The organism is Pseudomonas sp. P97.38 (genome assembly GCF_001269745.1).
GTDB classification, from domain to species: Bacteria; Pseudomonadota; Gammaproteobacteria; order Pseudomonadales; family Pseudomonadaceae; genus Aquipseudomonas; species Aquipseudomonas chlororaphis_E.
Window position 1 is genome coordinate 56,199 of sequence record NZ_LHVJ01000021.1, and the last position, 56,802, is coordinate 113,000.

Genomic DNA, 56,802 nt, shown 5'->3' on the forward strand with positions numbered 1-56,802 from the left:
GCCGCCCTCGAGCCGCCCAAGCCCGAGCCTGAACTCAGCGAAGAAGAAGCCGAAGCCCGGGCATTGGCCGAAGCGATCGAAAACGAACGGCGCGAGTTTGACGAGTGAGCCCATCGGTATGATTCACCGCAGTCCCTGTGGGAGCGGGCTTGCTCGCGAAAGCGGTGAGTCAGTCAATGAAGAGGGTGATGTGAATGACGCCTTCGCGAGCAAGCCCGCTCCCACATTGGAGGGTGCGGCGTGTTGCCGATCGGCGGAAAACGCGCCGGGCCTGCATTGATCAGCTAGTCTCTGATGCGCAAACGCTTCAACGGGCGTATGATTCGCGACCCTTTGGCGATCCCTTCGCCATGGACTGTTTTCAACGCGTCAGGCCACGCCTGGCCGACCACACCGGGAGGTGCCCAGAATGAAAGACCAAGACCAGAACGACAGCCAGGAAATCCGTCCAGCCGGCGAGAAACTGCAGAAAGTCCTCGCCCGTATCGGCGTCGGTTCGCGCCGTGACGTGGAAACCTGGATCACTCAGGGCCGCATCAAGGTCAACGGCAAAGACGCCACCTTGGGCCTGCGTGTCGACATGCATGACGCCATCACCATCGATGGCAAGGTGATCAAGCGCGAAGAGGCCGCCGAAACGGTGCGCCGCGTGATCATGTACAACAAGCCCGACGGTGAGATCTGCACCCGTGACGACCCGGAAGGCCGTCCGACCGTGTTCGACAAGATGCCGCGTCCCAAGGAAGGCCGCTGGATCAACATCGGTCGCCTCGACATCAACACCACCGGCTTGCTGATGTTCACCACCGACGGCGAGCTGGCCAACCGCTTGATGCACCCGTCCTACGAAATGGACCGCGAATACGCCGTGCGTGTACGGGGCGAAGTCGATGACGAGATGATCGAGCGCCTGAAGGCCGGCGTCGTGCTGGAAGACGGCCCGGCGCGTTTCACCGACATCAAGCAGGCACCCGGCGGTGAAGGTTTCAACCATTGGTACCACTGCGTGGTGATGGAAGGCCGTAACCGTGAAGTGCGCCGCTTGTGGGAATCCCAGGGGCTGGTGGTCAGTCGCCTGAAGCGCGTGCGTTTCGGTCCGGTGTTCCTCAACTCCGACCTGCCGATGGGCCGCTGGCGCGAAATGAGCCAGTACGAAGTCGACATCCTGGCTGCCGAAGTGGGCCTCACGCCCGTGGCAATGCCGCAGATGACCGCCAAGAGCAAGGACAAGCTGGAGCGGATGCAGCGCAAGTCCTCGCGGCCGATGGCCAAGACCGAACGCGTGCGCACCCTGCGTCCGCCAGTCGAAGGTGCGGCGCCTGGCCCGCGTCCGGCGCGGGAGCCGCAACTCGAAGGCGAGCGTCCGGCCCGCAAGCCGGCGCCTCGCCAGGACGGCGAACGTGGCCCACGTAGCCCGCGTCCGGCCAACGGTCGGGCCGAGCGCGGCGAAGGCCGCGGTGCTCCGGCAGGTCGTGGCACCCCAGTCGCCGATCGTCCGGCCGACACCAAGCGTCCGGCCAAGCCGGCGCCGAAGAAGCGCCCTGGCATTGCGCTGGTGGACCGTGACGCGCCTTCGGGCAAGCGCCGTGGGGCACCGGCCGGTTCGGGGCAGCGTCCAGGCTTCGGGCGCCGCAAGCCGGAGTGAGGCCGCGTTGAGGTTCTAGCTTCAAGCTGCAAGAAAAAACGCCAACCGTTGGGTTGGCGTTTTTTTTGGGTTCGGCTTAAGGGGTGGGGTGCTGATGAGACCGCTTTCGCGGGCAAGCCCGCTCCCACATTGGGGCGGCGGCGTTCATCAACCTTCCATCCACTGGCATCAACTGTGGGAGCGGGCTTGCCCGCGAAGGGGCCAGCCGCCTCAACCACTCTTTGCCAGACCTCCCTCGCTTGCCGCCTGAAGCTGCCCTTAAAGTGGCTTCTAAAGCACAAACCGCCCATCGAACATCGCTTCATTGTCCAGCGCCAGCACACCACTTTCGAAAATCAGGTCCAGGTGATGGCTGCCCTTGGCCCCGCCGCCTAGCCCCAGGTGCAGGCCGCAATGACGTTCCTCGAAGCCGGCGTTGCGCGCGTACAGGCTCTTGATCCCTTCATTGGTGCCGATTCCCAGTTCCTCGATGCGACGGTTGGACGGATTGGCGTCCAGGTATTTGTTGAAGTCGTGTTCCAGGCCCGGCACGTCGGTGGCAATTTTCTGGATGGTGGAGTCTTCGATCCACAGCTCCAGCGGCGATTGCAGCACACCGTACTTGCGCGCAAACGGGATGGTGCTGAGGAACGTGCCGACGAATTTGACCCGGCCGTTGATGGTGTCGCTGTGAGTGGCGATTTCACCGGGGGCCAGGTCGTAGTTGCCCACGCCGTTGATGTCGGTCCACTTCTTCACGCTGTCCAGGGCCGTGTCGAAATACGAGCCGTGCTCATCCTGGAAGCTCAACGTCGTGGCTTGGGACATGCGCCGGATCAGGTGACTGTTGAGCCCGGCGATCCGCTGGGGGATGACGCTGAAGGTGTCGTAGAAATAATCGCCGTAGTCCTTGAACAGCAGCGATTTCCTCCAGTTGTCCGCCATCACGCCTTGCAGCGCGCGAACAAAGTCCGGGCCGTCCGGGCGGGGGTTGGGCAGGGTGGAGGAGTCGTAGAAGAAAATGTACAGATCGCTGTCGGCAATGGCCTTGGACAGGCGCTCCGTGGATTCGAGGTCCAGGCGCATGGCACTGAACTGCAAAGGTGAACCGCTGCCCCCCTGTTCGACGATGGCGCCGGTCAGTGCCTCGTAGTCGGCGGTGTGGCCGAGCAAGACCTTGGCGGGCTGGATGCCGGCCAGGGCTGGATGGTGATCGAGGTAGTAAAGGAAATGTGAGATGGCTCGTTGTGTGTCCATGCTTGTTCTTCCCTGACGAATCTATTTGGCTTCCCTGACAACGGCAAAAAGTGGCGGAGTCGACCGGCCGGACCGCCTCCGCCGGGCTGTGCCTACAGAGGCCACATCGCCGTGCCGAACGGAACGACCGCGTCGGCTTGCATCATTTCAACAGCGGCTTCATGGGTTGGCGCTTCAAACCATTCGTCCAGTTGCAGTTCGGTTTCCAAGTCTTTGTCCAGTGTTTGCATAGTGAATCTCCTAGAGGACTTTTACGGAAATGAGCGGGCCGATCGGCGAGTGGAAACTGGCCGCAGGCGGCACCGCAAAACTTGTCGGCACGATGCCTTGGCAAGTCGGTGAAAACCTAGTCGAGGGTTTTTTGTAATGCAAAAAATAATTTTTATTTTTTCAGATGAACTTTTTGTTCCATTTTCGGCGGGATTTTTTGCTGAGTTAAAACAATTGGCTGTGGGGTTTATTCATTAGCTAGCTTCCTACCGTCAATTTCCAGACGGATGACAGAAATTTCCTACATGGAAAAAATGCGTTACGCCTTGTAAAGAAAAGCTGACGAAAAGCCATTGCCGCGTCGATCCCAAACACCTGTACCGACGAATGTAAGAAAAAGCTTCCATCAAGCCCTTCAAACGGGGTTTTCCAGGGAATGAGGCGCCTTGTTTCCGCTCCTGGGGCAGGGTCAGATGCGAGCCATGCCTTGTGAGGGTGTCTGGCGGCAAAAGGTCGGCGGTGTACAATGCGCCGCGTTTTACTGTGACCCTTCGCGTACCCACGCACCTTCAAGGTTATCCGCCTTGCTCATTCCGCCACGTCACAAGCGTGTCGGGTTCGATTTCGTCACAGATAAAAACAAACAGGTGACGCATGACCGTTGTAAATACGCTGAATTCCTGGTGCCTGCGCTGGGGTTTGATGGGCGCTGCTTGAAATCCATTTGAGCGGCAACGTCCTACGAACATCATCAAACCTTGCGTGAGACCCTTTTCATGAGTGGACAAAACTCGCATTCAGGCGAGCTGAAACGCGGCCTGAAAAATCGCCATATCCAATTGATCGCCCTCGGCGGCGCCATCGGTACCGGTCTGTTCCTGGGTTCGGCCGGGGTGCTGAAGTCGGCCGGTCCGTCGATGATCCTCGGCTATGCCATCTGCGGCTTCATCGCCTTCATGATCATGCGCCAGTTGGGCGAGATGATCGTCGAAGAGCCGGTGGCCGGGTCCTTCAGTCATTTTGCCCACAAGTATTGGGGCGGTTTCGCCGGCTTCCTGTCGGGTTGGAACTGCTGGATCCTCTACATCCTGGTGGGCATGTCCGAGCTGACCGCGGTGGGCAAGTACATCCACTACTGGGCGCCGGACATTCCGACCTGGGCTTCGGCGGCCGCGTTCTTCATCCTGATCAACGCCATCAACCTGGCCAACGTCAAGGTGTTCGGCGAGGCCGAGTTCTGGTTCGCCATCATCAAGGTGGTGGCGATTGTCGGCATGATTGCCCTGGGCAGCTATCTGCTGGTCAGCGGCCATGGCGGGCCGCAAGCGTCGGTGACCAACCTGTGGTCGCACGGTGGGTTCTTCCCCAATGGCGTCAGCGGCCTGGTGATGGCCATGGCGATCATCATGTTCTCCTTCGGTGGCCTGGAAATGCTCGGCTTCACCGCCGCCGAGGCCGACAAGCCGAAAACCGTGATCCCCAAGGCCATCAACCAGGTGATCTACCGGATCCTGATTTTCTACATCGGCGCCCTGGTGGTGCTGTTGTCCCTGACGCCTTGGGACAGCCTGCTGAGCACCCTCAACGCTTCCGGCGACGCCTACAGCGGCAGCCCGTTCGTGCAGGTGTTCTCGATGCTGGGCAGCAACACGGCGGCGCACATCCTCAACTTCGTGGTCCTGACCGCTGCGCTGTCGGTGTACAACAGCGGCACCTACTGCAACAGCCGCATGCTGCTGGGCATGGCCGAGCAGGGCGATGCTCCACGGGCCCTGGCCAAGATCGACAAGCGCGGCGTGCCAGTGCGCTCGATCCTGGCGTCGGCGGCGATCACGCTGGTGGCGGTGCTGTTGAACTACCTGATCCCGCAACACGCGCTGGAGCTGCTGATGTCGCTGGTGGTTGCGACCCTGGTGATCAACTGGGCGATGATCAGCTACTCGCACTTCAAGTTCCGCCAGCACATGAACCAGACCGGCCAGGTGCCGCTGTTCAAGGCGCTGTGGTATCCCTACGGCAACTACATCTGCCTGGCGTTCGTGGTGTTCATCCTTGGCGTGATGTTGCTGATCCCCGGCATCCAGGTCTCGGTGTACGCGATTCCGGTGTGGCTGGCGTTCATGGGGGTGTGCTACGTGATCAAGAACAAGCGCAGTGCCCGCCAGGAACTGGCCGTGGCGGCGGCCAAGTAAGCGCTCTGAAAAAACACCAGACCCGGCCGCGTGCCGGGTCTGGTGTTTCTGGCTCACGCGATCCTTTGTGGGAGCGGGCTTGCTCGCGAAAGCGTCGTTACATTCAATGCGTCATTGACTGACACAGCGCTTTCGCGAGCAAGCCCGCTGCCACAGCAGGATAGGTGTTGCGCTGGCGATTCGGGGTATTCTTGGGGGCCTGAATACCGGACCTTTTCCCAATGCTGGCGATTTCCAACACCGTGCACATTCCCGACGCCGAGATCGAGCTGACGGCCATCCGCGCCCAGGGCGCCGGGGGGCAGAACGTCAACAAGGTGTCCAGCGCCGTGCACCTGCGCTTCGACATCCCGGCTTCGTCCTTGCCCGAGTTCTACAAGGAACGGTTGCTGGCCCTGCGCGACAGCCGCATCACCAGTGACGGTGTGTTGATCATCAAGGCCCAGCAATACCGCACCCAGGAACAGAACCGGGCCGATGCGCTGGAGCGCCTGGTCGAGCTGATCCTCGGGGCCACCAAGGTCGAGAAGAAGCGACGTCCCACCAAACCGACGCTGGGCTCGAAGAAACGTCGGCTGGAATCCAAGAGCAAGCGCGGCTCGATCAAGGCCGGACGCGGCAAGGTGGATTTCTAGTTGTGCGTCCGAGCCTCGCGCTGCCTTGGCGCTTGCCGGTACAAGTACACGCTCAGGGCCAACCCGCCCAAGGCGGCCAGCGCCGCGAACAGGAAGATCGACGCGAAGCCAAAGCCTGCGGCAATGGCACCGGCCAAGGGACCGGTGATCCCCAGTGACAGGTCGATGAACAACGAATAGGCACCCACCGCCGCGCCGCGACTGGACGCCGGCACCAGGTTGACCGCCTCCACCCCCAGCGCCGGGAACACCAGGGAAAAACCGAAACCGCTCAACGCCGCCCCCGCCAACGCCCAGTGGGCATCGGGCGCCAGCCATAGCAGCAACAGCCCCAGGACCTCCACCGACAGGCAGGCAATCGCCACGCGAAAGCCACCCAGGCGGTTGATCAGGTTGCCGAACAACAGCCGCGCACCAATGAAGCTGGCGCCGAACAGGCTCAGGCAGAGCACGGCGTTTTCCCAATGCTGGGTGGCGTAGTACAGGGTGATGAAGGTGGCGATGGTGCCAAACCCGATGGAGCCCAGGGCCAGGCCGCAGCCATGGGGCAGGACGCGACCCAGCACGTGCATGAAGGGCAGGCGTTCACCGGCGACGATGGGCGCGGCCAGTTTCGGCCAGGCCAGTGCCAGGCCCAACGAGGCCAGCAGGATAATGCTGACGCCCATGCTCCACAGTCCCAGCGTATTGACCAGCCACACCCCCAGCGGCGCGCCGATCGCCAGCGCACCGTAGCTGGCAATGCCGTTCCAGGAGATGACCTTGGCGGTATTCGCCGCGCCGACCCGGCCAATACCCCAGCCGATGGAGCCCGAGCCCACCAGGCTTTCGGCGCTGCCCAGCACCAGGCGGCCGATGAACAGGCTGGCCAGGCTGAGCATCGGCAGGCTCGGCGTCCAGGCCGACACCAGCATGAACACCCCGCTCAGACCGCAACCGGCCAGGCCGATCATGACTGCGCGCTTGCTTCCCAGGTTATCGATGATCCGGCCGGCGTAAGGGCGGCTGAGCAGGGTGGCGAGGTACTGGACGCTGATCACCAGCCCGGCAATGACCGCACCGAAACCCAGCTCGCCATGGACGTACCCGGGCAGCACGGCGAGCGGGATACCGACGTTCAGGTAACCAATGAAGGTGAACAGGACGATGGAAACAACTTGCAGCGTGACCGCCAGGGGGCGCTGGGAATCTGACATGGGGAAAGGGTCCACGGAGCAGCAACAATAGATAGGCTGCTTATGATAACGGCGACCGTGGGGGCAGGGTGCGGAAAAGTAAAACTATTTGCCCGGCGGCTTGTTCAGTCAGTGCCTTGTCCGCTGACCAGGTGACTGGTGACCAGGGCGGCCAGGGCGTTTTCCTCGGTGCCGAAACGGGCCAGCAGCGCGGCTTGTTTTTCAGGCGACAAGCGCGTCCAGATCTCGACCATTTTTTCGGCGGTGCCGATCAGTACGCTGGCCTGGGCTTCGCTGAAGGGGGAGGTGTCATCGGTCATCGCAGGGCTCGGATTCAGGCAGTGTGGAAAGCGCATCTTAGCGCTTTCCACACGGTCTGGTTACGCGGTGGATCAGTCTTGGCTGTCGGCCTGGCGGCGTTCAGTGGCTTCTTTGGGGTCGGGTTGCTGGGCGTCTGCTGGCCCCCCGGCTTGTAGCGTGGTCGTCTGCTCAGTGTCGTGCAGGCTTGGGAAGGGGAGATTAGGGATCTCGTGCATATCGCGCTCCTCGCAAAGTCTGTGGATAGATCTGGTAGATCCGCGCTTTTAAAAAAGCCTGGGCAGGATACAGCAGGAGAAATGACAAAAAGACTTTTAAATCCTGTTGCACCGACAGATGGGATTGTCTGGACAGGTCAAGGCGAGCTTGTCGAAGGACCTACGAAGACCGCCGCCAATCGGACGGGCGGCGTGTGCGAAGGCTCAAGATCGGGGCTGTCAGGCCGATGGCCAAGACAGCTATCCGCGCATGCATGCCATGACGCCGTTTGCGCGAGACAGGGACGGTCTAGACGTACCAGGCCGTGGGCCTGGCTTTATCATTCCCGGAGATTGCGTTCCATGCTCCTGCAAAAATCCTTGAGAGCCCAGATCCTTGCCTTGCTGGGTGGCAGCCTGCTGGCGATGCTGCTGATCGCCCTGGCGTCCTTTCATTTTCTTTCCAATGGCCTTCAGGACTATCGGCGCCTGATCGACGGGCCTTTGCATGCCTCGCAGTTGATCGACGAAGCCAACCTGCAGTTCAAGGTCCAGGTCCAGGAGTGGAAGAACGTCCTGCTGCGCGGCAAGCAACCGGCGGACCTGGAGAAGTACTGGAAGCAATTCGAGGAACGCCAGCGTGACGTCCAGGGCATCCTGGATCAATTGATCGCGCGCGAACAAGGCGTGCCGGCGAACATCAAGACGCGCATCGAGCAGTTGCGCAAAGAACACCTCCAACTGGGGGCCGCCTACCAGAAAGGACGTGATGCATTCGTGGCCGCGGGCGGCGATGCCGCGGCGGGCGATGCGGCCGTCAAGGGCGTGGACCGTGCGGCCAGCGAGCAAATGAGTGAGCTGGTGATCGAGTTGCACACGCTGGGCAACGAGCAATCGCTGCTGATCAGTGCCGGTGCCGATCGCACGATCTTGTCCGGCATTGCGGTCATGCTGGTGTCGGGCCTGTTGATCGGTCTGTTCAGCCTGTGGTTGGTCAATCGCAATCTGGTGCAGCCGATCCGCAGCCTGATCGCGTACGTGACCCAACTGAGTCACGGGCGTTTCACCGACCGTGTGGTGAGCCACCGTCGCGACGAATTGGGTGACCTGGCCCTCGCGGCCAATACCCTGCGTGACTTCCTCGCCGAGACGTTCACTCGCCTGCAACGCAGTGCCACGGAACTGGACAGCGCCAGCGGTGAGCTCAATGCTATCGCCAGCCTGATGAGCCAAGGCACCCATGAACAATTCGAACGGACCGACCAGGTGGCGACGGCAATGAACGAAATGTCCGCCACGGCCCAGGAAGTCGCTCGCCATGCCGCCGACGCGGCGCGGGCGGCCGATGATGCCGACCACTCGGCCCAACAAGGCGAGAAGGTCATGCAGGGGACCATCCACACCATCACCCGGATGCGAGGTGAGATCGCCAACACGGCCACGGTGATTCGTCGTCTGGAAACCGACAGCGGTCGCATTGGCAAGGTGCTGGAAGTGATCCGCGGCATCGCCGAGCAGACCAACCTGCTGGCCCTCAACGCTGCTATTGAAGCGGCCCGTGCTGGTGAGGCCGGGCGCGGTTTCGCGGTGGTGGCCGATGAAGTCCGCAGCCTGGCCCAGCGCACGGCCTCGTCGATCATCGAGATCAACCAGATCATCCAGACCGTGCAAACCGGTGCGGTGGACGCGGCCCAGGCCATCGAGAGCGGGCAGTCGCGCAGTGAAGAAAGCGTGGAGCAGGTGACCCAGGCGGGCGCCATGCTCGAACGCATCACCGAGGCCGTCGAAGCGATCCGGGACATGAACCGCCAGATCGCCACCGCGGCGGAAGAACAGACGTCGGTGGCCGAAGACATTTCACGCAACCTGACCGAAATCACCTGCATTGCCAGCACCAACCAGGACAACGTGCAACGCACCGAAGCGGCCAGCCGCGACCTGCATGGCCTGTCGGGGCAGTTGAATGAAGTGACGGCGCGGTTGAGTGCCTGATGCTCCGTGGCGCGGGCGTTTGCTCCGGCAGGGCTAGGCAGCGGCCCTGTTTGTGAGCGCTTCGCGCTCAAGCGCGAACCAGCGCCCTCGCCACCGGCTCAATAGTCGCGTCGCTTGCGAAATGCCCAGCGACCGGCGATCAGGGTGAAGGTCGCCACCAGTGCCACGAGGATCCAGAAACCTTCGGGATCGGTGGCCAACGGCACGCCGCCGACGTTCATGCCGAAGAAACCGGCAATGATGTTGATGGGCAAGGCCAGCACCGTGACCACCGTCAGGGTGAACAGGGTACGGTTGCTCTGTTCATTGAGGTTGGCGGCGATCTCTTCCTGCAACAGCTTGATCCGCTCGCCCAGCGCGGTCAGGTCGTTGATGATCAGGGCGAATTCCTCGGTGGATTTGCGCAGCTCCTTGACATCTTCTTTCTGCAACCACTGCGGCGGGCGGTTGAGCAGGCGCAGCAACGAACCCGGCTCCAGCGCCAGCAGGCGTTGCAGGCGCACCAGCACCCGGCGCTGGCTGCCCAGCTCGGCGCGGTTGGTGGACAGGCGCGAAGACAGCAACTGATCTTCGATCTGGTCGACGCCTAGGCTGGTCTTGCGCACGATCTGGGTCAGTACTTCACCCTGGTCGCGCAGCAGGTGCACGAGCAACTCCAGTGGTGAGCGAAAGCATTCGCCAGCCTTGACCGAGGAGCGCAGCTTGTCGACCGAGTGCAGGGGTTGCAGACGGGCGCTGACGATCAAACGGCTGTGAACGCACACCCACAACGTGGAGACGTCCGAAGACACCAGGTTGCTGAGGTTGAACACCACGTCGTTCACCACCGCCAGCAGCGCTGAATCCACGTGTTCGATGCGGGTCGAGCGCGAGCCTTCGTGCAGGGCTTCGAAGAATTCCTGTGGCAAGGCCAGGTGACTTTTCATCCAGCGCTCGCACGCGGCATGGGCCAGGTTCAGGTGCAGCCAGAGGAACTCATCGGCGTCCTGGGGGTGTTGCAGGCTTCGCAGGGCCTGGGCCGAGTCGATTTCCTGTCCACGCTGGCCGGGACGGAAACGAAACCCGTAGAGCAGGCCGAACAGGTCCGGATCGCGGTGGCTTTGATCGATGCTGTGATTCATGAAGGCTCGCTGGCGGGAAGTGCCTGTCGCGGCTACAGGTTCACTTGAGTGGCATCATCGCAAGCTTTCTTGATGGTTTTGTGACAGTTGTGAGGGGCCTGACAGGTTGGATCCAGGCAAAAAAAAGAGCCGCGCAACGGGAAGTTGCGCGGCTCTTTTTGCAGGTCAATCAAGTGTCTTGTTTGTTGCTCAGGACTTTGCCGGTGGTGGCGTCGAAGTCGACGTCGAACTCTTTGCCGTCGGCGGTCTTCAGTTCAACTTCATATTCATAACCGTTGAAGTGATTGTCCAGGTCGGTGTCGGTGATGGTCGCGCCCGGGTGCAACTTCAGGGCTTCTGCGTTCATCGACTCAAGGGACTTGATTTTGCCTTCCTTGACCAATTGGGGAATCTGGTCGATCCGGACGTCGGCTTGGGCCAGGCCGGCGGTGAGGGTCAGGGCAGCGGCGGTAAAGAGGGCAGTCAACGTTTTCATAAGTGCTTTCCTTGTGTCATTAAAGGGGTGATTCGTTTAAGTGGGTTCAGGCTAACGCTGGCAACTTAATTCACCCTTAATTTGCAATAACTTGGAATGCACCCAGAGGCCTGTGGTTCCCCGCAGGCCTCTTCGGTTTCAATATCCGTTCTTGTTCAGCAGTTGTGCCACGCTGCCAGTCTCGGGACGCTTGAAGTACTTGAGCAGTTCACTGGCGCGGTTGGTAAAGATGCCATCGACGCCGGCATCCAGCACTTTCTTGAAGTCCACTGCCTCATCCACGGTGTAGACGTGCACCAGCAGGCCCTGGTCATGGGTGTACTGGTTCATCCAGGGTTTGACCAGGTCCGCGTAACTCTGGCTACCGCCATGGGTCAGTGCGGCGGACGGCCCGGTGCCGATGGCGCCCTGGGCCTTGGCGTACTGGACCCATTTCTCGAACTCGGCCTTGTCCTTGGGCTCCTGTTTGGCGTAGTAGGTCGCTTTGTCGGTTTCCCCGGACTCGGCAAACGACACCTTGGACTTGGGTTCGATGTTGCCTTCGCCGACCCACAGCAAGAGGATCTTCGGCACCTTCGGCATCTCTTTTTGCAACAGTTCGAGGCTGCTCTTCTCGAAGGTTTGCAAGACCACCTTGCCCTTGCCTTGGCCGACGCCGGTGGCGCTCTTGGCGAGCTTGGACCCGGACGGACTCAGCCAGCCACGGTCCTGCAACTTGTCCTTGAGGTCACGCTCGATGCCGGGGAACAGCTTCGGCTCCTTGGTTTCGATGTACAGCCCCGGTTTGTGCTGCGGGTTGCCTTCGGCAATGTCGATCACTTCATCGAGGGTCAGGATCTTCAGGCCGGCGAACGAGGGGCGCGCGCGGTCCGGGTAGGCCGTGTTGAACCAGCTGCCGGCGTCCAGGGTCTTGAGCTCTGCCATGGTGAAGGCGTTGGCGGTGCTGTCCTTGCGCTCGGGAAATTTGCTCGCGACGTCCGTGGTGCGCAGCAGGCTGTCGTCATGCAGCACGAACAACACGCCATCCTTGCTGCGTTGCAGGTCCAGTTCCAGGTAGTCCGCCCCCAGGTCGCGAGCCAGCGTGTAGGAAGCCGCGGTGGATTCCGGCGCGTCGAACGAGGCGCCACGGTGGGCGATGACCGCTGGATGAGGGATGCCCTGGCGAGCTGCCAGGGCCTTGGGGCTCGACGCTTCGGTGGCGTGGGCCTGGCCGAAGCCGAGCACCAGGCTCAGCATCAAGGCGCTGCGGGTGAAGGTGACGGGCATGCTCGAGTTCCTTTCGTGGGTGTGCAAAAACCTATCTTTTAACAACTGAACGCCGTCGGCGCTATCGCCATACCGACATAAATGTATGCGAAGCGATTTTTCCCACGCATTGGCGCACCGCTTTGCAGTACCCTTGGCCGCACCAGTTTCCCCGACAGAGGGAGACCTTGAAACAGCATTCGCCGCCCTGCGTGTAAACCATCGATCAGCCGTCCCCAGGGGACGCATCCATGAGGTTTACCATGCGCACCACTTCGACACTCATCTGCCAGGCCGCCGACCAGCTCAAGGGTTTTGTCGGCCTGAACCGCAAGACCGGCCAGTACATCGTGCGTTTCAGCGAAGACGCCTTCGGCATGGACGTGGCCGACGACGGCATCATCCCCACCTGTGAATTTGTCTGGGAGCCGGTGGCAGACGGCACCATGGCCCTCAAGCGCGAGCGGATCCAGCTGCTGCTGGACCAGCATATCGACGACCGGATCAACCTCACTGATCCGCTGCGGGTCTACATGACCCGCACCGACCTGCCTGAAATCGTAGCGGTGCGGCAGTTGGTCGTAGAGGGCTGATCCCCGCAGATCCAGTTGATCGATACCCGGTGACACTCAGGCGCGGGTCTTGGCGCATGCCTCGACAAATGCCTTCGCCAGCGGCGGCGTGCGGCCTTCCAGCGCGGCTCGTTCGGGCTGAAACAATGTCGCGACAAAGAACGGATGATCGCGCAGCTCCACCGCGCGCAAGTCACCGGTCGAGTCCCGGGCGACGGCGTGCAGGCGCTGGCCGAGCAGGTCTTTTTCGAAAGCCGGGTTGAGCCCGAAGCGGCAGCGATAGCTTTCGAACGCTGTCTGGCGTCCGTAGGCCCGGGCAATCAGTGACCCCGCGTCGAACTGAAGGCTGTCGAGGGTTTCGACCAAGGCGCAGCTCAGCGGCGTCACCACGAGCCGTTCAGCCTCGGGGGAGTTCTCGCCGTGGGCCGCATCGGTCCACCCCAGCACGTTGCGAGCGTATTCCAACACCGCATGCTGGAAACCGCCGCAGGTGCCGAGGAACGGACGACGCTGTTCACGGGCAAACCGAATGGCATGCAAAGCGCCGTCTTCGTTTCGGTAAGGGCTGCCCGGTACGCACCAGATGCCGTCGAAGTCGTTCATCAGCGTACTGTGGTCGATCAGGTCGGTGGCCAGCCACTGGAAACGAAGCCCGTGGCCTGTTTGCTGGCTGGCCTGCTCAAGGGCCAGGGGGATCGCCCGGTGGGCCGTGATTTGTGGGTCATGATCGCCGATCAGGGCGATGTGCAAAGGACGCTGGTTCACCATGGAAATCTCGCCGCTTGTTGATTGCTGGCGGCCACTATAGATTGGCGTTCACGCAATCAATATTGGCGTTTGCCCAAGTGTTCAATGCATCCACGCACTATCGACTGGACTATCCCGACCTCTCCCTGATCCTGGCGTTGGTGCGCGGTGGCTCGCTGGCTCGGGCGGCGCGGTTGCTGGGCGTGGACGTGTCCACCGTGTTTCGTTCGGTGCGTCGGCTCGAGGCGGCCCTGGGCCAACCCCTGTTCGAAAAAAGCCGTGCCGGGTATCTGCCCACGAGCCTGGCCCAGACGCTGTCCGAGCAGGCCGAGCGCGCCGAACAGGCCCTGGAGGCGGCACGTATTGGTGTGGAGCAGGGCGGCGAGGTCGTCAGCGGCACGGTGCGCCTGACGTGCTCCGACTCGGTCCTGCACGCGCTGTTGTTGCCGGCGCTGGCGCGGTTCATGCCCGCATATCCGGCGCTGAACCTGGAGCTGAGTACGTCGAATGACTTCGCCAACCTGAGCCGTCGCGATGCCGACATCGCTTTGCGCCTGACCCGCACGCCGCCGGAACATCTGGTGGGGCGGCACCTTGGCGGTGTCGTCTACCGAGTCTGCGGGAGTCCGGTCTACCTGTCCGGCGCGAATCTGGATGACTTGGCGTCCCTGACCTGGATCGCGCCGGACGACTTCCTCCCCGATCACCCCACCGTGGCCTGGCGTCGACAACACCTGCCCGCCGTGATGCCCGCCTATCGCTGCAACAGCATGCTCTCGGTCGCCGAGTTGGCGCGGGCCGGTCTGGGTGTCGCCGCGTTGCCGGATTTTCTGATCGGTGAAGGCCAGGGCCTGATCCCCTTCGGCGAACCGCTGGCGGGGTATGACACGTCGCTCTGGCTGCTGACACGACCCGACTGCCGCGCCTTGCGTTCGGTGGTGACACTGTTCGACGAGTTGGGGCGTAATTTGCGGCAGCGCTGATGTTTCATGAGCCAAGCGTGCCGGGATAGATGATGATCGCCCAGCGGTTATAGTGCCCTTAGCACCAGCCCCAGGCGGAGAACATCATGGCGACCCCTTACTCATCCACCCCCGCAGCCCCTGTTGATCACTTGCGTTTTCATCGGCCTCACGCGCACCTGGGACCCACCTTCGGGAATGATCGCTTTGCGTTGCGAGCGGAGGCGTTCGCGCGTTTTTTCGGCACGCCGATGTTTCTCGGCGCACAAACCCTGATCGTGCTGATCTGGGTAGGTTTGAACCTGTCGGGCATCGTGCATTTCGACGCTTATCCGTTCATCTTGCTCAATCTGGCGTTCAGTCTGCAGTCGGCCTACGCCGCACCGCTGATCCTGCTGGCGCAAACTCGCCAGGCCGCTCGCGACAAAGCCCAGGCGGAAGCCGATGCGCAACATCGCGAAGCCCTGGCCATTGCCAACACTGAGCGCCAAGCCCAGGCCGCGCACAATACGGCGCAGTTGCTCGAATTGTTGGAGCAGAACACCCGCCTGACGGAAATGACCAAGGCACTGACCGAGCGCATCGACAGCCTGACCACCGAAATGCACCAGAAATTCGTGAACACCCCCTCGGGGCAATGAACCTCGTAACGCGACTCCTGGTGGAGGGCACTCAAGCCTGATAGCGAACCAGGAACATGTCGAGGGCGGACTCGATCACCTGCACTTGCTCCTCATGGGTCAGGCTTGGTTGCCCCATGGAAATCTGTGGCCAGAAGGCGAAGGTCTTGATCAAACCGTGCATTTGCTGGGCGGCGAATTCCGGCTCCACCGGCTTTAGCCGGCCATCGACCTGGGCTTGGCGAATCCAGGTGGTGAGGCCTTCTTCACGCTGGCCCATGCGCGACACCATGTCTTGGGCTCGTTCGGGAGAGTGAATGGTTGCGGCAATGGCGATACGCGCCAGATCGAGGAAATTCTCCTCCGACAACAGTTGCAGCTTGGCTTGCAGCAACCGACGCAGTTGGTCACGCAAAGGCTCCAACGGGTCGTAGGCCATCTCCTGTTCAGCGGTGATGCTCTCCCATAGCCGGCTCAGGATTTCGGCAAACAGCTCTTCCTTGCTCGGAAAGTGGTTGTACACCGTGCGTTTCGACACGCCTGCCGTCGCTGCGATCCTGTCCATGCTGGTGATCTCGAAACCGTTGATGCGGAATTCGGCAATCGCGGCCTGGAGGATGGCTTCGCGTTTTCGTTCGGTGAGGCGCTGCGGTACGGTCATGGGCATTCGTCGGTTGAGAAGGGCAAATTACACTCGGAAGTTTACTTGCTCCCTGGATTCATGCAATCTAGAAACTACACCGAGTGGTGTAGTTTTGTCGCGAACGGCTGAGCGTGCACGTCGCAGCCATCAAACGTCCCACAAAGACGAAGCGTAATTCGACGACGTTCCTGGAGTTATCGCACCATGAGTATTCCTTCTTCCACGACCGATAACGCGGCTGCCAATCCGGCCTCCCGACACGAACAAGGGAAGTATCACAATCACGCCCATACACCGCGAGAAGGGTTTGGCCAGATGCTGCGCATCATCTGGAACATGCTCCTCCACAAGCCGCGTACTACCCGTCCGGCGGGGGCCATCACGGTCCAGCCGCTGACCCGCGCCGAGCTGCTGGCAGCACCGAACCAGAGTGTGTTCCGTCTCGGCCATTCCACGGTTCTGCTCAAACTGCGCGACAAGTTCTGGATCACCGACCCGGTGTTCTCCGACCGTGCATCGCCCGTGCAATGGGCCGGCCCCAAGCGTTTCCATCAGCCGCCCATCAGCTTGGAGGATCTGCCGCCGATCGAGGCGGTGATCCTTTCCCATGACCATTACGACCACCTCGACCATCAGGCCATCCTCAAGCTTGCCGCCAAGACCCGGCACTTCCTCACGCCCCTTGGCGTGGGTGACATCCTGGTCAAATGGGGTATCGAGGCCAGCAAGGTGCGTCAGCTGGATTGGTGGCAAAGTACCGAAGTGGACGGTATCGAGTTCATCCCTACGCCATCGCAGCATTTTTCCGGTCGCGGGCTGTTCAACGGCAACAGCACGCTGTGGGCTTCCTGGGTGATGATCGATGGCGGCACGCGGATTTTCTTTAGCGGCGACACCGGTTACTTCGACGGTTTCAAACGCATCGGCGAGCGATACGGCCCCTTTGACCTGACCCTGATGGAAACCGGCGCCTATAACGTCGACTGGCCTCACGTGCACATGCAGCCCGAGCAGACATTGCAGGCTCATATCGACCTGCGTGGGCGTTGGCTGCTGCCGATCCATAACGGCACATTCGACCTGGCGATGCATGCCTGGTTTGAACCCTTCGACCGCATCCTGGCGCTGGCCTGGGAGCGCAACGTGCTCATTACCACGCCACAGATGGGCGAAGCCTTCACCCTGACCCATCCGCACCGTGGCCAGGCCTGGTGGTTGGAGGTGGAGGCTTCGGCCTATCAGAACCAGACTGGCGCGGCCTGACGCCCGCCGCAGCGGCCCGGCTATTCGATCATCGCGTAGTCGGCCCGTCCCATCGGGTCGGGTGTAGCACCCTTGATGTTCATGCCACGCCCCGGTGCAAACCCAGGGAAGAACACCAGGCCTTCGGCTTCAAGGCGAAACGCCAGCGCCAGTCGGGTTACATCGAGCAGTTCACCCCCGGCTTCGAAGCGTTGGATGGCGAGTACCGAGACGCCCGACTGCCGGGACAACTCCTCGACACTCCACCCCAGCATGGCGCGGGCTTGTGCGCTGTGGGCAGGGGTGAATTGATAGACAGCGATGCGTTCCAGGGTGGTTTTGAGTGCGAGAGAGGCCATGGGGTGCTCCAAAGCAGTGGATTCAAAATACTGTGTTTTTGTACAGTTGTTTTGAAGCCGGATCAATCTCATTTTTTTGATGGGTGACCAGTGGTCGGCTTCAGCCAAGCGCTCGGTGTTTCTGAGCGAGCGTTCAGAAAGCCCGTGAACGACGGATGGAAGTGAAGCGGGAGATGTGTGCGTTTGAGCGGCAGCTTGCCCAAGATGGACTATGAACTAGAACACCGGCGCGTGTAGGGTTGCTGTCAGCCCAAGAGACTAGTTGTCGGCCAACCCTGGCGCCTCACGGATAATGAAGTGGTCCAGATTCTCAATCTGGGCACTGAACACCCCGAACGTCTGTTCGGGGTTTTTCTTGCTCGCCACCTGTTTTAGCTCTGGCGTCACGCCATAGAAGAAGCAATACAGATCCCGCTCGCTCTCGGCGGCATGCTTGATCTCTTGCAGAAACGCCTTGCGCTTGCGGTAGCTGTCGATCAGCTTCTTACTCAGGTAAACGTTGACCGAATAAGGCTTTTTCTTCGCCTCGCCCGGTAGCTGGGTCCAGACCTTTTGCTCGAAGTCCACGCGAAAACTGGCGCTGTGATAATCCTCGATCTTCTTGATCTTTCCCCAGTAGATCAGCCCCTTGTTATCCAGTAAGTATTCGATCTTCTTGAAGAACGATGCATAGGGCGCCGTGTGCTCGCCAATCTTCAACGGCATGCGCTTGAGCAGGTCCTTGTCGGCAAAGTTCGAGACAAAACATTCCACTGGATGGGCGAATACATGGGTCTTGTCCGGCGCTGAATCACGGTTCGGGTGCTCGACTTTATTGCCGGCTGAAGGCACTCGCTCCTCGCGCATGACGTCTGCCGCCACTGCCGGGCTGGACGGCTTACGCAGATACTCACGCCGAGTCAGCAACAACTCCGAAGGGAAGTGTTCCTCCCGACCGTCATCCAATTGCGCAGCATCTGCCTCCAGGCCAGTAGTCGGAGTTTTCAGACTGGCATAAGGACAACCCTCGATATGCCGCGTGCTGGGAATGTTCTTGAAGTGCGGCGTGCGCACGTAGTTCACATTCTTGGCATTGAACGTCCCCAATACATTCGCTGCATCGAACGCCGCCCGACAGGTGTCGTTTGGGCACTGGAACTGTTCCTTCGCGGAATCGAAATTCACCGTCTCGTCAAAATTCAGATCGCGCACGTCATAGATCGACAGCTTGTCGTCGAGGCTGCGGCAGTAGGCGAGGTCGAATTTCATGAGGGGCTCGGGTCCTTGAGTGGGGGGAGGGTATTAATAGCGGGTGGTGGGGTGGGTTGCACTGAATGTTTTTAATGCAGCGCAAAAACGTCAGGCGGTCAGCCCGAGCGTGCCTATCGAAAATATTCTGCTCAGGTTAACTTGGCTAATCCGATGGAGGTGTTAGATGAGTGAGCGGGTGCAAGTGAACATGCACGAGGCAAAGTCCATCCTCTCCCAACTGGCTGAGCGTGCATGGTGTGGCGACAAGGTGATGATCACCAAGGGCGGCAGGCCTTATTTGGACCTGCTGCTCATGTCGATTCATCTCGGGTGCGCAAACCTGGGCGGTTGAAGGGGAAGATTTGGATATCTACTGATTTTGACCACCCTACCGAAGATATATGGTAGTCGGCATTATAATGCCGGACATGAGTGCGAATGTTCAGGTAACCGGAATTATATTGCTGGGAATGGGTGACTGTTGCTTATGGTTGAACGAGAATTTCGATGAATGAGAACCCTGGCGAACGGCGCAAGATGCTCCTTGAAGACATTGCGACTCAGCATGCAATGGGCAACGAAACCCTGGGAACCGCTGTTCGCCGGCTACGGCTTGAGGTAACCGGTCTGGATCAGGACACCTTTGCGCTGATGTGCAAGATGTCGACCAAAGCCCTGTATCAGATCGAGAAGGACAAGGGTAATCCGACCCTAAGCACCATCGAATCCATCTTGCGGAAATTCGGTCTTCGCCTGGGACTGACCGCAGCGCTCCAAACCATTTATGCGCCGCCTAAACCGCACAAGCCCGCCGCTAACGCGCCGATTCGTGGGGCTAAGCCTCGGCGCAAGTAGGCGGGTTGAGCTCCGCAGAGTGGCTGCTCTGCGAGCCAATTGAGCGGCCAAGGATGGCGACAAGGGCCAATAGGTGAGTAAAGGCCCCTTCCTCATCTACTAGCCAGCTTTACTCAATCTGAGCAGGCGGGATTTCAACAGGCTCCTCACCAATGCAGGCTTCGTCGAACTCGCCCATGGTGACCTCGTCGATAGCGCCGATCTTCAGCAGCGCTTCAGCCGAGCTGTGAATCGACTCGAAGGCCGCACTTTTAAACTCGTTAGCCATTAAATATCTCCAGTAGAAGTTGGACTGGAGCCTTGCTCCATCCCCGTGGCGAGGGAGCTTGCTCCCGCTGGGCTGCGAAGCAGACCCGTTTAACTAAATGTCGTCACTCAACAACCAGCCGCCCAACCCTCTCATACAACGACAAGGTGAACGCCTCTCGATCACTGGCAAGGTGACACCGCCGATGGCAGTTCGGACACAACGCAACGGCATTAGTAATACTGTCCGACCCTTGCTGCGCCAAATGCTTCACATGATGCACCTCAAGGAACGGCAACCCATCCACCTCGAACGGTGCCTTCTGGCCGCAACCTTCGCAAACACCTTTTGCCAACTCTGCAACCCACGCCCGAACTTTCGGATCCCGAACGTAAGCCGTCGTAGTCGTGCTGACTTGCGCCGGATTGGGATTCCCTGATGGTTCGACCTTGAGTCCGTTCTTTTGCAACTTCGAGGCTCGGCTGATCAAGGTTCGCTGATCAGATGTCGGAGCAACTTCATCAGCGCTGGGTATCACCTTGTTGGCAAGCACCTTACGAATTCGCTGAGCTACACCCGCGCCAATGTTCTTAGCGGGCATGTAGCCGCTGATGCGCCGCAAACCCATCTGTTCCAACACCGCCGAGATATTTTGCATGCGGTATTCCACCGATGAGGCACTGCGCTTGTTCAGCGGTCCATCACGCAAAAGCTGGTTCTCAACCGACTTCTTGAATGTCTGACCGCTTAGCTCGCGGGCGAGCATCATCAAGTACGCATCGACCGACGCCTCAAGCTCGTCATCGCTCCAGCCACTTTTTTCAGTTGGTGTGTCCATACAGCCGCCGAGGGTTGAAAACCCTCGGACGATACTGACTGGCCATTACCCCTGTCTACGAAAATTCCTACAGAAAAGGCAGAGTCTTCTCTCGGAATGCTCCTAGGAAACCGAATGCCCAGACACATGAAATACCTCAAGCAATCTACGCCACCACGGCTTGATCGATCTCGCCCGGCCTCGCGTCCGATTGAGCAATAGACATGGCATGTCCCGAAGTCGAATCCAGCCGTCGTTTTGCCAATGCAGCAGACTCATGGACATCTCCGGCCAATCCAAAACACTCAGCATGGGCCGGTCGGTATCGCTTGGTGCCTGCGCGTCTCGCATTGCCGGTACCACTTGATGCGTCAGCCACTCGCGTAACAAGCGATTCCCTGGTGCGTAGTGGTAAACCAATAATGCATAGACACCGGACTCGCTGAGCATCAGCCGTTTTTCAGGCTGGCCGTGGTAGCGGATTAACAGAACTGTGTCGTTGGTCCTCGTCCAGTTTGCTGACCATGCGGTCGTTCAGATGCACGCCCATCAACCGCCCAAGGTCGCGAGCGCAGAACCAAGGTTGGTTTTCTAGGAGGAGTGCGTGAAGGTGGCGGTTGTGGCGGGTGAAAACTGCCGGAATGTAGGCTTCATGCATGATCTCCGAGGTATGCGGAGAACAGGAAGGCTTCTTTGTGAGCATAACGACCTCTACGTATGAAGTTAGCGGCGGGAGCCCGACGTAGAGGATGTAAGAAAATCCCAACAAGCTGTTGCTCTGCACAGAATGCATAGGTCTTTAGACCGTACGCGGTTCTCTGTTCGGCGATCAGCTACTACGTTGGGCGTTTCTTAGGCACCTGCGACTAAGATAGGTAACGAGGCGATACGGCGTCAATACGGAACTATTCTGGGTTTTTCGTAGGGTAAAGGTGGTGTGCCTGCTCCAGAGTTAAACGCGGTTGTGGTTCTGCTGAATGCAAAAAACCCCGCTTTCACGGGGTTTTTAGTCGAGCGTCAAATGACAGGTTCAACTTAGGATTTATCAATCCCAGCTCAACGCCCCACCCGTCTGATACTCGATCACGCGCGTCTCAAAGAAATTCTTCTCTTTCTTCAAGTCCATGATCTCGCTCATCCAAGGGAACGGATTAGTCGTGCCTGGATACTCTTCTTTCAGACCAATCTGCGACAGGCGACGGTTAGCGATGAACTTCAGATAGTCCTCCATCATCGCCGCGTTCATGCCCAACACCCCACGAGGCATGGTGTCACGGGCGTATTCGATTTCCAGTTGAGTGCCTTGCAGGATCATCTGGGTCGCTTCTTCCTTCATTTCAGCATCCCACAGGTGTGGGTTTTCGATCTTGATCTGGTTGATCACGTCGATGCCGAAGTTCAGGTGCATGGATTCGTCGCGCAGGATGTATTGGAACTGCTCGGCGACGCCGGTCATTTTGTTGCGGCGGCCCATGGAGAGGATCTGGGTGAAGCCGCAGTAGAAGAAGATGCCTTCCAGGACGCAGTAGTAGGCGATCAGGTTGCGCAGCAGCTCTTTGTCGGTTTCCGGGGTGCCGGTTTCGAACTTCGGATCGGAGATCGAGCGGGTGTACTTCAGGCCCCAGGCGGCTTTTTTCGCGACCGATGGGATCTCGTGGTACATGTTGAAGATCTCGCCTTCATCCATGGCCAGCGATTCGATGCAGTACTGGTAGGCGTGGGTGTGGATCGCCTCTTCGAACGCCTGGCGCAGGATGTACTGGCGGCATTCCGGGTTGGTGATCAGGCGGTACACGGCCAGGACCAGGTTGTTGGCCACCAGGGAGTCGGCGGTGGAGAAGAAGCCCAGGTTGCGCATCACGATGCGGCGTTCGTCGTCGGTCAGGCCTTCCGGGTTTTTCCAGAGGGCGATGTCGGCGGTCATGTTGACTTCTTGCGGCATCCAATGGTTTGCGCAGCCGTCCAGGTACTTCTGCCAGGCCCAGTCGTATTTGAAGGGCACCAGCTGGTTGAGGTCGGCGCGGCAGTTGATCATGCGCTTTTCATCGACGGCGACACGGGCGGAGGCGCCTTCGAGTTCGGCGAGGCCTTCGGCGATGTCGAGTTTGTCGAGGGCGGCCTTGGCGCGAATGATCGCGGCCGAGTCGCTGGCCGTCACGGCGCGGGCTTCGAGCGCGGCGGCACCGCCGGCGCTGTCGAGGCGGTCCATGTTGGCTTCAGAAGCGTGGCCGGCATTGGCGCTTTTTACAGCGACTTCGCCGTCTTCTTTGTCGAATTCGTCCCAGCTCAGCATGACGTGTCGTCTCCTGCGTGAGGGCCAGCAACCCGGGGGAGGTCGGCTGGCGGCGGTGGATCTTGGAAAAATCGTTTGTTGCAGCTGACGCAGGCAATAAACAGAAAAATGTACGGGTCGTGCTGAAGCGGCGGTGAACGCGAAGAGGTCGTGGGTCTTGGCGTGGGCTTCAGGCTGGCTTGATCCCCTGTAAGGGAATATTGCAGGCCCGTTTAAGGCGGCATTATAAGGACTTTTTTGCCTACGTGGTGCGGCGAAATCGCCCACGGAGGCGCTGACGGACGGTACATCCGCGTTGGAGCGAGGGTTTACAAGGCTTTGGCCGGATCCGGCTGCCGAAGATTTTTTTTGCCTGGATCGGATGGCAGGCTTTTTTGCTCAAAAAATGAGCTGTTTTTACCTTTTTACACTATATGTTGTGTTTGATAAGGGTTTTCGGCGGCTCCAGACACAACCAGGCCCGATCGAAATCGGGCCCTGGAAAATACCGGTAGTGATCAGCCGTTGGAGCAACCGTTGCCCATCACGCTGTAGCGCAGGATGTGGCGCTGGCCCTTGGAGTCGTCATAGACCATCTTCGCCGGGACCACTTCGCAGACATTCGGGATCTCGCTCATGGAAATGACTTTGGCGATGTCCAGGTGGGTGGAGTAGGTGTACTCCTCAACGGCGGGTTTTTGCTGGGCGACATCGCTCGGGGCCTCGTCTGCCATCGCGCTGGCGCACAGGCTGCCGAGGACCAGAACCCATAAAGCTTTCATCTGATTTCACCTTTTTTGAGGTCGAGTGGGGTCACGCAACCTTTTTGGGGTTGCGTGTGGAGCAAGTATTGGAAGTTTGATCAACGGCCTTCGTGGGGGCTGTGTTGCGTCAATCGTGTTTGCCGGTTGGCGGGGTTGATTCTAGAGGGGAGGGGTGGCTGCAAACAGACTGGGTTTTGATAAAGACTTTTGGTCGATTTGGTAATAATCGACTGGCGTTGGAGGTTGGCTGTTGGATCTGTTCTGGCTGTGCTGTTGTCTTCGCGAGCAAGCCCGCTCCCACAGGGAATGGGCTGTGAAAGTGGTCTTGCACGTTAGTACCGACATTTTGTAGGGACTTGTTACTACCATCGTCGAATGGTTCTATAGGCCCGCCCCAGGCTACAACGGGACCATACAAAAACAACTATGTCACCGAGGTAAGAAACATGAGTGCGGCTTCTCTGTATCCCGTTCGCCCCGAGGTTGCGGCCAGTACGTTGACTGACGAGGCGACCTACAAGGCGATGTACCAGCAGTCAGTCGTCAACCCGGATGGCTTCTGGCGCGAGCAGGCCAAGCGCCTGGACTGGATCAAGCCCTTCACCACGGTGAAGCAGACGTCCTTTGACGATCACCATGTCGACATCAAGTGGTTTGCCGATGGCACCTTGAACGTTTCCTACAACTGCCTCGACCGGCACCTGGCCGAGCGTGGCGACCAGGTCGCGATCATCTGGGAGGGCGATGACCCGTCCGAGAGTCGCAACATCACCTATCGCGAGCTGCATGAAGAAGTCTGCAAGTTCGCCAACGCCCTGCGTGGCCAGGACGTGCACCGCGGCGACGTGGTGACCATCTACATGCCGATGATCCCGGAAGCCGTGGTCGCCATGCTGGCCTGTGCCCGGATCGGCGCGATCCACTCGGTGGTGTTCGGTGGCTTCTCCCCCGAGGCCCTGGCCGGCCGGATCATCGACTGTAAATCCAAAGTGGTGATCACCGCCGACGAAGGCATTCGCGCCGGTAAGAAGATCCCGCTCAAGGCCAACGTCGACGACGCGCTGACCAACCCGGAAACCAGCAGCATCCAGAAAGTCATCGTGTGCAAGCGCACGGCGGGCAACATCAAGTGGAACCAGCACCGGGACATCTGGTACGAAGACCTGATGAAAGTCGCCGGCACCGTGTGCGCGCCGAAGGAAATGGGCGCCGAAGAAGCGCTGTTCATCCTCTACACCTCCGGCTCCACCGGCAAGCCCAAGGGCGTGCAACACACCACGGCCGGCTACCTGCTCTACGCGGCCCTGACCCACGAACGCGTGTTCGACTACAAGCCGGGCGAAGTCTACTGGTGCACCGCCGACGTCGGTTGGGTCACCGGCCACAGCTACATCGTCTATGGTCCGCTGGCCAATGGCGCGACCACGGTGCTGTTCGAAGGCGTACCGAACTACCCGGACATCACTCGGGTGGCCAAGGTCATCGACAAGCACAAGGTCAGTATCCTCTACACCGCGCCGACCGCGATCCGCGCGATGATGGCGTCGGGCACCGCCGCCGTCGAAGGCGCCGATGGCAGCAGCCTGCGCCTGTTGGGGTCGGTGGGTGAGCCGATCAACCCGGAAGCGTGGGACTGGTACTACAAGAATGTCGGCAAGGAACGTTGCCCGATCGTCGACACCTGGTGGCAAACCGAGACCGGTGGCGTGCTGATCAGTCCGTTGCCGGGCGCCACGGCGTTGAAACCGGGCTCGGCCACTCGTCCATTCTTCGGCGTGGTGCCGGCGCTGGTGGACAACCTCGGCAACCTGATCGAAGGCGCCGCCGAAGGCAACCTGGTGATCCTCGATTCGTGGCCAGGCCAGGCGCGCACGCTGTACGGCGACCACGACCGCTTCGTTGACACCTACTTCAAGACCTTCAGTGGCATGTACTTCACCGGTGACGGTGCGCGTCGCGACGAGGACGGCTACTACTGGATCACCGGTCGCGTGGACGACGTGCTCAACGTGTCCGGCCACCGCATGGGCACCGCCGAGATCGAAAGCGCCATGGTCGCCCACCCGAAAGTCGCCGAAGCGGCGGTGGTGGGTGTGCCGCACGACATCAAGGGGCAGGGCATCTACGTCTACGTGACCCTCAATGCGGGCGAGGAAAGCAGCGAGGCCCTGCGCCTGGAGTTGAAGAACTGGGTGCGCAAGGAAATCGGTCCGATCGCCTCGCCAGATGTCATCCAGTGGGCACCGGGCCTGCCGAAAACCCGCTCCGGCAAGATCATGCGCCGCATCCTGCGCAAGATCGCCACGGCGGAATACGACGCGCTGGGTGACATTTCCACCCTGGCCGACCCAGGCGTGGTGGCGCACCTGATCGAGACGCACAAGACCATGAACGTCGCCTGACGGCGGATTGTGACCTCAAGAAGCCCCGCCTGGCATTTGCCTGGCGGGGCTTTTTTGTGCGCGTCGCATGGCCTTTGTGGCGAGGGATTTATCCCCGCTGGGCTGCGAAGCAGCCCCAAGATCCCTGACTCATTCTTCCTGATACACCAAGTTGCCTGGTTTTAGGGCTGCTTCGCAGCCCAACGGGGATAAATCCCCTCGCCACAGGTTGGGTGTTCGAAAGGCCGCGGTGCCTGGCTTTGGGGCTGCTTCGCAACCCAGCGGGAGCAAGCTCCCTCGCCACGGGGTCGGCGAATGAATAAATATCGGCGTTTGAAGTAGGAGATGTCTGAACGTTACCGATGTTTCGAAATGTGTAACCAAAGGCGCCAAGCCGAGGCAATGGGAAACGCCGAGCCCTGTTCCAGGGCATTTTCAGCCCATGTATAAAATTAGCCGACACGCTGTGCTTGCCGGATTAGAAGGGTTTGCGAATAATGGGCCCGCAATTTGCAGCATAGATCGGTTTCCCTTCTTTTGCTCTTGCATGAATTTGCGGGGCTGTCAATGTCCTTGAAAGGCTTTCTCGGTGCTTCTGTAATTTGTTGTCGCATTGAAGAAATATCGGCCTCGGGCCTGTCGTTAGAATGCCGATCACTCGCTCGTCGTGGCGTGCGTTGAATAAAACGCTCGCTTCCTAGGACGCAGCACCGGAATTCGTTTCACTCATTCGCATATTGGGCTGTTGCTCACTCTGCCGTTTTTTGCCCTTTACCGATGGAGTTCCAAGATGAAGAAACTCGTGCTGCTTGGCGCCCTGGCACTGTCCGTGCTGTCCCTGCCGACATTCGCTGATGAAAAGCCCCTGAAGATCGGTATCGAGGCGGCGTACCCTCCGTTTGCCTCCAAAGCCCCGGACGGCAGCATCGTCGGTTTCGACTATGACATCGGCAATGCGCTGTGCGAAGAAATGAAGGTCAAGTGCCAGTGGGTCGAGCAAGAGTTCGACGGCCTGATCCCGGCGCTCAAGGTCCGCAAGATCGACGCGATCCTGTCGTCCATGTCGATCACCGAAGACCGCAAGAAATCCGTTGATTTCACCAACAAGTACTACAACACCCCGGCCCGCCTGGTCATGAAGGCCGGCACCCAGGTCAGCGAAGGCCTGACCGAGCTCAAGGGCAAGAACATCGGTGTGCAGCGCGGTTCGATCCACGAGCGTTTCGCCCGTGAAGTCCTGGCCCCGCTGGGTGCCGAGATCAAGCCGTACGGCTCGCAGAACGAAATCTACCTGGATGTCGCTGCCGGTCGTCTCGACGGCACCGTGGCCGACGCTACGCTGCTGGATGACGGCTTCCTGAAGACCGACGCCGGCAAGGGCTTCGCGTTCGTCGGTCCGGCCTTCACCGATGAGAAGTATTTCGGTGACGGCATCGGTATCGCGGTGCGCAAGGGCGACGCCCTGAAAGACAAGATCAACAGTGCGATTGCCGCCATTCGCGAGAACGGCAAGTACAAGCAGATCCAGGACAAGTACTTCACCTTCGATATCTACGGCAAGTAACACCGTCCCGCCACTCGTGAGAAATGGCGCAAGCACCAGGATCCCTGCGGTTTGCGCCATTTTTTCATCCCATTTTCGAGGACCTGAATCATGTTGAAAGGCTACGGGGCTGTCATCCTCGATGGCGCATGGTTGACGCTTCAGCTCGCCTTGTCGTCCATGGCCCTGGCCATCGTCCTGGGGCTGATCGGTGTCGCGTTGCGTCTTTCGCCGGTGCGCTGGCTGGCGTGGCTGGGCGACCTGTATTCCACGGTCATTCGCGGCATTCCCGACCTGGTGCTGATCCTGCTGATTTTCTACGGCGGCCAGGACCTGCTCAATCGCGTGGCGCCGATGCTCGGTTATGACGATTACATCGACCTCAACCCGCTGGCGGCCGGCATCGGCACCCTGGGGTTCATCTTCGGTGCGTACCTGTCGGAAACCTTTCGCGGCGCGTTCATGGCCATCCCCAAGGGGCAGGCCGAGGCGGGCATGGCGTATGGCATGAGCGGCTTGCAGGTGTTCTTCCGGGTGATGGTGCCGCAGATGATTCGCCTGGCCATTCCCGGCTTCACCAACAACTGGCTGGTGTTGACCAAGGCGACCGCGCTGATTTCGGTGGTGGGCCTGCAAGACATGATGTTCAAGGCCAAGCAAGCGGCGGATGCCACTCGCGAGCCTTTCACCTTCTTCCTGGCGGTGGCGGCGATGTACCTGGTGATCACCAGCGTCTCGTTGCTGGCACTGCGTCACCTTGAGAAGCGCTACTCGGTAGGCGTAAGGGCGGCTGATCTATGATCTTCGACTACAACGTCATCTATGAAGCCTTGCCGCTGTATTTCAGTGGCTTGCTGACCACCCTCAAGCTGCTGGCGCTGTCGTTGTTCTTCGGCCTGCTGGCGGCGCTGCCCCTGGGGCTGATGCGGGTGTCCAAGCAGCCGGTCGTGAACATGAGTGCCTGGCTCTACACCTACGTGATTCGCGGCACACCGATGCTGGTGCAACTGTTCCTGATCTACTACGGCCTGGCGCAGTTCGAGTTCGTGCGCGAGAGCTTCCTCTGGCCTTGGCTGTCCAGTGCGACCTTCTGTGCGTGCCTGGCGTTCGCCATCAACACCAGTGCCTACACCGCCGAGATCATCGCCGGCAGCCTGCGGGCCACGCCCAACGGTGAAATCGAAGCGGCCAAGGCCATGGGCATGTCGCGCTTCACGCTGTATCGCCGGATCCTGCTGCCGTCGGCCCTGCGCCGGGCGCTGCCGCAATACAGCAACGAAGTGATCATGATGCTGCAGACCACCAGCCTGGCGTCCATCGTGACCCTGATCGACATCACGGGCGCCGCGCGCACGGTCAATGCGCAGTATTACCTGCCGTTCGAGGCCTACATCACGGCCGGCGTCTTCTACCTGTGCCTGACCTTCATCCTGGTGCGCCTGTTCAAACTGGCCGAACGCCGCTGGCTGGTTTACCTGGCCCCGCGCAAGCACTGATAACGCATCGATCCGATCGACTGCTCAACGACTGACGTTTTGTGAGAACCGACCGCATGTACAAGCTTGAAGTCCAAGACCTGCATAAACGCTATGGCAGTCACGAAGTGCTCAAGGGCGTGTCCTTGAAGGCTGCCGCTGGCGATGTGATCAGCATCATCGGCTCCAGTGGCTCCGGCAAGAGCACGTTCCTGCGTTGCATCAACCTGCTTGAGCAACCCCATGCCGGCAAGATCCTGCTCAACAACGAAGAGTTGAAGCTGGTGGCGGGCAAGGATGGCGCGATGAAGGCCGCGGACCCCAAGCAACTGCAACGCATGCGTTCGCGGCTGTCGATGGTGTTCCAGCATTTCAACCTGTGGTCGCACATGACCGCCCTGGAAAACATCATGGAAGCGCCGGTGCATGTGCTGGGCGTTGCCAAGGCTGAGGCCCGCGAGAAGGCCGAGCACTACCTGAACAAAGTGGGCGTGGCCCATCGCAAGGACGCCTACCCGGGCCACATGTCCGGCGGCGAACAACAGCGCGTGGCGATTGCCCGGGCGCTGGCGATGGAGCCTGAAGTGATGCTGTTCGATGAGCCGACATCGGCCCTCGACCCGGAGCTGGTGGGCGATGTGCTCAAGGTGATGCAGGCCCTGGCCCAGGAAGGGCGGACCATGGTGGTGGTGACCCACGAAATGGGCTTTGCCCGCGAAGTGTCGAACCAGTTGGTGTTCCTGCACAAGGGTATCGTCGAAGAGCGCGGTAACCCGCGTGAAGTGCTGGTCAATCCGCAATCGGAGCGCCTGCAGCAATTTCTTTCGGGCAGCCTCAAGTAATCGCTCCCGTTTCGCACCCGATTTAGGTCATGCTGCGCACCGCGCGCCAGATGGTCTAACTTGGTTGCAGCCGCTTCTGGCTTTAACACTGTTTTCGCTTTGGATTGCCCGCCATGACCGCCCATCGAATTGGTTTCCTGATTTGGCCCAGCACGAAAGCCTTGACGCTGGCGCTGGCCGAGGAGGCCTTGCGTGTTGCCCAGCGGGTGCATCCAGAGGTGGTCTACGAGCTCTCGTTCCTGCAGGCCGAGCCGGCGGTCGAAGGCGCCTGGCAATTGCCCGGCGAACCCTGGGCCGGCAAGCTCGAAGGCTTCCAGAAGCTGTTCCTGTTGGCCGATGAGCCGCCGACGGTGCTCGCCTCTTCCCTGGGCAGCGCCCTCAAGCAATTGGTGCGGGCCGGGTGCGTGATCGGTGGCTTGTCCGCCGGTGTCTATCCCCTGGCCCAGTTGGGGCTGCTCGACGGTTACCGCGCTGCCGTGCACTGGCGCTGGCAGGATGATTTCTCCGAACGTTTTCCCAAGGTCATTGCCACCAGCCATCTGTTCGACTGGGACCGCGATCGCCTGACCGCCTGCGGCGGCATGTCGGTGCTCGACCTGCTGTTGGCGGTGCTGGCCCGGGACCACGGCGCGGAACTGGCCGGTGCGGTGTCGGAAGAGCTGGTGGTCGAGCGCATCCGCGAGGGTGGCGAGCGCCAGCGCATCCCGTTGCAGAACCGCCTCGGTTCCAGTCACCCGAAGCTCACCCAGGCGGTGTTGCTGATGGAGGCGAACATCGAAGAGCCGCTGACCACCGACGAAATCGCCCAGCATGTGTGCGTGTCCCGCCGGCAACTGGAGCGGATCTTCAAGCAGTACCTCAACCGCGTACCCAGCCAGTACTACCTGGAGCTGCGCCTGAACAAGGCCCGGCAGATGCTGATGCAAACCAGCAAATCCATCATCCAGATCGGCTTGTCCTGCGGGTTCTCCTCGGGCCCGCATTTCTCCAGCGCCTACCGCAACTTCTTCGGCGCGACCCCCCGCGAAGACCGCAACCAGCGACGCAGCAGCAGCCCGTTCGAACTCTCCTCGGTGCCGTCCGAACGGGGCTAGGGCAGATGAGGCTCCTGTGGTAAGGCAACTTACCTGTGGCGAGGGAGCTTGCTCCCGCTGGGCCGCGAAGCGGACCCAAACGGTAACTTCGGTGCGTCAGATTGAACGGCTGGCTTTTCTGGGGGACGCTGCGCGCCCCAGCGGGAGCAAGCTCCCTCGCCACGGATAACTCTTCTCGAGTTCCAGTTGTGTCTGGCAGCGGAAATGTGGAAGCGAGTGCCTCAAACCCCCTGGCAACGTTTAAACTGCGCCTTTGCGACGCAATTTGTCGCATTGCCGTAAACCCGCTGAAAACGTGGGTTGGCGCTATAAGAAGTTGTCGCTTGGCGACAAGGCCGGGCTGAAAACTGTCCTTACAATCCCTTCATCGCTCGCCATTCCAGGCGAGTGTTTCTCTTCAGGAGACTCCGATGTCCGTTGAGCAAGCCGCGGTACAACGCGCCGATTTTGACCAGGTCATGGTGCCCAACTATGCCCCAGCTGCCTTCATACCTGTGCGTGGCGCCGGTTCGCGCGTGTGGGACCAGTCTGGTCGCGAGCTGATCGACTTTGCCGGCGGTATCGCAGTCAACGTGCTGGGGCATGCCCACCCGGCGCTGGTCGGTGCACTGACCGAGCAGGCCAACAAGCTGTGGCACGTGTCCAACGTATTCACCAATGAGCCGGCCCTGCGCCTGGCCCACAAGCTGATCGACGCGACCTTCGCCGAGCGCGCGTTTTTCTGCAACTCCGGCGCCGAAGCCAACGAGGCCGCCTTCAAGCTGGCCCGTCGCGTGGCGTTCGATCGCTATGGCAGCGAGAAGTACGAAATCATCGCCGCACTCAACAGCTTCCATGGCCGCACGCTGTTTACCGTCAACGTCGGCGGGCAGTCGAAGTACTCCGACGGTTTCGGGCCTAAAATCACCGGCATCACCCACGTTCCCTATAACGACCTGGCCGCATTGAAAGCGGCTGTTTCGGACAAGACCTGCGCCGTGGTGCTGGAGCCGATCCAGGGCGAGGGCGGTGTGCTGCCGGCCGAGCTGGCCTACCTGCAAGGCGCCCGCGAGCTGTGCGATGCGCACAATGCACTGCTGGTGTTCGACGAAGTGCAGACCGGCATGGGCCGCAGCGGCGAGCTGTTCGCCTACATGCACTACGGCGTGATCCCGGACATCCTCACCAGCGCCAAGAGCCTGGGCGGTGGTTTCCCGATCGCGGCGATGCTCACCACCGAGGCGCTGGCCAAGCACCTGGTGGTTGGCACCCACGGCACCACCTACGGTGGCAACCCGTTGGCGTGCGCGGTGGCCGAAGCGGTGATCGACGTGGTCAACACCCCGCAGGTGCTCGGCGGCGTCAAGGCCAAGCATGACAAGTTCAAGACCCGCCTGGAGCAGATCGGCCAGAAGTACGGCCTGTTCACCCAGGTGCGCGGTCTGGGCCTGTTGATCGGCTGCGTGCTGAACGATGCCTGGAAAGGCAAGGCCAAGGACATCTTCAACGCCGCCGAACAGGAAGGCCTGATGATCCTGCAAGCCGGCCCGGACGTGATTCGTTTCGCCCCGAGCCTGGTGGTGGAAGACGCCGACATCGACGCCGGCCTGGACCGTTTCGAGAAGGCTGCGGCGAAGCTGACCCAGGCTTGATCCATTTCAGCTGAACCGGGTCCACTGTGGGAGCGAGCTTGCTCGCGAAAGCGGTGGTCCTGCTTGCATCAATGTTGAATGTGCCACCGCCATCGCGAGCAAGCTCGCTCCCACAGAGGGCGGTGGTCACAGACGGGCAGTAAACCCGGTATTTTTTCTTGTGTATCGATCCTTTCGGTCGAACCCTTTATTTCAAGTTAAGGAGTGACACCATGCTGGTGATGCGCCCCGCGCAAATGGCTGATCTGGGCGAGGTACAGCGTCTGGCTGCGGACAGTCCGATCGGTGTCACCTCCTTGCCGGATGACGTGGAACGCTTGAGCGACAAGATCGCCGCGAGCGAAGCCTCGTTTGCCGCCGAAGTCAGTTTCAACGGCGAGGAGAGCTATTTCTTTGTCCTTGAAGACACCGCCACCGGCAAGTTGGCGGGTTGTTCGGCGATCGTCGCGTCGGCGGGCTATTCCGAACCGTTCTACAGCTTTCGCAACGAAACCTTCGTCCACGCCTCCCGTGAGCTGAAGATCCACAACAAGATCCACGTGCTCTCCCAGTGCCACGACCTGACCGGCAACAGCCTGCTGACCAGCTTCTACGTGGTCCCGGAACTGGTCGGCTCGCCGTGGTCGGAACTCAACTCCCGTGGCCGCCTGCTGTTCGTCGCCAGCCACCCGGAGCGCTTCGCCGATTCGGTGGTGACCGAGATCGTCGGCTACAGCGACGAGAACGGTGATTCGCCGTTCTGGGACGCCATCGGGCGCAATTTCTTCGACCTCAACTACGCCGCCGCCGAGCGTCTGTGCGGGCTGAAAAGCCGCACCTTCCTCGCCGAGCTGATGCCCCATTACCCGATCTACGTGCCGCTGTTGCCGGACGCCGCCCAGGAAGCCATGGGCCAGGTCCACCCGCGCGCGCAGATCACCTTCGACATCCTGATGCGCGAGGGTTTCGAGACCGATCACTACATCGACATCTTCGATGGCGGCCCGACCCTGCACGCCCGTGTCTCGGGGATCCGCTCGATTGCCCAGAGCCGCGTGGTGCCGGTCAAGATCGGCGAACCGGTCAAGGGCGCCGGCCGGCAATACCTGGTGGCCAATGCCCTGTTGCAGGATTACCGCGCCGTGCTGCTGGAGCTGGATTACGCGCCGGGCAAGCCTGTGACGCTGGACATGGAAGCGGCCGAGGCCCTGGGTGTCGGCGAAGGTGCCAGCGTACGCCTGGTGGCGGTTTAATGAGTTTCGCGGGTGGCGTGAGCGGCCCGTCTGAGGAGATAGCATGATCGTTCGTCCCGTACGCAGCAGCGATTTACCCGCTCTGATCGCCCTGGCCCGTAGCACCGGCACCGGCCTGACCACCTTGCCGGCCAACGAAGAGCGCCTGGCCCATCGGGTCGGCTGGGCCGAGAAGACCTTTCGCGGTGAGGCCGGGCGCGGTGACGCGGACTATCTGTTCGTGCTCGAGGACGACGACGGCCGGGTGGTGGGGATTTCCGCCATCGCCGGGGCCGTGGGGCTGCGTGAGCCCTGGTACAACTTCCGGGTCGGCCTGACGGTCAGCGCTTCCCAGGAGTTGAACATCTACCGGGAGATCCCGACGCTGTTCCTGGCCAACGACCTGACCGGCAATTCCGAACTGTGCTCGCTGTTCCTGCACGCCGACTATCGCACGGGCCTCAACGGCCGCCTGCTGGCCAAGGCGCGGCTGCTGTTCATTGCCGAATTCGCGCATCTGTTCGGCAGCAAGATCATCGCCGAAATGCGTGGCATGTCCGACGACCACGGCCGCTCGCCGTTCTGGGAAAGCCTGGGCCGGCACTTCTTCAAGATGGAATTCAGCCAGGCCGACTACCTGACCGGGGTGGGCAACAAGGCGTTCATCGCCGAACTGATGCCCAAGTTCCCGCTCTACACCTGCTTCCTGTCCGAAGACGCTCGGGCCGTGATTGGCCAGGTGCATCCGGACACGGAGCCGGCGCTGTCGATGCTCAAGAGCGAAGGCTTCAGTTACCAGGGCTACGTCGACATTTTCGACGCCGGCCCGGCCGTGGAATGCGAGACCGGCAAGATCCGCGCGATTCGCGACAGCCAGGCGCTGGTGCTCGCCATCGGCACCCCGGGCGATGACGCCACGCCGTTCCTCATCCATAACCGCAAGCGCGAAGACTGCCGCATCACGGCAGCCCCGGCGCGCTTCGCCGCGGGCACCCTGGTGGTCGATCCGCTGACCGCCAAACGCCTTCAACTCAACGCCGGCGACCAGGTACGTGCCGTTGCGTTGTCCGCTGCTCGGGAGTCGAAATAATGAATTCGCTGTACATCGCAGGCAGTTGGCTGGAAGGCCAGGGTGACGTCTTCGAGTCGTTGAACCCGGTGACCCAGCAGGTGTTGTGGGCAGGCAAGGGCGCCACGGCGGCGCAAGTGGAGTCAGCCGTGCAGGCGGCGCGCCAGGCGTTCCCGGAGTGGGCCCGGCGTTCGCTGGATGAGCGCATCCAGGTGTTGGAAGTCTTTGCCGCGACCCTGAAAAATCGCGCCGACGAACTGGCCCGCTGCATCGGTGAAGAAACGGGCAAGCCGTTGTGGGAAGCGGCCACCGAAGTCACCAGCATGGTCAACAAGGTGGCGATCTCGATCCAGAGCTACCGTGAGCGCACCGGGGAAAAGAGCGCCCCCCTGGGCGATGCCACGGCCGTGCTGCGGCACAAGCCTCACGGCGTGGTGGCGGTGTTCGGCCCGTACAATTTCCCCGGTCACCTGCCGAACGGGCACATCGTGCCGGCACTGCTGGCGGGCAACAGCGTGCTGTTCAAGCCCAGTGAGCTGACGCCGAAAGTCGCCGAGCTGACGGTCCAGTGCTGGGTCGAGGCCGGCCTGCCGGCGGGCGTGCTGAACCTGCTGCAAGGTGCGCGGGAAACCGGCATCGCCCTGGCGGCGAACCCGGGCATCGACGGGTTGTTTTTCACCGGTTCGAGCCGCACTGGCAATCTGCTGCATCAACAATTCTCCGGGCGCCCGGACAAGATCCTGGCGCTGGAAATGGGCGGTAACAACCCGCTGGTGGTGGACGAGGTGGCGGACGTCGAGGCGGCGGTCTACACCATCATCCAGTCGGCCTTCATTTCTGCCGGGCAGCGCTGCACCTGCGCGCGCCGCCTGCTGGTGCCGGAAGGCGCCTGGGGCGATGCGTTGCTGGCGCGCCTGGTGGCGGTCAGCGCGGCCCTGCAGGTGGGGGCCTTCGACCAGCAACCGGCGCCGTTCATGGGCTCGGTGATTTCCCTCGGCGCCGCGAAAGCGCTGATGGATGCGCAGAACCACCTGCTGGGCAAGGGCGCCGTGCCGCTGCTGGCCATGACCCAGCCCCAGGCCCAGGCGGCCTTGCTGACCCCAGGCATCCTCGACGTGACGGCCGTGGCCGAGCGTCCGGACGAAGAGCTGTTCGGGCCGTTGCTGCAAGTGATTCGCTACGCGGATTTCCCCGCGGCGATCGCCGAGGCCAACAACACGCAATATGGCCTGGCCGCCGGGTTGCTGTCGGACTCGGAGGCACGTTACCAGCAGTTCTGGCTGCAAAGCCGTGCCGGTATCGTCAACTGGAACAAACAACTGACCGGCGCCGCCAGCAGCGCGCCGTTCGGCGGTGTGGGTGCTTCGGGCAACCATCGCGCCAGTGCTTACTACGCGGCCGATTATTGCGCATACCCGGTGGCATCCCTGGAAACGCCGAGCCTCGTCATGCCGGCTGCCCTGACCCCCGGCGTGAGAATGGTGTGAACCCCGATCGCGAGCAAGCTCGCTCCCACAAGGACAGTGCAAGGCCCTGTGGGAGCGAGCTTGCTCGCGATAGCCGCGCCGCGGTTGTTATTTGATGCCTATAAAAACAGATTCTCGTGGAGCCTCGCTGATGAAATCCTATGAAGTCAACTTTGACGGTCTAGTGGGGCCGACCCATAACTACGGCGGGCTCTCGTACGGCAACGTCGCGTCCCAGAGCAACAGCCAGCAGTCCTCCAACCCCAAGGAAGCGGCGTTGCAGGGCCTTTCGAAGATGAAGGCGCTGATGGACATGGGCTTTACGCAAGGCGTGCTGGCGCCGCAAGAACGTCCAGACGTGGCTGCTCTGCGTCGGTTGGGCTTTGCTGGCAGCGATGCCCAGGTCATCCAGCAGGCGGCGAAGGAAGCGATGCCCCTGTTGGTCGCCAGTTGCTCGGCTTCCAGCATGTGGGTGGCCAACGCCGCCACCGTCAGCCCGAGTGCCGACACTGCTGACGGGCGCGTGCATTTCACCGCCGCCAACCTGAACTGCAAGTACCACCGCAGCATCGAGCACCCCACCACCAGTCGCGTGCTGGGCGCGATGTTCGCCGACCAGAAACACTTCGCCCATCACGCCGCCTTACCGGCGGTGGCGCAGTTCGGCGATGAAGGCGCCGCCAACCACACGCGTTTCTGCCGCGCCTACGGCGAAGCCGGCGTGGAGTTCTTCGTGTTCGGCCGCAGCGCCTTCGACATGCGTTACCCGGCCCCGCAGAAGTACCCGGCGCGCCAGACACTCGAAGCGTCCCGCGCCGTCGCGCGCCTGCACGGGCTGAGCGAGGACGGTGTGGTGTATGCACAACAGAACCCGTCGGTGATCGACCAGGGCGTGTTTCACAACGACGTGATCGCGGTCGGCAACGGCGAAGTGCTGTTCTACCACGAGGATGCCTTCCTTGAGACTGACAAGCTGCTGGCCGAGCTGGGCGACAAGCTCGCCAAGGTCGGCGGGAAGTTCCAGGCCGTGTGCGTGCCGCGTTCGGCGGTGACGGTCGATGATGCGGTCCGTTCCTACTTGTTCAACAGCCAACTGCTGTCGCGTGCCGATGGCTCGATGCTGTTGATCGTGCCGGAAGAATGCCGCAGCAACGAGCGCGTCTGGCAGTACCTGCAAGGCTTGCTGGCCTCGGGCGGGGTGATCCGCGAAGTGAAGGTCTTCGACCTTAAGCAAAGCATGCAGAACGGCGGTGGCCCAGCGTGCCTGAGGTTGCGCGTGGCGCTCAATGAAACCGAGCTGGCGGCCGTCAACCCAGGGGTTATCATGACCGCGCCGCTGTACGAGTCACTGACTCAATGGGTCGAGCGGCACTACCGCGACCGCATGACCGAAAACGACCTGGCAGACCCGCAGTTGCTGCTCGAATGCCGTGCGGCACTGGATGAACTGACACAAATCCTTAAACTTGGCGCGGTTTATCCTTTCCAGATCAATTGAAAGCGCGCGCGACCTGACTACAGTCAAAGCAGGGCGCGTTGCCTTATCCCCAGACGAGAACGTAAAAACATGAGCGATGGCCTGCAGCTGATTCTTGAAGACACCGATGGCACCCAACTGGAAACCTCCTGCACCCGCGTCGCGGTGATGTGGCAAGGCAAGGAGCTGTGGATCCAGCAGGACGGCCGCGGCCAGTTGCTGATCGGCGTGGACGTCGAGGAAGGGGACGAGGAATACGCCAACCTGTTGTTGCGTCCATTGGCGACCAACCTGGTCAGCCTGCAACTGGAAATGGAACCGGCGGACGTCGGCGACGATGACCATGTCCATGGCCCGGATTGCGGCCACGACCATTAAGGAAACCGCGCTATGCTCGCCCTCGGCAAACTGCTTGAACTGACCCTCGCCGGCCGTGAACCGGCGGAGAAGACTCAACTGACAGTCGAAGGCGTACGGATGCGCTGGTTGAGCGAAGGCGCGCTGGAGGTCAAGCCGCCCGAAGCCCGGGATAACGGCCTGGACCTGCTGCTGTCGGCCGGTATCCATGGCAACGAGACCGCGCCGATCGAGTTGCTCGATCGCTTGCTGCATGACATCGCCCGTGGAGTCCTCAAGCCCCGGGCACGCATTCTGTTCCTGTTCGGCAACCCCGAGGCCATTCGGCGGGGCGAGCGTTTCGTCGAGCAGGACGTCAACCGGCTGTTCAACGGGCGTCACGAACTGAGCGGCGGCCCCGAGGCGTTGCGCGCCTGCGAACTGGAGCGACTGGCCGCCAGTTTCTTCAATCGCCCGGAACGCAGTCGCTTGCACTATGACCTGCACACCGCCATCCGCGGCTCGAAAATCGAGCAGTTTGCCCTGTACCCGTGGAAGGAGGGTCGCCCGCACTCACGCCGTGAACTGGCGCGCCTGCGGGCGGCGGGGATGGAGGCGGTGCTGTTGCAGAACAAACCTTCCATCGTCTTCAGCGCCTACACCTACGAACAGCTGGGTGCCGAGTCTTTCACCCTGGAGCTGGGCAAGGCGCGGCCATTCGGGCAGAACGACGGTGTCAACGTCAGCCAGCTGGAAACCCGCTTGCAACAGATCATCGAAGGCAACGAGCCGGAGCTGGATGACGGGCTCGACGGCTTGCAACTGTTCAATGTGGCGCGGGAAATCATCAAGCACAGCGACAATTTCCGCCTGAATCTGCCGGCGGACATCGAGAACTTCTCGGAACTGGAAAAAGGCTATGTGCTGGCCGAAGACATCGCCCAGACCCGCTGGGTGATCGAGGAGGAGGGCGCCCGCATCATCTTCCCCAACCCCAAGGTCAAGAACGGCTTGCGGGCCGGGATCCTGATCGTGCCGGCGACTGACGAGAACCTGGCCTGACCTGGTTCTCGGGCCCGACACAAACCCCCTGTGGGAGCGAGCTTGCTCGCGAAAGCGGTATGACAGCAACATTTTAGTTGGCTGACACAACGCCTTCGCGGGCAAGCCCGCTCCCACAGTTGTTTTTGTGGTGACTGCGATATCTGCGGCAAGCAGAAACCCTGTGGGAGCGGGCTTGCCCGCGAAGGCGTCAGGTCAGCCACCTGTGCAGCGGCTGACACACCGTTTTCGCGAGCAAGCTCGCTCCCACAGGAAGGGGTCGTCAGATCGCTACCGCACGCGGCTCGGTGCGACGCAATGCCCGGGTCTTGTGCAGGGTGTCGGCGCAGGTCTTCGCGGCTTCCTGGCCCTTGTGCACGAAATGTTCGAAGAAGAACTTCTGGTGCTCTTCCCCGGCGTGGAAGTGATGCGGCGTCAGCACCACCGAGAACACCGGCACTTCGGTTTCCAGTTGAACCTGCATCAGGCCGCTGATCACCGATTGGGCAACGAACTCATGGCGATAGATACCGCCATCCACCACCAGGCCGGCGGCGACGATGCCGGCGTAGCGGCCCGACTTGGCCAGCAGCTTGGCGTGCAGCGGGATTTCAAAGGCGCCGCCGACTTCGAAGAAGTCGATATCGCTTTCCTGATAGCCCTGGTTGATCATTTCAGCGACGAAGCCGTTGCGGCTCTGGTCGACGATTTCCTTGTGCCAGCAGGCCTGGATGAACGCGACGCGCTCGCCCGAGTGTTTGGTTTTGCTATCGATTGCAGTGGGTTGCATGTTCTGGTTCCTGTTTGTGTGAAAAACAGGGCGTCATGAATCGAAGGGGATTCGAGGGTACGCCGCGAACAGACGGTCGCAAGCGGCCCTTGGGTGTCAATCCCGTTCTCTCTTCATCCGGACTATGACCGTCGGCCCCGGAATCACACCGGGTCTGCTGACCTTGCCGTCACACCGCAGAAGCCGTGTATCGCCAAGCGCTCGCGGGCTATGCACCTTGCGTGCAATTACCGCCGGTGGGGAGTTACACCCCGCCCTGAGAACGTTTGTGCCGCCACGCTGTGTGGCGGCGAACGATTTTTAACACATATCCTCTTGTGGGGGCGAGCGGTGGGAGCAAAGTTTGCTCGCGGTGGCGTCGGGTCAGTCACACCAATACTGCCTGGCACGACGTCTCTGTGGCGAGGGAGCTTGCTCCCGCTGGACTGCGAAGCAGGCCCATTCCTGGCAGTTGCTGCGCACTGGAGCGCCAGCCCGGCCGAGCGGGAGCAAACGCCCTCACCACGGAATTTCCTGCGCCCAGCCTTGATTATTTCCCACCATGACCGCAGTAATTGCCCTTCGAAAGGGAATTCCCGCCACCAGAACCCGAGGCCAGATTCATGAGTGTTATCGATCTTCGCAGTGACACGGTCACCCAACCTTCCGCCGGCATGCTCGATGCCATGGCCAGCGCACCGACCGGCGACGATGTGTATGGCGAAGACCCGACCGTCAACCGCCTCGAAGCCGAACTTGCCGGGCGCCTGGGCTTTGCGGCGGCACTGTTCGTACCCAGCGGCACCATGAGCAACCTGCTGGGATTGATGGCCCACTGCGAACGCGGCGATGAGTACATCGTCGGCCAACAGGCCCACACTTATAAATACGAAGGCGGCGGGGCGGCGGTGCTCGGGTCGATCCAGCCGCAGCCGCTTGAAGTGCAAGCCGATGGCTCCCTGGACCTGGCCCAGGTGGCTGCGGCCATCAAGCCCGACGACTTCCACTTCGCCCGGACCCGCCTGCTGGCCCTGGAAAACACCATGCAGGGCAAAGTGCTGCCGCTGGACTACCTGGCCCAGGCCCGGCGCTTCACCCGCGAGCACGGCCTGGCGCTGCACCTGGACGGCGCACGGTTGTACAACGCGGCGGTCAAGCTTGAGGTCGATGCGCGGGACATCACCCAGTATTTCGATTCGGTCTCGGTGTGCCTCTCCAAGGGCCTGGGCGCGCCCGTTGGCTCGGTCCTGTGCGGCAGTGTCGAGTTGATCGGCAAGGCGCGCCGGTTGCGCAAGATGGTTGGCGGCGCCATGCGCCAAGCCGGGATCCTGGCAGCGGCGGGGCTGTATGCCCTGGACCATCAGGTCCAGCGCCTGGCCGATGACCACGCCAACGCCCTGCGACTCGCCGAGGGCTTGCGCGCGGCGGGCTATGAGGTCGAGCCGGTACAGACCAACATGGTCTACGTGCAAATGGGCGAGCGCGCCGAGGCGCTCAAGGCGTTTACCGCCGAGCGGGGCATCAAGCTCAGTGCTGCGCCACGTTTGCGGATGGTGACTCACCTGGACGTCAGCGGTGCGCAAATCGACCAGGTGATCGCCACTTTCGTCGAATTTTCCGGCAACTGATCGCCCAAGCGAGCCAATTGACAGTTTCTATCGCATAACACGCTGTACCCCAGGCGAAGGGCCGATATAATGCGGCCCTTTGCCGTTGCTTCGTCTGTCGACGTTTTGCACAGGCCTTTGGCCGCAGCCTCCGTGGAAGAACCTAATGAAAAGCGCAGAAATCCGTGAAGCCTTCCTTCGCTTCTTCGAAGAGCAAGGCCATACCCGAGTAGCCTCCAGCTCTTTGATTCCGGGCAATGACCCGACCCTGCTGTTCACCAACGCGGGGATGAACCAGTTCAAGGACTGCTTCCTGGGCCAGGAAAAACGTGCCTACACCCGTGCGGTAAGCAGCCAGAAATGCGTGCGCGCCGGCGGCAAGCACAACGACCTGGAAAACGTCGGCTATACCGCCCGTCACCACACGTTCTTCGAAATGCTGGGTAACTTCAGCTTCGGTGACTACTTCAAGCGCGACGCCATCACGTTCGCCTGGACCTTCCTGACCTCCGACAAGTGGCTGAACCTGCCCAAGGACAAGCTGTGGGTCACGGTCTACGCCACCGATGACGAAGCCTATGACATCTGGACCAAAGAGGTCGGTGTCCCGGCCGAGCGCATGGTGCGCATCGGCGACAACAAAGGCGCGCCTTGCGCCTCCGACAACTTCTGGACCATGGGCGACACCGGCCCGTGCGGCCCTTGCACCGAGATCTTCTACGATCACGGCGCCGACATCTGGGGCGGCCCACCCGGCTCGCCGGAAGAAGACGGCGACCGCTACATCGAGATCTGGAACAACGTGTTCATGCAGTTCAACCGCACCGCCGACGGTGTGTTGCATCCGCTGCCTGCACCGTCGGTCGACACCGGCATGGGCCTGGAGCGGATCAGTGCGGTGTTGCAGCACGTTCACTCCAACTATGAAATCGACCTGTTCCAGAGCCTGCTGGACGCTTCGGCCAAGGCCATTGGTTGCACCAATGACAACCAGGCTTCGCTGAAAGTGGTCGCCGACCACATCCGCTCCTGCGGCTTCCTGATTGCCGACGGCGTGCTGCCGTCCAACGAAGGTCGTGGCTACGTGCTGCGCCGGATCATCCGTCGTGCCTGCCGTCACGGCAACAAGCTGGGTGCCAAGGGCAGCTTCTTCTACCAGATCGTGGCGGCCCTGGCTGCCGAGATGGGCGATGCCTTCCCGGAACTCAAATCCCAGCAGGCGCACATCGAACGCGTGCTCAAGGCCGAGGAAGAGCAGTTCGCCAAGACCCTGGAACAGGGCCTGAAGATCCTCGAACAAGACCTGGCCGAGCTCAAGGGTTCCGTGGTGCCGGGCGATGTCGTGTTCAAGCTGTACGACACCTACGGTTTCCCGATGGACCTGACGGGCGACATCGCCCGCGAGCGCAACCTGACCCTCGACGAGGAAGGTTTCGAGCGCGAGATGGAAGCCCAGCGGGTACGTGCGCGTTCGGCCAGCGCCTTCGGCATGGACTACAACAGCCTGGTCAAGGTCGACGTGGCCACCGAATTCACCGGTTATGCCGGCACCACCGGTTCGGCCAAGATCGTGGCCATCTACAAGGACGGGCAATCGGTCGACATCCTGAGCGAAGGCCAGGAAGGCGTGATAGTGCTGGACAAGACACCGTTCTACGCTGAGTCCGGCGGTCAGATCGGCGACAGCGGCTACCTGCAGGCCGGCAATTCGCGCTTCGACGTGCGTGACACCACCAAGACCGGCGGCGCGTTCCTGCACCACGGCGTGCTGGCTTCCGGCAGCCTGATGGTCGCCGCTCCAGTGGCAGCCCATGTCGACGCCGAGGTTCGCCATGCCACATCGCTGAACCACTCCGCCACGCACTTGCTGCACGCGGCGCTGCGCCAGGTACTGGGCGAGCACGTCCAGCAGAAAGGCTCGCTGGTGGACAGCCAGCGCCTGCGCTTTGACTTCAGCCACTTCGAAGCCATCAAACCGGAGCAGCTCAAGGCGCTGGAAGACATCGTCAACGCCGAGATCCGCAAGAACTCCCCGGTAGAGACCGAAGAAACCGACATCGAAACCGCCAAGCAGAAGGGCGCGATGGCGCTGTTCGGCGAGAAGTACGGCGAGAGCGTGCGCGTGCTGAGCATGGGGGATTTCTCCGTGGAACTGTGCGGTGGCATCCACGCCAACCGGACCGGCGACATCGGCCTGCTGAAGATCGTCAGCGAAGGCGGCGTGGCCTCCGGCGTGCGCCGTATCGAGGCGGTCACCGGCGCTGCGGCCCTGGCGTACCTCAACGCGGCCGAAGAACAACTCAAGGAAGCGGCAAGCCTGATCAAGGGCAGCCGCGACAACCTGATCGACAAGCTGTCGGCTGTGCTGGAACGCAACCGCTTGCTGGAAAAGCAACTGGAACAGTTGCAGGCCAAGGCCGCCAGCGCGGCGGGCGACGATCTGTCGGCCCAGGCCGTGGACGTCAAGGGCGTGAAAGTGCTGGCCGTGCGTCTCGACGGCCAGGACGGCAAGGGCCTGCTGGCGCTGGTCGATCAACTGAAAAACAAACTCGGCCGCGCAGTGATCCTGCTCGGCAGTGTCCATGAGGAAAAGGTCGTTCTCGTCGCAGGCGTGACCAAGGACCTGACTGGCCAACTCAAGGCCGGTGATTTGATGAAGCAGGCCGCTGCGGCAGTGGGCGGTAAGGGCGGTGGTCGTCCGGACATGGCGCAAGGCGGCGGTACCGACGTCGGCGCACTGGACGCGGCACTGGCCCAGACCGTTGCATTTGTAGAGCAGGGTATTTAAGGCAGCGTCCCGGGTTCGCAGTCTAGTGGCGGGCCCGGTCGTTGTTGTGATTATTGGGCGCCCTTCATGGGCAGAGGCGGCTTTGAAATGGCTTTGATCGTACAGAAATTTGGCGGCACTTCGGTCGGCACTGTCGAACGGATCGAACAGGTCGCCGACAAGGTTAAGAAATTCCGTGATGCGGGCGATGACCTGGTGGTTGTGCTGTCGGCAATGAGCGGCGAGACCAACCGTCTGATCGATCTGGCCAAGCAAATCAGCGGCGACCAGCAACCGGTTCCCCGCGAGCTGGACGTGATCGTTTCCACCGGCGAGCAGGTGACCATCGCCTTGCTGGCCATGGCGCTGATCAAGCGTGGCGTGCCGGCGGTGTCCTACACCGGCAACCAGGTTCGTATCCTGACGGACAGCGCGCACAACAAGGCGCGTATCCTGCAGATCGACGACCAGAAGATTCGCGGTGACCTGAAGGCGGGCCGCGTGGTCGTGGTCGCCGGATTCCAGGGCGTGGACGAGCACGGCAACATCACCACCCTCGGCCGTGGCGGTTCGGACACGACCGGCGTGGCGCTGGCAGCGGCCCTCAAGGCTGACGAATGCCAGATCTACACCGATGTGGATGGCGTCTACACGACCGACCCACGCGTGGTGCCTGTGGCCCAGCGCCTGGACAAGATCACCTTCGAAGAGATGCTGGAAATGGCCAGCCTCGGCTCGAAAGTGTTGCAGATTCGGGCGGTCGAATTCGCCGGCAAGTACAACGTTCCGCTGCGCGTCCTGCACAGCTTCAAAGAGGGTCCGGGCACCCTCATTACTATCGATGAAGAGGAATCCATGGAACAGCCGATCATTTCCGGCATCGCCTTCAACCGCGATGAAGCCAAGCTGACCATCCGTGGCGTGCCAGACACCCCCGGCGTGGCGTTCAAGATTCTCGGCCCGATCAGTGCCGCGAACATCGAAGTCGACATGATCGTGCAGAACGTCTCGCACGATAACACCACCGACTTCACCTTCACCGTGCACCGCAACGACTACCCGGCTGCTGAAGCGGTCCTGAAGAAAACCGCAGGCGAGATCGGTGCCCGGGAAGTGGTCGGCGATACCAAGATCGCCAAGGTCTCGATCGTCGGTGTCGGCATGCGCTCGCACGCGGGCGTGGCCAGCCGTATGTTCGAAGCCCTGGCCAAGGAAACCATCAACATCCAGATGATCTCCACCTCGGAAATCAAGGTGTCCGTGGTGATCGAAGAGAAGTACCTGGAACTGGCCGTGCGCGCCCTGCACACGGCTTTCGAACTCGACGCCGCTGCCCGACAGGGCGAGTAAGCGTTGTCCTTGAGGGCGCGGCTGGGCCGCGCCCTTTGTTTTTTTGAATGGCGCGTCCCAAAACTGTTCTTTTGCCCGCGCTGGTCAATACTAGGCTTGGAGGCTTCGACCGTTTCGGTTGCAGGTCCAATGCCTTTTTTTGCCGACTGTTGTCCCTGAACTGAATTGCGTGAGGAGAAAGGTATGCTGATTCTGACTCGTCGGTGTGCAGAAAGCCTGATTATTGGCGATGGCGAAATCACCGTGACCGTGCTCGGCGTCAAAGGAAACCAAGTGCGTATCGGCGTCAACGCCCCGAAAGAGGTCGCTGTACACCGGGAGGAAATTTACCTGCGTATCAAGAAAGAGAAGGACGACGAACCAAGCCATTAATTTTTATCGATTTTTATGTTTGCAAACGGGGAGGAAGGTGGTTAATATACGCCCCGTGTTGCGGAGAGCTGGCCGAGTGGCCGAAGGCGCTCCCCTGCTAAGGGAGTACACCTCAAAAGGGTGTCGGGGGTTCGAATCCCCCGTTCTCCGCCATTATTCGTTTAGTGCGTCAAACCTGGCTTGTTCAGTAAGTGCTTGAAATTACTGAAAAAAGCGCTTTACAAAAGGATTTGACGACCTATAATGCGCGGCAACAAATGCACTCGTAGCTCAGCTGGATAGAGTACTCGGCTACGAACCGAGCGGTCACAGGTTCGAATCCTGTCGAGTGCACCATTTAAGAGTTTTTTGCAGCGATGCAAATAACTTGGCTTCAACCAGTTGTGATCTGGTATAAAACCACAACTTGCACTCGTAGCTCAGCTGGATAGAGTACTCGGCTACGAACCGAGCGGTCACAGGTTCGAATCCTGTCGAGTGCACCAAACACCAAAAAGCCCGCGTTTGACGCGGGCTTTTTGCTGTCTACGATTTGCCTTTCACGCATCCTTTCTCATCGAACACGATCTCGGCGCTGCGACCTTTCTTCGTTGCGTAGGTGTACCGTGTGCTCGAATTCCTGACCTTGATCGAGTGCGGCTTGCCCAAGGCGCTCTCCACATCCTGCTGGCTCATGCCGGCGAGAATCCTTCGGCCTATGATTGCTTCGCGACGTTGCCGGGCGGTGATGAGGTTGGCGCAGCGGTCTTCGAACTGGCCGACCACGGTCGGTTCCTTGCGCGGCGTTTTGTTGCCGGATAGTTGCCGGTGCTCGGCTTCCGGCAGCATCGATTCGGTCGTCGGCGAGACCGTGCCGGGGTGATACGGATTGATCCGTTGCAGCGAAAGGTTTTCTCCCGGCCCGCAGCTCAGGGTCGTGTACGTCACCTGCCCGGCGCTGTTCTCGCAGCGATGCACCGTTTGCCCGGCCGCCCACAGGGGCAGGCAGGGCAGGCTGGCGAGCAGAAGCAGGTAGTGGCGGACAGGCATCCGGGCGGCCTCCTTGGCGCTGAAAAAAACAAGGGTAGCCGCTACATTTACCGCAGGGCGTGTGTTTTCTTTTCAGGATAAGTCGTCGTAACGGGACAGGTTCAGCCAGGGTTCAGGTTTGTGTCGCAAGCGCTTGTTCTTGCCATGATTTTTTAACGTTTTAAAGCGTCAAGCGGTGTATGATTGCGCCCGTCAGCCCCGCCGGGGCTTTGGAATATCTCCATGGACTTACCCAGTAGTTACTCAATATCCCGTTTTGCCAATCATGAATTGACTGATTGATCCTTCCGGCGTGCTCCACTGCTGGGAGTGGAGTTCGCCTATGACCCAAGTAGAAGTAAAGAAAACACAAGAAAGCCTTCAGGACCGCCTCGCTCAAGTCGTCGAGCTGCTGCAGCGCCAGCGGGTCGTCGAAGACCTGACGCATCGCCAGGAAGGTCCGCACCATGACCGGGTCGAGAACCTGGTCCACCGGCAGAACCTCGTCGAGCTGCAGCGCAAGCTCGATGACCTGCACTCCGCCGACGTCGCCTACATCCTTGAAGCCTTGCCGCTGGAAGAGCGCCTGACGGTCTGGCAACTGGTCAAGGCCGACCGCGACGGTGACATCCTGCTCGAAGTGTCCGACTCGGTCCGGGAAACCCTGATCGCCGACATGGATGATCACGAGTTGCTCGCGGCGGCCAAGGAGATGGACGCCGACGAACTCGCCGACCTGGCGCCCGAGCTGCCTCGGGACGTTATCCACGAACTGATGGAAACCCTCGACGGCCAGCAACGCGAGCGTGTGCGCTCGGCGCTGTCCTATGACGAGGAGCAGGTCGGGGCGCTGATGGACTTCGAGATGGTGACGATCCGCGAGGACGTCAGCCTTGAAGTGGTCTTGCGTTATCTGCGTCGCCTCAAGGAACTGCCAGGGCACACCGACAAACTCTTCGTGGTCGATTACGACGGCGTGTTGAAGGGCGTGCTGCCCATCAAGCGCCTGCTCGTCAACGATCCGGAAAAACAGGTGGCCGAGGTCATGGCCAGCGATCCGGTGAGTTTTCACCCGGACGAAGACGCCTATGACGCCGCCCAGGCGTTCGAGCGTTATGACTTGATTTCTGCGCCGGTGGTCGACAAGAACGGCAAGCTGATCGGCCGTCTGACCATCGATGAAATGGTTGACCTGATTCGTGAGGAGAGCGAAAGCGAAGTCCTCAGCATGGCCGGTCTGCGCGAAGAAGAAGACATCTTTGCCTCGGTCTGGAAATCCCTGCGTAACCGTTGGGCCTGGCTGGCAATCAATCTGATCACGGCGTTTGTCGCCTCCCGGGTCATCGGCCTGTTCGAAGGTTCCATCGAGAAGCTGGTGGCGCTTGCGGCGTTGATGCCCATCGTTGCCGGGATTGGCGGCAACTCCGGCAACCAGACCATTACCATGATCGTCCGCGCCATGGCGCTGGACCAGGTCAGCACCGGCAACACGTCGCGCTTGATGCGCAAGGAGTTGGCGGTGGCCTTGATCAATGGCGTGATCTGGGGCGGCGTGATCGGTGTGGTGGCTTATCTGCTCTATGGCAGTTGGTCGCTGGGGGTGGTGATGACCGCCGCGATGACGCTTAACCTGTTGTTGGCAGCCTTGATGGGGGTCTTGATTCCCATGACCCTGGCGCGGATGGGACGCGACCCGGCCATGGGGGCCAGCGTGATGATTACCGCCATGACCGACAGTGGCGGGTTCTTCATCTTCCTGGGGTTGGCGACGATCTTCCTGCTCTGACATTCGCCTGATTCACGGTGGCGAGGGCGTTCGCTCTCTCGCTACCGTTCACCCATCCCTTGTATGTGCCGGGGCAAATTCCGGGCAAAAAAAAGCCAGCGCAAGGCTGGCTTTTGATTCATGCGTTCGATCAGGACGCGTCTGCGGCCATCTCTGCGTCATGGGCAATCAGCGAAACGAGGGCGTTTTGCTGGCGGTGAGAGAGTTGTCGGAAGCGTTGAAGCAACTCGCGCTCATGCAACGACAGCTCCGGGCTGTCCAGGCGCATGCTCAACTCTTCACCCAACGCGCCTTCCTGGATCAGGCTTTGCTCAAGGCGCGCGATGATTTCAGAGTTCATGCTGCGATGATGATTGCGAGCCACCTCGGCAATGCGTTCCCGCATTCCGTCTGGCAGACGTACGACGAACTTGTCAGCCGTACGGCTGGAATAAATTGCCTGTTTCAATGGGCGCATATATTTAACCGGTTAGTTCAGGGGAGCGGTTCTCGGGATTGGCCGCAGGATGTCGATAGGACAAGCTCCAAAGCCAAATGTTCAACCTGAATCGTTAAGAGGCCCGCATCATGCCTCAAAATTGCCAGATCATTGGCGCCAATTCTGTGACAAATTCTGATCCGCGTAAAGGCGTTATGCCAGTACCCTTCATCAAAAAATGCGGACTGGTTGGAAAAATCAACAGGTCAGAATCTGTGACCGTCGTATCGTGTCGTTGTGCCATACCGTCTGGCGGATAAACCCGTCTGGCACAAAAAACACGCAGCGTCCTTGTTCTGCATAGGATAGTGGCAAATGGCCGATTTACTAGCTCGACCCGCTCAAGGACGGATGAATGGCGACTTTGCTCAACGCCCGCGATCAGCGAAGTGGGCCCGCTGCAGCCTTTGCCTACACTTAAAAAACAGTGACGACATGACAAACGCAGGGCAGGTCGTTAACATGCACGCCGTTCCGCGCACCGCGTTTCTCGCGGTCGACTCGTGTCTCAGTAGCTCAATTGGATAGAGCATCCCCCTCCTAAGGGGAAGGTTGGCAGTTCGAACCTGCCCTGGGACACCATTACTCTCAGCCTGCCTCCTGCCGCATACCCTTCCTTATTATTCACATGATCGATTGGCGTGACGTCGCCCCAGCACGGCCTTCCTGCGGCCCGGAGCTGTGAACCAGTGCCCATTTTTTCGACTGTGTAACAAACGTGTGTGCCTGGTGCGAAACTTTCTCACCTGATGGCAATCTGACCGTCTCGGTACGTTGTAGGAAACTTCCTAATTACGCGCCTTTTTGAGGGGCATCAGTGCCGATGCTCACCGTATTTCCTGATTCAAGCCACAAGGATGTGTCATGCGCGCAGCCGCACCCTGCCGAACGCGTCAATCACGCACTGCTCGTCGCCCTGTCGATGGCGCTCGTTCTTCTTCACCAAACGCCCAGCGGCTTGCGCTGCTGTTGCTGGCCGCCTGGACGGTGGGGGCGGGGAGCCTTGCGCAGGCGGCTGGGCCGGAAGAAGAGTTACTGCGCCAGCGTGAGCGTGAGCGGGTGCTGCGTGATCAGTTGGAGTCCCGGCCGGACGTGCGCCTGCAAGCGGCACCCGTCGCGGAAGGTGCCGATCGCCTGCCCGCCAAGGAAAGCCCCTGCTTCGCCATCGATGACATCCGCCTGATTGGCGAGGCGTCGGAAAAATTCCAATGGGCCTTGCGCGCCGCCAACCCCAAGCATGACCCGGCCATCGGGCGTTGCCTGGGGGGCGCCGGGATCAACCTGACGATGAAGCGCATGCAGAATGCGATCATCGAGGCTGGCTATGTCACCACTCGGGTGCTTGCCGAAGCCCAGGACTTGAACAGTGGCGTCCTGGTGTTGACCTTGGTGCCGGGGCGCATCCGCGAGATTCGCTTCCAGGAGGGCACCAGTTCCCGGGCCAATGCCTGGAATGCGATGCCGGCCAGTCCCGGCGACTTGCTCAACCTGCGGGACATCGAGCAGGCGCTGGAAAACTTCAAGCGCGTGCCGACCGCCGAAGCCGATATCCAGATCGCACCGGCCCGTGCCGCCGACGCCAAGCCCGGTGAGAGCGACGTGGTGATTGCCTGGACCCAGCGGTTCCCGGCCCGCGTCAGCCTGTCGGTGGACAATTCGGGCAGCAAGACCACCGGCAAGTACCAGGGCAATGTGTCGCTGTCCCTGGACAACCTGCTGTCGCTCAACGACCTGTTCTACGCCAGCGTCAACCACGACCTGGGCGGCGGCGAGTCCGGCCATCGCGGTTCCGATGGCAACACCCTGCATTATTCGCTGCCGTTCGGTTACTGGCAGTTGGGTTTCACCACCAGTGAATACAACTACGAACAGTCCGTCGCCGGCGCCAACCAGACCTATCAGTACCGCGGCGAGAGTCGTAACAACGAACTGCGCCTGTCACGCCTGCTGTACCGCGACGCCGTTCGCAAGACCACCGCGTGGGGCAGCCTGTGGACGCGCTCTTCGGAGAACTTCATCGATGACACCGAGATCGGCAACCAGAAACGGCGCATGGCCGGCTGGCAACTGGGGCTGAACCATCGCGAGTTCATCGGCGCCTCGATTCTCGACCTGGGCGCCGCCTACCGCCGCGGCACCGGGGCCCATGACGCGCTCAGGGCTCCCGAAGAAGATTTCGACGCAGGCACTTCACGCTCGCAGATCATCACTGCCGATGCCCAATTGCAGGTGCCTTTCCAGGTCAGTGACCAGCGCCTGCGCTACATCGGCGGCTGGCGTGCGCAATGGAACCGGACGCCGCTGGTGCCCCAGGACCGCTTCTCGATTGGCGGGCGCTACAGCGTGCGGGGCTTCGACGGGGAAAACATTCTGTCCGCCGACCGTGGCTGGACCCTGCGCAACGAAGTCGGCCTGTTTTTGGGACAGACCGGCCAGGAACTCTACACCGGCATCGACTATGGCGAAGTCAGTGGTCCTTCCAGCGAGTTCCTGATCGGCAAGCGCCTGGCGGGGGCTGTGGTAGGTCTGCGGGGCGGCTACAAGGGCCTGTCCTATGACTGGTCGTTTGGTACGCCATTGAAGAAGCCCGATGGTTTCGAGACGGCCAACGTGACCAGCGCGTTCACCGTCATCTGGTCATTCTGAGGTGATCCCATGCAGTTCGAGACGCTAGACATCATTGCCCCCGGCTTGATCGATGAGCCTTGGAACGAGGCTGCCGTGTTCGGCTCGGCCACCTGGCTGTGGATGCATTCCAAGGCTCACCGCGATGCGCCGTTGCACAGCTTGCCGACGTTGTTGTTGCCGGCCCTCAAGCATCGCCAGTTCGTGCTCGCCAGCGAACAGGGAAAACCGGTGTTCTACCTGTCCTGGCTCAACCTCGACGCGGCCACCGAGCAACGCTACCTGAGGCAATCGCCACTGACCTTGACAGAAGCCGACTGGAACAGCGGCGAGCGCCTCTGGCTCAACGACTGGGTGGCGCCGTTCGGCCACACCGGCGTGGTCACCCGCCTGCTGCATCGACAGTTGTTCGCCAACCGGTGTGGGCGAGCGCTCTATCACCGAGGCGAGGAACGCGGCCTGCGGGTCAAGACATTCCAAGGGATCGGTGTCATCCCTGAACAGGCCAAGGCCTGGTTTGCCGCTCACCCGCTGGCAGTCGCACCGTAACGCTAACCCCGAGTTAATTGCGGGCCAGAACCGCAAATGGAATTGCCATGAACAAGCATCTGTACCGAATCGTTTTCAACAAGGCTCGCGGACTGCTGATGGTGGTGGCCGAGAATGTCACCAGTCAGGTCAAGGCTCCGGGGACCCGTTGCGGCCCGACGCCGGGACCGGTGGCCTGCACGGCGACGCTCGGGCCGTTGCGCTTTGCCGTGATGGCGGCGATCGGATTGGTGTCCTTGAGCGTGGCGCCTGCCTGGGCCGCTACCATCGTGGCGGATCCCGGCGCGCCGGCCGGCCAGCGTCCCGGTGTGATCGAAAGCGCCAACGGTACGCCCCAGGTGAATATCCAGGCCCCCAGCGCGGGGGGCGTTTCGCGCAATACCTACAGCCAGTTCGACGTCGACAACCGTGGCGTGATCCTCAACAACGCCACGACCAACAGCCAGACCAAACTGGGCGGCTGGATCGAAGGTAACCCGATGCTGGGCAATGGCAGCGCGCGGGTCATCCTCAACGAAGTCAATTCCGCCAACCCCAGCCAACTGCGCGGCTATGTCGAAGTCGCGGGCCAGCGCGCCGAAGTGGTGATTGCCAACCCATCAGGCATTACTTGCAACGGTTGCGGCTTCATCAATGCCGACCGGGCGACTCTCAGCACCGGTCGGGCGCAGCTGGAGAACGGACGCATCAGCGGCTACACCGTACAGGGCGGGACGATCAATATCGAAGGCAAGGGCCTGGATGCCCGCGAGACTGACTACACGGACCTGATCGCCCGTAGCGTGCAGGTCAACGCCGGGGTCTGGGCCAACGACCTGAAGGTCACGACCGGACGCAACCAGGTCAACGCCGATAACACCCAGGCCACGCCACTGCCCGGTGACGACGGGGAAAAGCCCAGCGTGGCCATCGACGTCGCCAAGCTGGGTGGCATGTACGCCGGCAAAATCATGCTGGTGGGCACCGAGTCCGGCGTGGGTGTGCGCAACGCCGGGCAGATTGGCGCCATGGCCGGTGAAGTGGTGGTCAGCGCCGACGGCAAGTTACAGAACCAGGGCGCGATCAGCAGCGCCACCGCGACCCGTATCAAGGCCATCGAGGTCGACAACAGTGGCACGCTCTACGCCAAGGGCGACTTGACGCTCGACAGCACCGGCGACATCGACAACAGCGGCACCGTTGCCAGCCAGAACCACACAACGCTGACCGCCCGCAACATCCGCAGCACCCAGGCGTCCAGCGTGGCGGCGGGTGTCGGCGCGGACGGCAAGCTGGCCGGCGCGGGCAACCTCGCGCTGCGGGCCGGCACGGTCAAGGCGCAAGGGCAGAACCTGGCGTCCGGGGACGTCAGCGTCGCCGCCGCGGACCTGGACCTGAGCGACAGCCAGACCCAGGGGCGCAATGTCACCCTGATCGCCAGCACGGGCGACGCCAATCTCGCCGGCAGCCAGGTCGATGCCACCCAGGCGCTGAGCGCAACGGCGGCCAAGACCCTGCGCACCGACGCGGCCAAGGTCAACGCCGGCAACCTGCAATTGAGCGCCCGGGACATTTCCAACACCGACGGTGAGCTGATCCAGACCGGCACCGCAGGCACCTCGATCAAGGCCAGCGCGACCCTCGACAACCGCGACGGACGCATCGCCTCCAATGCCGACAACCTGAAACTGGGGGCCAGTCGCCTGGACAATGGCAAGGGCAAGGTCGAGCACGCCGGCAAAGGCACCCTGGATATCCAGGCCAACCAGTTGGCTGGCGGCAAAGGCAGCGTGGCCAGCAACGGCAAGGTGACGATCAAGGCTACTGACGTGGTGGTGGACGATGGCCTGACCCAAGGCCAGCAGATCACGTTCGACACCCAGACCCTGTCCAACCAGCGCGGGCAGATTCTGCAGACCGGCGCGCAGCCCTTGCAGGCGACCGCCCGTGAGCGTTTCGACAACCAGGACGGGCGCGTCAACAGCCCCGGCGCGGTGAACCTTGATGTTGGCACGCTGAACAACCAGGGCGGCAAAGTCGTCGCCACCGACGGCGGGGCGCTGACGGTGACCGCCGGCCAACGGATCGACAACAGCTCAGGCACCCTGGCCGCCAGCGGCAACGCTCAGGTGAAGGGGGCCCGCCTGGACAATAGCCAGGGCACCGTGAGTGCCGGGGGTGAGTTGCGGGCGACGTTCGATCAGTTGAACAACATCGGCGGCACGATGGCCGCCACCCAGCGCATGGAGATCATCGCCGGGCAATTCAATAACACCAATGGCGTGCTGGGCTCGGTGCAGTCCGGGCTGCGGGTCAGCGTCTCCGGCGATGGGCTGAACAACAGCGGCGGGCGTCTTGAAGCGCTGGGTGACATCACGCTGTCGGCCCTGGGCCTGAACAACCAAAGTGGCGTGATCAGCGGCGGCGCCCTGGACCTGGACAGCCACGGCAACCGAGTGGACAACAGCCAGGGTACGCTCAACGCCACCGCGACCCTCGACCTGCGCAGCGGCCAATTGCATAACGCCGCCGGCTTGATCCAGGCCAAGGGCAAGCTGCTCATCGACACCGGCAACCAGGCGCTGAACAACCTGCAGTCGGGCACCACCCAAGGGATCAGCGGCCAGGACAGCGTCGAAATCCGCACGGCCAGCCTCGACAACAGTGCGGGTTTCCTGGGGGCCAAAGGCACCCTGTTGCTCAAGGCCACCGACCTGGGCAATGGCAGCGGCGGCCAGATCATCGGCGAGAAAACCGTACGGGTCGAAAGCGCCCGGGTGGACAATCGCGGCGGTCAGTTGCAAGGCCTCGGCGATGTCCAGATGGTGCTGGGAGAGACGCTCAATAACCAGGGTGGGTTGGTCCGCAGTGCAGGAACGCTGGACGTGAGCGCCGACGTGCTCGACAACGGCGCCACCCGAGGCACCCAGCAAGGCCTCGAAGGCCGCGCCATGAGCCTGGCGGTCAATACGCTTTCCAACCAGTCCGGTGCGATCCGCGCCGACCAGGGGCTGAGCTTGGGGATCAGCCAGGCGTTGAACAACGAAGGCGGGCTGATTTCCTCCGGCGCCGGCTTGAGCATCAGCGACCGTGACCCGGCGCAACGGCGTCAGGCCGTGCACAACCAGGGCGGCACCTTGCTCGCGGGCAGCCTGTTGTCGCTCAATGCGGCCTACTACGGTGGCACCGGCAGGGCCCTGAGCCTGGGTGACCTGACATTCAGGCTGCAAGGCGGCCTGGACCTGAGCGGCCAGATCCAGGCCAACGGTCAGGTCGACCTGAGCACCGAGGGTGCCTTCAACAACAGCGGGCAATTGCTGGCCGGCGACCTGCTGACGGTCCGCGCGCAGACGCTGGACAATGCCGGCACCGGCGAGATCAGCGCCGGCCAGGTTCGCCTGACCGTCAACGACAGCCTGACCAACCGTGGCCTGATCGACGGCCAGCAAGTGCGGGTGCAGGCCCTCTCGCTCAACAACCTGGGCACGGGCCGGCTCTACGGCGACCGTCTGGCGATCAGCGCTTCGACGCTGAACAACCGGGACGAAAACGGCATCGGCGCGACCATCGCCGCCCGCGAGTCGCTGGACATTGGCGCAGGTAGCCTGGACAACCGCGAGCAGGCCCTGATCTTCAGCGCTGGCGACCTCGCCATCGGCGGCGCGTTGAGCGCGGCTGACAAGGCCCAGGACCGCGCCCAGTTGCTGACCAACGCCAGCGCGACCATCGAGGCCCTCGGCAACCTGTCGCTGAACGTGCAAAGCGTGCGCAACACCAACGAGCATTTCAGCACCCGGCAGGTGGAAGTCAGTCGTACCGCCTTGCAGGAATTCCAACTCACCGGTTCGACGAACCGCTACCAGGGCAATCAGGTTTCGGTCAGCAGCGACGAAGTGCTCTACCTGGCCACCCCCGAGGGCCGAGAGGACAACTGGAACCGCTACGACTACACCCGGGTGGTGGAGGAAACCCAGATCGCCACCTCGGCACCGGCGCAGATACTTTCCGGCGGGACGATGCAAATCAGCGCCGGCGACGTGCTCAACGACAAGAGCCGGATCATTGCCGGCGGACTGTTGCAGGCCGACATCGGCAGCCTGACCAATACTGAGCTGACGGGCCAGCGCACCACCACCGACAGCGGCACCGCCACCCACTTCTATCGCATCCAGCGC

At 61.2% G+C, this 56,802-nt stretch carries 50 protein-coding genes, 4 tRNA genes, 2 pseudogenes and 1 riboswitch (2 of these 57 running past the window's edge); of the genes and pseudogenes, 37 read left to right on the forward strand and 19 right to left on the reverse strand.

What is annotated here, in order from left to right; all coding sequences use genetic code 11:
• Together scpB and rluB are read left to right on the forward strand one after the other, a co-directional pair.
• Positions 1-108 carry the end of an SMC-Scp complex subunit ScpB gene (scpB, locus tag AD664_RS17110; RefSeq protein WP_053148101.1) on the forward strand. Its footprint begins 837 nt before the window's first position, so 108 of the gene's 945 nt are visible here — the last part of the coding sequence; its start codon lies off the left edge, out of view; its stop codon occupies positions 106-108.
• A gap of 301 nt (positions 109-409) precedes the next feature.
• Positions 410-1,645: a 23S rRNA pseudouridine(2605) synthase RluB gene (gene rluB, locus AD664_RS17115; protein WP_053148102.1), complete on the forward strand. Its 1,236-nt coding sequence runs from the start codon at positions 410-412 to the stop codon at positions 1,643-1,645.
• Positions 1,646-1,915: 270 nt separating this feature from the next.
• On the opposite strand, the gene AD664_RS17120 is transcribed toward rluB, so the two are convergent.
• Together AD664_RS17120 and AD664_RS27685 are read right to left on the reverse strand one after the other, a co-directional pair.
• A complete protein-coding gene (locus AD664_RS17120) occupies positions 1,916-2,881 on the reverse strand; it encodes a leucyl aminopeptidase (protein WP_053148104.1) in 966 nt (321 codons plus the stop codon).
• A 92-nt stretch (positions 2,882-2,973) separates the two neighbouring features.
• A complete protein-coding gene (locus AD664_RS27685; RefSeq protein WP_042729498.1) occupies positions 2,974-3,111 on the reverse strand; it encodes a hypothetical protein in 138 nt (45 codons plus the stop codon).
• 756 nt (positions 3,112-3,867) lie between these two features.
• On the opposite strand from AD664_RS27685, the gene AD664_RS17130 reads away from it, so the two are divergent.
• Together AD664_RS17130 and arfB are read left to right on the forward strand one after the other, a co-directional pair.
• On the forward strand, positions 3,868-5,283 hold the full coding sequence (locus tag AD664_RS17130) for an amino acid permease (protein WP_047736580.1): 1,416 nt from the start codon (positions 3,868-3,870) through the stop codon (positions 5,281-5,283).
• A gap of 221 nt (positions 5,284-5,504) precedes the next feature.
• Positions 5,505-5,918 carry an alternative ribosome rescue aminoacyl-tRNA hydrolase ArfB gene (arfB, locus tag AD664_RS17135; RefSeq protein WP_053148106.1) on the forward strand — a complete coding sequence of 138 codons (414 nt, stop codon included), beginning with the start codon at positions 5,505-5,507 and terminating at the stop codon, positions 5,916-5,918.
• Here arfB and AD664_RS17140 read toward each other — a convergent pair.
• Complete coding sequence (locus tag AD664_RS17140) at positions 5,915-7,114, reverse strand: MFS transporter (protein ID WP_053148107.1); 1,200 nt, start codon at positions 7,112-7,114, stop codon at positions 5,915-5,917. The two genes, arfB and AD664_RS17140, sit on opposite strands and share 4 nt — an antisense overlap.
• A 104-nt stretch (positions 7,115-7,218) precedes the next feature.
• A complete protein-coding gene (locus tag AD664_RS17145) occupies positions 7,219-7,449 on the reverse strand; it encodes a hypothetical protein (protein WP_083454215.1) in 231 nt (76 codons plus the stop codon).
• Between the two features lie 1,107 nt (positions 7,450-8,556).
• Here AD664_RS17145 and AD664_RS28225 point away from each other — a divergent pair.
• Positions 8,557-8,667, forward strand: a pseudogene (locus AD664_RS28225) (hypothetical protein); the annotation flags it as partial.
• A 228-nt stretch (positions 8,668-8,895) separates the two neighbouring features.
• On the forward strand, positions 8,896-9,600 hold the full coding sequence (locus AD664_RS28230) for a methyl-accepting chemotaxis protein (protein WP_371260965.1): 705 nt from the start codon (positions 8,896-8,898) through the stop codon (positions 9,598-9,600).
• A gap of 98 nt (positions 9,601-9,698) precedes the next feature.
• Here the strand turns inward: AD664_RS28230 and AD664_RS17155 are convergent, their stop codons facing one another.
• The 3 genes from AD664_RS17155 to AD664_RS17165 form a co-directional block, all read right to left on the reverse strand.
• Entirely contained in the window at positions 9,699-10,721 is a 1,023-nt protein-coding gene (locus AD664_RS17155) for a transporter (RefSeq protein ID WP_042729493.1), read from the reverse strand.
• 169 nt (positions 10,722-10,890) lie between these two features.
• Positions 10,891-11,196, reverse strand: a complete 306-nt coding sequence (locus AD664_RS17160; protein ID WP_053148111.1) for a PepSY domain-containing protein — start codon at positions 11,194-11,196, stop codon at positions 10,891-10,893.
• Between the two features lie 138 nt (positions 11,197-11,334).
• Positions 11,335-12,462, reverse strand: a complete 1,128-nt coding sequence (locus tag AD664_RS17165) for a glycerophosphodiester phosphodiesterase (RefSeq protein WP_053148113.1) — start codon at positions 12,460-12,462, stop codon at positions 11,335-11,337.
• Between the two features lie 242 nt (positions 12,463-12,704).
• Here AD664_RS17165 and AD664_RS17170 point away from each other — a divergent pair, with 242 nt between their 5' ends.
• Complete coding sequence (locus AD664_RS17170; RefSeq protein ID WP_053148115.1) at positions 12,705-13,034, forward strand: DUF2025 family protein; 330 nt, start codon at positions 12,705-12,707, stop codon at positions 13,032-13,034.
• 36 nt (positions 13,035-13,070) lie between these two features.
• On the opposite strand, the gene AD664_RS17175 is transcribed toward AD664_RS17170, so the two are convergent.
• Positions 13,071-13,781 (reverse strand): CTP synthase, encoded by a 711-nt coding sequence (locus AD664_RS17175; protein ID WP_053148117.1) that lies wholly within the window; start codon positions 13,779-13,781, stop codon positions 13,071-13,073.
• Positions 13,782-13,795: 14 nt separating this feature from the next.
• Between AD664_RS17175 and AD664_RS17180 the strand changes: the two genes are divergently transcribed.
• Both AD664_RS17180 and AD664_RS17185 read left to right on the forward strand, forming a co-directional pair.
• The gene (locus AD664_RS17180; protein ID WP_053148119.1) at positions 13,796-14,743 is read left to right on the forward strand and encodes a LysR family transcriptional regulator; all 948 of its coding nucleotides are present in this window, start codon (positions 13,796-13,798) and stop codon (positions 14,741-14,743) included.
• Positions 14,744-14,829: 86 nt separating this feature from the next.
• Complete coding sequence (locus AD664_RS17185) at positions 14,830-15,363, forward strand: DUF1003 domain-containing protein (RefSeq protein WP_053148121.1); 534 nt, start codon at positions 14,830-14,832, stop codon at positions 15,361-15,363.
• Positions 15,364-15,394: 31 nt separating this feature from the next.
• On the opposite strand, the gene AD664_RS17190 is transcribed toward AD664_RS17185, so the two are convergent.
• The gene (locus AD664_RS17190) at positions 15,395-16,003 is read right to left on the reverse strand and encodes a TetR/AcrR family transcriptional regulator (RefSeq protein ID WP_053148123.1); all 609 of its coding nucleotides are present in this window, start codon (positions 16,001-16,003) and stop codon (positions 15,395-15,397) included.
• Between the two features lie 186 nt (positions 16,004-16,189).
• Here AD664_RS17190 and AD664_RS17195 point away from each other — a divergent pair, with 186 nt between their 5' ends.
• A complete protein-coding gene (locus AD664_RS17195; protein WP_053148125.1) occupies positions 16,190-17,248 on the forward strand; it encodes an MBL fold metallo-hydrolase in 1,059 nt (352 codons plus the stop codon).
• Between the two features lie 20 nt (positions 17,249-17,268).
• Here AD664_RS17195 and AD664_RS17200 read toward each other — a convergent pair whose 3' ends face one another.
• Positions 17,269-17,586 (reverse strand): helix-turn-helix transcriptional regulator, encoded by a 318-nt coding sequence (locus AD664_RS17200; protein ID WP_053148127.1) that lies wholly within the window; start codon positions 17,584-17,586, stop codon positions 17,269-17,271.
• A 258-nt stretch (positions 17,587-17,844) separates the two neighbouring features.
• Positions 17,845-18,834: a hypothetical protein gene (locus AD664_RS17205; RefSeq protein WP_053148129.1), complete on the reverse strand. Its 990-nt coding sequence runs from the start codon at positions 18,832-18,834 to the stop codon at positions 17,845-17,847.
• A gap of 166 nt (positions 18,835-19,000) precedes the next feature.
• Here AD664_RS17205 and AD664_RS17210 point away from each other — a divergent pair, with 166 nt between their 5' ends.
• Both AD664_RS17210 and AD664_RS17215 read left to right on the forward strand, forming a co-directional pair.
• Complete coding sequence (locus tag AD664_RS17210; RefSeq protein WP_218187110.1) at positions 19,001-19,168, forward strand: type II toxin-antitoxin system Phd/YefM family antitoxin; 168 nt, start codon at positions 19,001-19,003, stop codon at positions 19,166-19,168.
• Positions 19,169-19,323: 155 nt separating this feature from the next.
• Positions 19,324-19,671, forward strand: a complete 348-nt coding sequence (locus AD664_RS17215; protein ID WP_083454216.1) for a helix-turn-helix domain-containing protein — start codon at positions 19,324-19,326, stop codon at positions 19,669-19,671.
• 109 nt (positions 19,672-19,780) lie between these two features.
• Here the strand turns inward: AD664_RS17215 and AD664_RS17220 are convergent, their stop codons facing one another.
• The 5 genes and pseudogenes from AD664_RS17220 to AD664_RS17235 form a co-directional block, all read right to left on the reverse strand.
• On the reverse strand, positions 19,781-19,939 hold the full coding sequence (locus tag AD664_RS17220) for a hypothetical protein (RefSeq protein WP_053148131.1): 159 nt from the start codon (positions 19,937-19,939) through the stop codon (positions 19,781-19,783).
• 103 nt (positions 19,940-20,042) lie between these two features.
• The gene (locus tag AD664_RS17225) at positions 20,043-20,756 is read right to left on the reverse strand and encodes an HNH endonuclease (RefSeq protein ID WP_053148133.1); all 714 of its coding nucleotides are present in this window, start codon (positions 20,754-20,756) and stop codon (positions 20,043-20,045) included.
• A 102-nt stretch (positions 20,757-20,858) separates the two neighbouring features.
• A pseudogene (locus AD664_RS27925) lies at positions 20,859-21,393 on the reverse strand (Bro-N domain-containing protein).
• A 387-nt stretch (positions 21,394-21,780) separates the two neighbouring features.
• Positions 21,781-23,028 carry a ribonucleotide-diphosphate reductase subunit beta gene (locus AD664_RS17230; protein WP_042732385.1) on the reverse strand — a complete coding sequence of 416 codons (1,248 nt, stop codon included), beginning with the start codon at positions 23,026-23,028 and terminating at the stop codon, positions 21,781-21,783.
• 497 nt (positions 23,029-23,525) lie between these two features.
• Positions 23,526-23,789 (reverse strand): DUF2790 domain-containing protein, encoded by a 264-nt coding sequence (locus tag AD664_RS17235; protein ID WP_053148135.1) that lies wholly within the window; start codon positions 23,787-23,789, stop codon positions 23,526-23,528.
• Positions 23,790-24,217: 428 nt separating this feature from the next.
• Between AD664_RS17235 and acs the strand changes: the two genes are divergently transcribed.
• The 13 genes from acs to astE all read left to right on the forward strand — a co-directional run bounded on the left by acs (position 24,218) and on the right by astE (position 39,358).
• The gene (gene acs / locus AD664_RS17240) at positions 24,218-26,173 is read left to right on the forward strand and encodes an acetate--CoA ligase (protein ID WP_042732387.1); all 1,956 of its coding nucleotides are present in this window, start codon (positions 24,218-24,220) and stop codon (positions 26,171-26,173) included.
• A gap of 769 nt (positions 26,174-26,942) precedes the next feature.
• Positions 26,943-27,716, forward strand: a complete 774-nt coding sequence (locus tag AD664_RS17245; RefSeq protein WP_053148138.1) for an ABC transporter substrate-binding protein — start codon at positions 26,943-26,945, stop codon at positions 27,714-27,716.
• 90 nt (positions 27,717-27,806) lie between these two features.
• Positions 27,807-28,496, forward strand: coding sequence for an ABC transporter permease (locus AD664_RS17250; protein ID WP_053148139.1), 690 nt, complete (start codon positions 27,807-27,809; stop codon positions 28,494-28,496).
• Positions 28,493-29,191, forward strand: a complete 699-nt coding sequence (locus AD664_RS17255) for an ABC transporter permease (RefSeq protein ID WP_042732893.1) — start codon at positions 28,493-28,495, stop codon at positions 29,189-29,191. Before AD664_RS17250 ends, AD664_RS17255 begins: the two co-directional genes overlap by 4 nt.
• 56 nt (positions 29,192-29,247) lie before the next feature.
• Positions 29,248-30,012 carry an ABC transporter ATP-binding protein gene (locus AD664_RS17260; RefSeq protein WP_042732894.1) on the forward strand — a complete coding sequence of 255 codons (765 nt, stop codon included), beginning with the start codon at positions 29,248-29,250 and terminating at the stop codon, positions 30,010-30,012.
• Between the two features lie 113 nt (positions 30,013-30,125).
• Positions 30,126-31,106 carry a transcriptional regulator ArgR gene (gene argR / locus AD664_RS17265; RefSeq protein ID WP_042732895.1) on the forward strand — a complete coding sequence of 327 codons (981 nt, stop codon included), beginning with the start codon at positions 30,126-30,128 and terminating at the stop codon, positions 31,104-31,106.
• Positions 31,107-31,516: 410 nt separating this feature from the next.
• Complete coding sequence (locus AD664_RS17270) at positions 31,517-32,737, forward strand: aspartate aminotransferase family protein (RefSeq protein ID WP_053148140.1); 1,221 nt, start codon at positions 31,517-31,519, stop codon at positions 32,735-32,737.
• A gap of 212 nt (positions 32,738-32,949) precedes the next feature.
• Complete coding sequence (aruF, locus tag AD664_RS17275; protein ID WP_042728518.1) at positions 32,950-33,969, forward strand: arginine/ornithine succinyltransferase subunit alpha; 1,020 nt, start codon at positions 32,950-32,952, stop codon at positions 33,967-33,969.
• 43 nt (positions 33,970-34,012) lie between these two features.
• Positions 34,013-35,038, forward strand: a complete 1,026-nt coding sequence (gene astA, locus AD664_RS17280) for an arginine N-succinyltransferase (protein ID WP_053148141.1) — start codon at positions 34,013-34,015, stop codon at positions 35,036-35,038.
• Complete coding sequence (gene astD / locus AD664_RS17285) at positions 35,035-36,504, forward strand: succinylglutamate-semialdehyde dehydrogenase (protein ID WP_172679739.1); 1,470 nt, start codon at positions 35,035-35,037, stop codon at positions 36,502-36,504. Before astA ends, astD begins: the two co-directional genes overlap by 4 nt.
• Positions 36,505-36,634: 130 nt before the next feature.
• Positions 36,635-37,981, forward strand: a complete 1,347-nt coding sequence (gene astB / locus AD664_RS17290; RefSeq protein WP_042728515.1) for an N-succinylarginine dihydrolase — start codon at positions 36,635-36,637, stop codon at positions 37,979-37,981.
• A gap of 69 nt (positions 37,982-38,050) precedes the next feature.
• Complete coding sequence (locus tag AD664_RS17295; protein ID WP_042728514.1) at positions 38,051-38,338, forward strand: hypothetical protein; 288 nt, start codon at positions 38,051-38,053, stop codon at positions 38,336-38,338.
• Positions 38,339-38,350: 12 nt separating this feature from the next.
• A complete protein-coding gene (gene astE / locus AD664_RS17300; RefSeq protein WP_053148143.1) occupies positions 38,351-39,358 on the forward strand; it encodes a succinylglutamate desuccinylase in 1,008 nt (335 codons plus the stop codon).
• 262 nt (positions 39,359-39,620) lie between these two features.
• Here astE and AD664_RS17305 read toward each other — a convergent pair whose 3' ends face one another.
• On the reverse strand, positions 39,621-40,127 hold the full coding sequence (locus AD664_RS17305; RefSeq protein WP_053148144.1) for a 6,7-dimethyl-8-ribityllumazine synthase: 507 nt from the start codon (positions 40,125-40,127) through the stop codon (positions 39,621-39,623).
• A gap of 100 nt (positions 40,128-40,227) precedes the next feature.
• Positions 40,228-40,395: riboswitch (FMN riboswitch) on the reverse strand.
• A 334-nt stretch (positions 40,396-40,729) separates the two neighbouring features.
• Here AD664_RS17305 and ltaE point away from each other — a divergent pair.
• From ltaE to AD664_RS17340, 7 genes are all read left to right on the forward strand, one after another.
• A complete protein-coding gene (gene ltaE / locus AD664_RS17310) occupies positions 40,730-41,734 on the forward strand; it encodes a low-specificity L-threonine aldolase (protein WP_053148145.1) in 1,005 nt (334 codons plus the stop codon).
• Between the two features lie 145 nt (positions 41,735-41,879).
• Complete coding sequence (alaS, locus tag AD664_RS17315) at positions 41,880-44,501, forward strand: alanine--tRNA ligase (RefSeq protein ID WP_053148147.1); 2,622 nt, start codon at positions 41,880-41,882, stop codon at positions 44,499-44,501.
• A gap of 87 nt (positions 44,502-44,588) precedes the next feature.
• A complete protein-coding gene (locus tag AD664_RS17320; RefSeq protein WP_042728509.1) occupies positions 44,589-45,830 on the forward strand; it encodes an aspartate kinase in 1,242 nt (413 codons plus the stop codon).
• A 183-nt stretch (positions 45,831-46,013) separates the two neighbouring features.
• Positions 46,014-46,202, forward strand: a complete 189-nt coding sequence (gene csrA, locus AD664_RS17325) for a carbon storage regulator CsrA (RefSeq protein WP_003178872.1) — start codon at positions 46,014-46,016, stop codon at positions 46,200-46,202.
• A gap of 62 nt (positions 46,203-46,264) precedes the next feature.
• Positions 46,265-46,355, forward strand: a tRNA-Ser gene (locus AD664_RS17330).
• A gap of 106 nt (positions 46,356-46,461) precedes the next feature.
• Positions 46,462-46,538, forward strand: a tRNA-Arg gene (locus AD664_RS17335).
• Between the two features lie 72 nt (positions 46,539-46,610).
• Positions 46,611-46,687 (forward strand) — tRNA-Arg (locus AD664_RS17340).
• A gap of 40 nt (positions 46,688-46,727) precedes the next feature.
• On the opposite strand, the gene AD664_RS17345 is transcribed toward AD664_RS17340, so the two are convergent.
• A complete protein-coding gene (locus AD664_RS17345; protein WP_053148149.1) occupies positions 46,728-47,231 on the reverse strand; it encodes a cell envelope protein SmpA in 504 nt (167 codons plus the stop codon).
• 322 nt (positions 47,232-47,553) lie between these two features.
• Here AD664_RS17345 and mgtE point away from each other — a divergent pair, with 322 nt between their 5' ends.
• Positions 47,554-48,996: a magnesium transporter gene (mgtE, locus tag AD664_RS17350; RefSeq protein ID WP_053148151.1), complete on the forward strand. Its 1,443-nt coding sequence runs from the start codon at positions 47,554-47,556 to the stop codon at positions 48,994-48,996.
• A 130-nt stretch (positions 48,997-49,126) separates the two neighbouring features.
• On the opposite strand, the gene AD664_RS17355 is transcribed toward mgtE, so the two are convergent.
• Positions 49,127-49,453 (reverse strand): Arc family DNA-binding protein, encoded by a 327-nt coding sequence (locus AD664_RS17355; protein WP_003178899.1) that lies wholly within the window; start codon positions 49,451-49,453, stop codon positions 49,127-49,129.
• Between the two features lie 526 nt (positions 49,454-49,979).
• On the opposite strand from AD664_RS17355, the gene AD664_RS17360 reads away from it, so the two are divergent.
• From AD664_RS17360 to AD664_RS17375, 4 genes are all read left to right on the forward strand, one after another.
• Positions 49,980-50,056 (forward strand) — tRNA-Arg (locus AD664_RS17360).
• A gap of 282 nt (positions 50,057-50,338) precedes the next feature.
• Entirely contained in the window at positions 50,339-52,120 is a 1,782-nt protein-coding gene (locus AD664_RS17365) for a ShlB/FhaC/HecB family hemolysin secretion/activation protein (protein WP_042728506.1), read from the forward strand.
• A 9-nt stretch (positions 52,121-52,129) separates the two neighbouring features.
• The gene (locus AD664_RS17370) at positions 52,130-52,648 is read left to right on the forward strand and encodes a toxin-activating lysine-acyltransferase (protein ID WP_042728505.1); all 519 of its coding nucleotides are present in this window, start codon (positions 52,130-52,132) and stop codon (positions 52,646-52,648) included.
• Between the two features lie 47 nt (positions 52,649-52,695).
• Positions 52,696-56,802: the 5' end (the start) of a hemagglutinin repeat-containing protein gene (locus AD664_RS17375; RefSeq protein WP_053148153.1), read on the forward strand. 4,971 nt of this gene lie beyond the right edge of the window; the window shows 4,107 of its 9,078 coding nt (coding positions 1-4,107); its start codon is at positions 52,696-52,698; its stop codon lies off the right edge, out of view.

Bases quoted from the DNA above. Each gene is read 5' to 3' on its own strand.
- rluB (WP_053148102.1), top strand. From the start codon at position 410: ATGAAAGACCAAGACCAGAACGACAGCCAGGAAATCCGTCCAGCCGGC.
- AD664_RS17120 (WP_053148104.1), bottom strand. From the start codon at position 2,881: ATGGACACACAACGAGCCATCTCACATTTCCTTTACTACCTCGATCAC.
- AD664_RS27685 (WP_042729498.1), bottom strand. From the start codon at position 3,111: ATGCAAACACTGGACAAAGACTTGGAAACCGAACTGCAACTGGACGAA.
- AD664_RS17130 (WP_047736580.1), top strand. From the start codon at position 3,868: ATGAGTGGACAAAACTCGCATTCAGGCGAGCTGAAACGCGGCCTGAAA.
- arfB (WP_053148106.1), top strand. From the start codon at position 5,505: ATGCTGGCGATTTCCAACACCGTGCACATTCCCGACGCCGAGATCGAG.
- AD664_RS17140 (WP_053148107.1), bottom strand. From the start codon at position 7,114: ATGTCAGATTCCCAGCGCCCCCTGGCGGTCACGCTGCAAGTTGTTTCC.
- AD664_RS17145 (WP_083454215.1), bottom strand. From the start codon at position 7,449: ATGCGCTTTCCACACTGCCTGAATCCGAGCCCTGCGATGACCGATGAC.
- AD664_RS28230 (WP_371260965.1), top strand. From the start codon at position 8,896: ATGTCCGCCACGGCCCAGGAAGTCGCTCGCCATGCCGCCGACGCGGCG.
- AD664_RS17155 (WP_042729493.1), bottom strand. From the start codon at position 10,721: ATGAATCACAGCATCGATCAAAGCCACCGCGATCCGGACCTGTTCGGC.
- AD664_RS17160 (WP_053148111.1), bottom strand. From the start codon at position 11,196: ATGAAAACGTTGACTGCCCTCTTTACCGCCGCTGCCCTGACCCTCACC.
- AD664_RS17165 (WP_053148113.1), bottom strand. From the start codon at position 12,462: ATGCCCGTCACCTTCACCCGCAGCGCCTTGATGCTGAGCCTGGTGCTC.
- AD664_RS17170 (WP_053148115.1), top strand. From the start codon at position 12,705: ATGCGCACCACTTCGACACTCATCTGCCAGGCCGCCGACCAGCTCAAG.
- AD664_RS17175 (WP_053148117.1), bottom strand. From the start codon at position 13,781: ATGGTGAACCAGCGTCCTTTGCACATCGCCCTGATCGGCGATCATGAC.
- AD664_RS17185 (WP_053148121.1), top strand. From the start codon at position 14,830: ATGGCGACCCCTTACTCATCCACCCCCGCAGCCCCTGTTGATCACTTG.
- AD664_RS17190 (WP_053148123.1), bottom strand. From the start codon at position 16,003: ATGACCGTACCGCAGCGCCTCACCGAACGAAAACGCGAAGCCATCCTC.
- AD664_RS17195 (WP_053148125.1), top strand. From the start codon at position 16,190: ATGAGTATTCCTTCTTCCACGACCGATAACGCGGCTGCCAATCCGGCC.
- AD664_RS17200 (WP_053148127.1), bottom strand. From the start codon at position 17,586: ATGGCCTCTCTCGCACTCAAAACCACCCTGGAACGCATCGCTGTCTAT.
- AD664_RS17205 (WP_053148129.1), bottom strand. From the start codon at position 18,834: ATGAAATTCGACCTCGCCTACTGCCGCAGCCTCGACGACAAGCTGTCG.
- AD664_RS17210 (WP_218187110.1), top strand. From the start codon at position 19,001: ATGAGTGAGCGGGTGCAAGTGAACATGCACGAGGCAAAGTCCATCCTC.
- AD664_RS17215 (WP_083454216.1), top strand. From the start codon at position 19,324: ATGAATGAGAACCCTGGCGAACGGCGCAAGATGCTCCTTGAAGACATT.
- AD664_RS17220 (WP_053148131.1), bottom strand. From the start codon at position 19,939: ATGGCTAACGAGTTTAAAAGTGCGGCCTTCGAGTCGATTCACAGCTCG.
- AD664_RS17225 (WP_053148133.1), bottom strand. From the start codon at position 20,756: ATGGACACACCAACTGAAAAAAGTGGCTGGAGCGATGACGAGCTTGAG.
- AD664_RS17230 (WP_042732385.1), bottom strand. From the start codon at position 23,028: ATGCTGAGCTGGGACGAATTCGACAAAGAAGACGGCGAAGTCGCTGTA.
- AD664_RS17235 (WP_053148135.1), bottom strand. From the start codon at position 23,789: ATGAAAGCTTTATGGGTTCTGGTCCTCGGCAGCCTGTGCGCCAGCGCG.
- acs (WP_042732387.1), top strand. From the start codon at position 24,218: ATGAGTGCGGCTTCTCTGTATCCCGTTCGCCCCGAGGTTGCGGCCAGT.
- AD664_RS17245 (WP_053148138.1), top strand. From the start codon at position 26,943: ATGAAGAAACTCGTGCTGCTTGGCGCCCTGGCACTGTCCGTGCTGTCC.
- AD664_RS17250 (WP_053148139.1), top strand. From the start codon at position 27,807: ATGTTGAAAGGCTACGGGGCTGTCATCCTCGATGGCGCATGGTTGACG.
- AD664_RS17255 (WP_042732893.1), top strand. From the start codon at position 28,493: ATGATCTTCGACTACAACGTCATCTATGAAGCCTTGCCGCTGTATTTC.
- AD664_RS17260 (WP_042732894.1), top strand. From the start codon at position 29,248: ATGTACAAGCTTGAAGTCCAAGACCTGCATAAACGCTATGGCAGTCAC.
- argR (WP_042732895.1), top strand. From the start codon at position 30,126: ATGACCGCCCATCGAATTGGTTTCCTGATTTGGCCCAGCACGAAAGCC.
- AD664_RS17270 (WP_053148140.1), top strand. From the start codon at position 31,517: ATGTCCGTTGAGCAAGCCGCGGTACAACGCGCCGATTTTGACCAGGTC.
- aruF (WP_042728518.1), top strand. From the start codon at position 32,950: ATGCTGGTGATGCGCCCCGCGCAAATGGCTGATCTGGGCGAGGTACAG.
- astA (WP_053148141.1), top strand. From the start codon at position 34,013: ATGATCGTTCGTCCCGTACGCAGCAGCGATTTACCCGCTCTGATCGCC.
- astB (WP_042728515.1), top strand. From the start codon at position 36,635: ATGAAATCCTATGAAGTCAACTTTGACGGTCTAGTGGGGCCGACCCAT.
- AD664_RS17295 (WP_042728514.1), top strand. From the start codon at position 38,051: ATGAGCGATGGCCTGCAGCTGATTCTTGAAGACACCGATGGCACCCAA.
- astE (WP_053148143.1), top strand. From the start codon at position 38,351: ATGCTCGCCCTCGGCAAACTGCTTGAACTGACCCTCGCCGGCCGTGAA.
- AD664_RS17305 (WP_053148144.1), bottom strand. From the start codon at position 40,127: ATGCAACCCACTGCAATCGATAGCAAAACCAAACACTCGGGCGAGCGC.
- ltaE (WP_053148145.1), top strand. From the start codon at position 40,730: ATGAGTGTTATCGATCTTCGCAGTGACACGGTCACCCAACCTTCCGCC.
- alaS (WP_053148147.1), top strand. From the start codon at position 41,880: ATGAAAAGCGCAGAAATCCGTGAAGCCTTCCTTCGCTTCTTCGAAGAG.
- AD664_RS17320 (WP_042728509.1), top strand. From the start codon at position 44,589: ATGGCTTTGATCGTACAGAAATTTGGCGGCACTTCGGTCGGCACTGTC.
- csrA (WP_003178872.1), top strand. From the start codon at position 46,014: ATGCTGATTCTGACTCGTCGGTGTGCAGAAAGCCTGATTATTGGCGAT.
- AD664_RS17345 (WP_053148149.1), bottom strand. From the start codon at position 47,231: ATGCCTGTCCGCCACTACCTGCTTCTGCTCGCCAGCCTGCCCTGCCTG.
- mgtE (WP_053148151.1), top strand. From the start codon at position 47,554: ATGACCCAAGTAGAAGTAAAGAAAACACAAGAAAGCCTTCAGGACCGC.
- AD664_RS17355 (WP_003178899.1), bottom strand. From the start codon at position 49,453: ATGCGCCCATTGAAACAGGCAATTTATTCCAGCCGTACGGCTGACAAG.
- AD664_RS17365 (WP_042728506.1), top strand. From the start codon at position 50,339: ATGCGCGCAGCCGCACCCTGCCGAACGCGTCAATCACGCACTGCTCGT.
- AD664_RS17370 (WP_042728505.1), top strand. From the start codon at position 52,130: ATGCAGTTCGAGACGCTAGACATCATTGCCCCCGGCTTGATCGATGAG.